The organism is Micrococcus sp. KRD012, from assembly GCF_017168555.1.
GTDB classification, from domain to species: domain Bacteria; phylum Actinomycetota; class Actinomycetes; order Actinomycetales; family Micrococcaceae; genus Micrococcus; species Micrococcus luteus.
This window is the reverse complement of the sequence record NZ_JABFBB010000024.1, coordinates 126,657-183,363: the sequence shown is the minus strand read 5'-3', so window position 1 is coordinate 183,363 and position 56,707 is coordinate 126,657. Positions and strand designations below refer to the sequence as shown.

The window sequence follows — 56,707 nt, the reverse complement described above, 5'->3', positions numbered from 1 at the left end:
CTCAACGCGCGCCGTGCCGAGGAGGGTCAGACGCCGTTCGCGAACCCGCGCAACGCCGCCGCCGGCGCCCTGCGTCAGAAGGACCCGGCCGTCACCGCGCAGCGCCCGCTGGCCATGTTCGTGCACGGCATCGGCTCGGTCGAGGCGTTCGGACTGGAGTCCCAGCACGAGGTGTACGACGCGCTCGCGGGCTGGGGCCTGCCCGTGAGCCCCTACACCCGCGTGGTGGAGGGTGCGGACGAGGAGGCGTTGGCCGCCGTCGTCGCGGTGATCGAGGAGTACGGCCGGCGCCGGCACGAGCTGATCCACGAGATCGACGGCATCGTGGTGAAGGCGGACGCGTTCGCGGACCAGCGCTACCTCGGCCACACCTCCCGCGTGCCCCGCTGGGCGGCGGCGTACAAGTACCCGCCGGAGGAGGTGCACACGCTGCTGCGGGACATCGCGGTCTCGGTGGGCCGCACCGGTCGGGTGACCCCGTTCGCGGTGTTGGAGCCGGTCACCGTGGCCGGGTCCACCGTCTCTCTGGCCACCCTGCACAACCAGGACGTGGTCAAGGCCAAGGGCGTGCTGATCGGGGACACCGTGGTGGTGCGCAAGGCCGGGGACGTGATCCCCGAGGTCGTGGGCCCCGTGCTGCCGCTGCGCGAGAAGGCGATCGAGGCGGGCCGGGAGCTGCGCGAGTTCGTCATGCCCGCGCACTGCCCCTCGTGCGGCACGCCGCTGGCCCCGGCCAAGGAGGGGGACGTGGACCTGCGCTGCCCCAACGCCCGCTCCTGCCCGGCCCAGCTGGCCGGCCGCGTCGAGCACCTGGCCAGCCGCGGCGCCTTCGACGTGGAGGCGCTCGGCGAGGAGGCCGCCCGCTGGCTCGTCCAGGGCCCCGGCGAGGACCCGGCCGAGCACGAGGGGCAGGTGCGCCCCGAGGGTCCCGGCCCCATCACGGCGGAGGCGCAGATCTTCGACCTCGCCTCCGGCACGCCGGAGGAGATCACGGGCCCCCGCGGCGAGGACGGGCTGACGGACCTGCAGCGCTCCCTCGGCGAGGTCCGCGTGTGGCGCGAGGGCCGTACGAAGGTGGACGGCCGCATGGTGCCCTCGGGCGTGTTCACGCTCAAGCCGTACTTCTTCACCGCCGGCACCGCGAAGAAGCCGTCCGCGCCCACGGCCAACACGCTCCGCCTGTTCGACGAGCTCGAGAAGGCCAAGTCCCAGCCGCTGTGGCGCACCCTCGTGGCGCTGTCCATCCGGCACGTGGGCCCGACGGCGGCCCGCTCGCTGGCCACGGCGTTCGGTTCGATGGCGGCGCTGCGCGCGGCGGCCGAGGCCGGCGACCGGGACCGGCTGGCCGAGATCGACGGCGTCGGTCCGATCATCGCGGACGCGCTCATCGAGTGGTTCGCCGAGGACTGGCACCGGGAGATCGTGGACCGCTGGGCTGCGGCGGGTGTGGCCATGGAGGACGAGCAGGACGAGTCCACCCCGCGCACGCTCGAGGGCCTGACCGTGGTGGTCACCGGCTCGCTCGAGGGCTTCTCCCGCGACTCCGCGAAGGAGGCGATCCTCGTGCGCGGCGGCAGGGCCTCCGGGTCCGTGTCCAAGAAGACCGACTTCCTGGTGGCCGGCGAGGCCGCCGGCTCCAAACTGGACAAGGCGCAGTCCCTCGGCGTGCCCGTGCTGGACGAGGCCGGGTTCACGGCGCTGCTGGCCGGAGGCCCGGACGCCGTGCGCCCGGCGGACACGGACGACGCCACCGACGGCGCCGCGGACGGGCAGGCCCCGGCATGAGCGCGCGCACCACGGTCCCGGGCCTGCTCGTGGTCGCCAAGGCCGCCGCGCGCGCCGGCGCGGACGTCCTGGCCCGGCGCTGGACCGGTCACCACCCGGCCGTCCCGCTGGGCATCGAGGAGATCGGCGCGGAGACGAAGTCCTCCGGCTCCGACTGGGTCACCGACTACGACCGCCGCGCCGAGCAGGCCGTCCGGGAGGTCATCGCCGGCTACCGCCCCTCGGACGAGATCACCGGCGAGGAGTACGGCGCCACCCGTCCAGCCGAGCCGTCCGGGTACCGCTGGTCCATCGACCCGCTGGACGGCACCACCAACTTCGTGCGCGGCCTGCCGCAGTTCTGCACCTCGGTGGCCGTCACCGGCCCGGCGGACGCCGAGACCGCCGACCTGCTGGGGGTGGCCGAGGGCACCGAACGCTGGCTGGCCGGCGTCGTGGCGGCGCCCGCGCTGGGACGCACCTGGTTCGCGAGCGCGGGCCGGGGCGCCTTCAGCACCGCGGACGCGACGACGGCGGGCGTGGACGTGCCCGACCGGGACGCCGCCCCCGTGCGGCTCACCGGTCCCGTGGCGGGGCGCTCCGGGCGGCTGCTCGCCACCGGCTTCGGCTACGACCCCGCTCGCCGGGCCCTGCAGGTGCGGGCGCTCGCGGCCCTGCTGCCCGCGTTCGGGGACGTGCGACGGATCGGCTCGGCGGCGCTGGACCTGTGCATGGTCGCCGACGGCACCCTGGACGCCTATGCCGAGTTCGGCACGCAGGAGTACGACTGGGCCGCCGGCGCGCTGGTGGCGGAGGAGGCCGGCGTCGCGGTGACGCGGCCCGCCTCGGCGGACGGCACGGCACATCCCCACTGGATGGTGGCCGGCGACGTGGACGCGGCCGCCCTGGCCGCCGTGACGGGGGCGAGGGCATGAGGCGGATCGTCGGAGACCCGTGGTTCTACCCGGTCCTGTTCGTGGCCGGCGGACTGACGTTCATGATCGCGGGGACGCGCCTGCAGCAGGTCGGGATGATCGTGGCCGGGCTCGTCCTGGCCGGCTACGCGGTCACGTACCGGTGGGCGGTGCGGGTCCGCTCGCGGCCGTTCGCCGGCGCGCAGGCGCACGTCGAGGGCGGCGGCGTCGTCGTGTTCTGGCGGCCGGGCTGCCCGTTCACGCGGCGGCTGGTCAAGGAGCTGACGGCGCAGGAGCGGGAGCGCGCCTACTGGGTGAACATCTGGCAGGAGCCGGCGGCCGCGACGTTCCTCGAAGGGCTGCACGAGGCGCGCGACGGCCACCCCCACCAGGCCGTGCCCACCGCCTGGCTGCGTCGGCGCGACTACGTCGTGGCCACGGACGCGACCCGCGCCCGCCTGAAGGACACGCTGCGCCAGCGCGCCGGAGGTGACGCATGAGCGCCCTCGTCCGCCCGCTGCGCCCCGAGGACCACGAGGCGGTCGCCGAGCTCACCCTGGCGTCCTATGTCGACGGCGGCCACATCGCCCCCGACGACGCCTACGTGAAGACCCTCATGGACGTGGCCGACCGGGCCGGCCGCGCGGAGGTGCTCGTGGCCGAGGTCGACGGCGAGGTGGCCGGGTCAGTGGTGCTCACCCCGCCCGGCTCGCCCCTGGCCGAGACCTCCGGCGACGGGGAGTACGAGTTCCGCATGCTCGCCGTGCACCCGCGGTTCCACCGCCGCGGGGTGGGCGGCGCCCTGCTGGCCGAGATCGTGGCGCGGGCCCGCGCCGAGAAGGGCGTGGACGCCGTCGTGCTGACCACCATGCCCTCCATGACCGGCGCCCACCGGATGTACGAGCGCGCCGGCTTCGTGCGCGTCCCGCAGCGCGACTGGTTCCTCGCGGACGTGGTGCCGGACCTCGACCCGGCCGACGAGACCGGCCCGTTCCTCGTCTACCGGCTCGCGCTGGACTGACCCCGGGCGGGAGATCGGCGCCGGGACCCCATTCGGGGCGGGAAATCCCTGTCATGCGGGCCCGGAGCGCCGCGGTGGGGTGGATCTCCCGCCTCGAAGCGGTGGCGGCGGCCGGGCAGGCCCCGGCACTAGACTCGACCCCGATGTGGCCGCCGCCGCGCCGGCGTCGTCCACCCCGCCCCGACCCGTCACACGAGGAGATCCATGCCTGAGATCACCCGGGATCAGGTGGAGCATCTGGCTCGCCTGGCCCACATCCGGATGACCGACGAGGAGCTGGACACGATGTCCGGCGACCTGGAGAAGATCCTGGAGCACGTCTCCGCGGTCCAGGCCGCCGCGGGCGACGACGTGACGCCGACGTCCCACCCCATCGCGTTGCAGAACGTGTTCCGCGAGGACGTGCCGGCCGGCATGCTCACGCAGGAGGAGGCCCTCGACCAGGCGCCGGACTCCGAGGACGGCCAGTTCAAGGTCCCCGCCATCCTGGACGGAGAGTGAGCACCCCCATGACCGAGACGTTCGACGTGAACGCGACCCTCGGCGCCGACGAGCTCGTCCGGCTCACCGCGCTGCAGATGGCCGAGCGCCTGCGCGCCGGCACCACCACCTCCGTGGAGCTCGTCCAGGCCCACCTGGACCGCATCGCGGCCCACGACGGCGACGTGCGCGCCGACGCCGACGGCGACCGCGGCGTGCGCGCCTACCTCCACGTGAACACGGACGAGGCCCTTGCCGTCGCCGCCGAGGTGGACGCGATCCGCGCCGCCGGCGGCCCCGAGGCCGACGCCCTGCACCCGCTGGCCGGCGTGCCCGTGGCCGTGAAGGACAACATCGTCACGCGAGGCCAGCCGACCACGGCCGCCTCCCGCATGCTCGAGGGCTGGCTCAGCCCGTACGACGCCACGGTGGTGGCCCGCCTCCGCGAGGCCCGCCTGCCGATCCTCGGCAAGACCAACCTCGACGAGTTCGCGATGGGCGGCTCCACCGAGCACTCCGCGTTCGGCATCACCCGCAACCCGTGGGACGGGGACCGCGTGCCCGGCGGCTCGGGCGGCGGGTCGGCGGCCGCCGTCGCCGCCTTCCTGGCCCCCTTCGCCCTCGGCTCGGACACGGGCGGATCCGTCCGTGAGCCCGCCGCGTTCACCGGCACGGTCGGCGTGAAGCCCACCTACGGCGCGGTCTCCCGCTACGGCCTCATCGCCATGGCCTCCTCGCTGGACCAGATCGGCCCCGCCGCCCGCACCGTGGCCGACGCCGCGGCGCTGCAGCAGGTCATCGCCGGCCACGACCCGCAGGACTCCACGTCCCTGGCCGACGAGCCGGCGGACCTGACCGGCGCGGCCCGCGGCCGCGACCTGGCGGGGCTGCGCGTCGGCGTCGTGACGGACCTGCCGGCGGACGCGTTCCACCCGGGCATCCGGGCCGGCTTCGACGAGCACGTCGCGGCCCTGCGTGAGGCCGGCGCGGAGATCGTGGAGGTCTCCTGCCCCAGCTTCGACGCCGCCCTCGGGGCGTACTACCTGATCATGCCCTCGGAGGCCTCCTCCAACCTGGCCCGCTTCGACGGCGTCCGCTACGGCCACCGCGTGGTGCCCGACGGCGGCGGCACGATCGAGCAGGTCATGGGCGCCACCCGCGCCGCCGGGTTCGGCGCCGAGGTCAAGCGGCGCATCATCCTGGGCACCTATGCGCTGTCCGCCGGCTACTACGACGCCTACTACGGCTCCGCGCAGAAGGTCCGCACGCTCGTGCAGGAGGACTTCGCCCGCGCCTTCGAGCAGGTGGACGTCCTCCTCACGCCCACCGCGCCGACCCCGGCGTTCGAGCTGGGCGCGAAGACGGACGACCCGATGACCATGTACGTCAACGACCTCGCAACCATCCCGGCCAACCTCGCCGGCATCCCGGGCATGTCCGTGCCGGGTGGCGTCGTCGACGGGCTGCCCTACGGCCTGCAGCTGATGGCACCGGCGCGCGAGGACGCGCGCCTGTACGAGGCCGGCGCCGCGCTCGAACGCCTCGTGGCCCAGCGCCGGGGCGGGCCGGTGTGGGCCGAGGCCCCCGAGCTGGAGAAGGGCGCGCAGCGCGCCACCACCGCGACCACGGCAGGAGGCCGGGCATGAGCCACGCAGAGCAGACCATGGACTTCGCGGAGGCGATGGAGCGCTTCGACCCCGTGCTGGGCTTCGAGGTGCACGTGGAGCTGAACACCGCCACGAAGATCTTCTCCTCGGCGCCCAACGCGTTCGGCGACGAGCCGAACACGAACGTGACCCCGCTCGACCTCGGCCTGCCGGGCACCCTGCCGGTGCTCAACCGCAAGGTCGTGGAGTACGCGATCCGCCTGGGCGTGGCCCTGGACGCGCAGGTCGCCGAGACCTGCCGGTTCGCGCGGAAGAACTACTTCTACCCGGACACGCCGAAGAACTTCCAGACCTCCCAGTACGACGAGCCGATCGTCTTCGACGGCCACCTGGACGTCGAGTTGGAGGACGGCGAGGTCTTCCGCGTGGAGATCGAGCGCGCGCACCTCGAGGACGACGCCGGCAAGCTCACCCACGTGGGCGGCTCCGGGCGGATCCAGGGCGCCTCCGCGTCCCTCGTCGACTACAACCGTGCGGGCGTGCCGCTCATCGAGATCGTCACCAAGCCGATCGTCGGCGCCGGTGCGCGGGCCCCCGAGCTGGCCCGCGCCTACGTCACCGCGATCCGGGACATCGTGCAGGCCATCGACATCTCCGACGCGCGGATGGAGCGCGGCAACGTCCGCTGCGACGCGAACGTCTCGCTGATGCCCAAGGGCGCCACCGAGTTCGGCACCCGCACCGAGACGAAGAACGTGAACTCCACGCGCGCCGTGCAGCACGCGGTCACCCACGAGATCCAGCGCCAGGCCGCGGTGCTGGCCGCGGGCGGCACCGTGACGCAGGAGACCCGCCACTGGCACGAGGACACCCGCAGCACCACCTCGGGCCGCCCGAAGTCGGACGCGGACGACTACCGGTACTTCCCCGAGCCGGACCTCGTGCCCGTGCACGTGGACGCCGCGTGGGTCGAGCGCGTGCGCGCGGCCATGCCCGAGCTGCCGGCCGTGCGGAACAAGCGGCTCAAGGCCGAGTGGGGCTTCTCGGACGAGGAGTTCCGCGACGTCGTCAACGCCGGCGTCCTGGACGAGATCGTCGCGACCGTGGAGGCCGGCGCCTCCGCGGCGGCCGCCCGCAAGTGGTGGATGGGCGAGATCGCCCGCCTGGCGAACGTCCGCGAGGTCGCCGTCGCCGAGCTGGGGATCACCCCGGCGCACGTGGTGGAGATCGAGGAGCTGATCGCCGCGAAGACGATCAATGACAAGATCGCCAAGCAGGTGCTCGGTCTCGTGGCCGACGGCGAGGGCGCCCCGAAGGAGGTCGTCGCGGCGAAGGGCCTGGCCGTGGTGTCCGACGACGGCGCGCTCACGGAGGCCGTCGACGCCGCGATCGCCGCCAACCCGGACGTGGCCGAGAAGATCAAGGGCGGCAAGATGGCCGCCGTCGGCGCCCTGATCGGCCCGGTCATGAAGGCCACCCGCGGGCAGGCCGACGCCGGCCGCGTCCGCGAGATCGTGCTGGAGCGCCTGGGCGTGTCCTGACGACCGCGCGGGCCCTCAGCCGTCCAGGGCGGTGAGGGCCCGCGCCACGCGGGGCAGGGTCTTGCGCAGCAGGCGCCGCCAGGACCCCGCGGCCAGCCCGCCGACGATCGCGTCCCGGGCCGCCGCGTCGTCGAGCGTCTCCAGGGCCATCGCCCCGAGCCACACGCGGGCCCGGCGCGCCTCGGCCGCGTCCCGGGCCAGGTCGGGCACCTTCTCCTCGCCGTGCCACAGCGCCAGGTAGGCGACGTTGAGGGCGGGGTCCCACGCGCACGCGAAGTCCCAGTCCAGCACCCCGGCCAGCGCCCAGCGCAGCGGGGCCCGCGGGTCCTCGTCCTCGGGCACGGCGCGCCAGCGCATGTTGTGCCCGGCCAGGTCGCCGTGCACGAGCGACGGCGGCACGGGCGGCGCGGCGGTCCACGCCGTCACGGCGTCCGTGACGGCGGCGACCGCGTCCGGCCACGCCTCGGCGCCCAGCCGCGCGTCGACGTCGTGCCCCTCCCATGCGCCCAGGCGCGCGGCGACCGTCCCCGGCAGCGCCGCGACGTGCCGGGCGCGCTCCGGCGTCCACGGGCCGCGGAAGGCGAACGGGCGGCCGAGGTGCGGGGCGATCCGCGGGTCGGTGACGTCCACGGCGGCGAGGTCGTCGAGGACGCCGCGCAGCACGGCCGGATCGCCTTCGTGCGGCGGGTGCGGTCCGCCCGGGAGGAAGCGCTGCAGCACCGCGGCGCCCGGGCCCGCGGAGACGGGATCCGAGAGGGCGACCGGGACGGCCCACGACACGTCGCGTTCGGCCAGGGCCGCGGCGAGTCCGTCGAGGAGGGCCAGGCGCCGGGGCAGGTGCGCTGCGGGGTCCCGCTCGGGCGCCCACCGCGCGGCCGGGGCGGCCCCCACCTCGTGGGCCCGCGTCATCCGGAGGACGCCGACGTCCTCGAGCACGAGCACGCGGTGGAACTGCCCGCCCTCCTCCACGGACGCCGCGGCCCAGTCGGCTGTGCGGAGCCGCCGGGCGAGGGCGGGGTCGAGGCCGGGGCGGAGGTGCCTCAGGGCGCGGTGGACCAGCTCGAGCTCGCTGGGGGCAGGCGGGGAGACCACACGACCACGCTAACCCTCCCTCCGCCCTCCCGCACTGTCGAACGTGACATCGGGGGAATGGACGCTTTCGGTCGTGAGATAGGCCCTATCTCACGACCGAAAGTCGTCTCTGGGTCAGATGCGCACGTGCAGGCGGCGGGCCGCCTCCGCGAGCGACCCGGACATGGACGGGTACACGGTGAAGGTGTCCGCGAGGTCGTCCACGTGCAGCTTGTGCGTGACCGCGAGCGCGAGCGCGTAGATCAGCTCGGAGGCGCGCGGCGAGACCACCACGCCGCCGATCACGGTGCCGGAGCCCTGACGGGCGAAGATCTTCACGAACCCCTCCTCCGCGCCGGACATCTTGGCGCGGGGGTTGGTGTGGAAGTCCAGTCGCAGCACGTCCGCCTGGTACTGGCCGGAGTCCACCTGCGCCTGCGTGACGCCCACGGTGGCGATCTCCGGCGAGGTGAAGATGTTCGAGGCCAGCAGGTGCGGGCGCAGCGGCTTGAGGGCGTCGCCGAGCAGGTGGGCGACGGCGATGCGCCCCTGCATGGCCGCCACCGACGCGAGCGCGAGCTTGCCCGTGCAGTCGCCCGCCGCGTAGATGCTCGGCACGGACGTGCGGGAGACGCCGTCCACGAGCACGTGGCCGGAGTCGGCCAGCTTCACGCCCACGTCGTCGAGACCGAGGCCCGCCGTGTTCGGCACGCCGCCGACGGCGACGAGGGCGTGGGAGCCCTCGATCGACGGGGTGTCCTCGGCACCCTCGCCGGAGAGGTGCACGCGCACGCCGGTCTCGGTCCGCTCGACGGCCTCGGCGCGGGAGCGGGCGATCACCCTGAGGCCGTTGTCCTCGAAGACCTTCTCGAGCAGCTCGGCGGCGTCGGCGTCCTCCCCGGGGAGCACGCGGTCGCGCGAGGAGACGAGGGTGACCTTGGCGCCGAGGCGGTTGTAGGCCGAGGCGAACTCGGCGCCGGTGACGCCGGAGCCCACGACGATCAGGTGCTCGGGCAGCTCCTTGAGGTTGTAGACCTGCTTCCAGTTGAAGATCCGCTCGCCGTCCGGGACGGCGGTGGGCAGCTCGCGGGGGCTCGCGCCGACGGCCACGAGGATCGCGTCCGAGGTGATGATCTCGGGCTCGGCGCCGGTGTCGGCGTCGTCGAGGGCGCGGACGGACACCTCGTGGGGGCCGACGACGCGGCCCACGCCGTCGATCACCCGGACGCCGACCCGCTCGAGGCCCGCGCGGATGTCCGAGGACTGCTCGTGGGCCAGGTTCAGGATGCGGCGGCCGACCTGGCCCATGTCCGCGTGGACCTCGGCCCCGCCGAGGTCGACGCCCAGGTCCACGGAGGCGCCCACGCGGCGCATCGAGTCGGCGGCGGCGATCAGCGTCTTGGAGGGGACCACGTCCGTGAGGACGGCCGCGCCGCCCAACCCCTGGCGCTCGACCAGGGTCACGCGGGCGCCCAGCTTCGCGGCCACCATGGCGGCCTCATAGCCGCCGGGGCCGCCGCCGATGATGGTCAGGGACGGGATGAAGGTGCTGTTTTCCTCGGTCACGGGCTCCATTGTGTCCGCCGCGGACGGGAAAGTCCTAGCCCGCGCCCACGCGACACCGCCTAGACTCCACGACGTGACCGACCAGACCAGCATCCCCTCCCCCGACTCCCCCTTGACAGGCGACCATCCGGGCTTCGCCGAGGCCCGCGCGGCCGCCGACACCATCGCCCGGGCGACGGGCGTGGCGGAGCACCGCGTCGCCGTCGTCCTCGGCTCCGGCTGGGGCGAGGCCGCCGGCCTGATCGGCGACGAGGTCGCCGCCGTGCCGCTGGCCGAGGTGCCCGGCTTCCACGCCCCGAAGGTGCCCGGCCACAACGCGGTGATCCGCTCGGTCCGACTGCCGGACGGCACGCACGCCCTCGTCTTCGGCTCGCGCACGCACTTCTACGAGTCCCGCGACGCCCAGGCCGTGGCGCACACCGTCCGCACCGCCGCCGCCGCCGGGGCGCGCACCGTGGTGTTGACCAACGGCTGCGGCGGCCTGGACCCGGAGATCGCCCCGGGCACCCCCGTCCTGATCGCGGACCACATCAACCTCACCGGCGCCACCCCGCTCGTCGGCGCCACGTTCGTGGACCTGACCGACCTCTACTCCCCGCGGCTGCGCGCGATCGCCCGTGAGGTGGACCCGTCCCTGCGCGAGGGCGTGTACGTCCAGTTCGCCGGCCCGCAGTACGAGACCCCCGCCGAGGTGCGGATGGCGCGCACCCTCGGCGGCGACCTCGTCGGCATGTCCACGGCACTGGACGCGATCGCGGCCCGCCACGCCGGGCTGGAGGTGTTCGGCATCTCGCTGGTGACCAACCTCGGCGCCGGCATCTCGGAGACGCCGCTGTCCCACGCCGAGGTCGTCGAGGCCGGCCAGGCCGCCGGCCCGCGCATCGCGCGCCTGCTCGCGGACATCGTGGGGCGGCTCTGATGCCCGCGCATCCCCCGCACGACGACGTCGCCGCGCTCCCGGAGGACGTCCTCGCCCGGGCTGAGCGGTGGGCGGCGGAGGACCCCGATCCCGCGCACCGGGACACCCTGCGCGCCGAGCTCGACGCGGCCGCCGGCGTCGGCCCGGAGGCCGCGGCCGCCCGGGCGGTGCTCGCCGCGCGCTTCGCCGGGCCGCTCGTGTTCGGCACCGCCGGCCTGCGCGCCGAGGAGGGCCCGGGCGAGTCCCGCATGAACCGGCTCGTGGTGCGCCGCACCGCGGCGGGTCTGGCCGCCCACCTGTGGGACGGCGTCGGACGGGACGCGGCCCCGCCGCTGGCCGTCGTCGGGTACGACGCGCGGCGCGGTTCGGCCGCCTTCGCCGCGGACACGGCCGCCGTCCTGACGGCCGCGGGCGTGCAGACCGTCCTGCTGCCGGACCCGCTGCCGACACCGGTGCTCGCCTTCGCGGTGCGCCATCTCAGCGCGGACGCGGGCGTGATGGTCACGGCCAGCCACAACCCGCCCGCGGACAACGGCTACAAGGTCTACCTCGGCGGGCGGCTCACGGACGAGGCGGGCCGGGGGGCGCAGATCGTCTCCCCCGCGGACGCGGAGATCGCCGCCCGCATCGACCACGCGGCGTGGGCCGCGGACATCCCGCTCGCCGACGACGGCTGGACCGTGGCCGGGCCGGACCTGCTGGAGGCCTACCGTGCGGCGGCCCTCGGCGTGCTCGACGACGACCGGCACGGCCACCGCGACCTGCGCGTGGTCTACACGCCCCTGCACGGGGTGGGCGGCGCCGTGGTCCCCGGCCTGCTCGAGGACGCCGGCTTCGGCCCCGTCCACGTGGTGGCCGAGCAGGCCGCCCCGGACCCGGCCTTCCCCACGGTCGCGTTCCCCAACCCGGAGGAGCCGGGGGCGATGGACCTCGCCCTCGCCCTGGCCGCCGAGGTGGACGCGGACCTGGTGATCGCCAACGACCCCGACGCAGACCGCCTGGCCCTGGCCGCGCCCGTCACCGACGTGGACGGCGTCCGCACGTGGCGGATGCTCTCGGGCGACGCCGTCGGGACGCTGCTGGGCGCGCACGCGATGCCGGCCCTGCACGCGGCCGGCCGCAGCGCCGCGAACTCCGTGGTCTCCTCCCCGCAGCTGGCCGCCCTGGCGGAGGCGAACGGGGTGACGCACCACGTCACGCTGACCGGCTTCAAGTGGATCTCCCGCGCCCCGGGCCTCGGCTTCGGCTATGAGGAGGCCCTCGGCTATTGCGTGGACCCGGACATGGTGCGGGACAAGGACGGCATCACGGCCGCCCTCATGGCCGCGGAGCTGGCCGCCGCCCTCAAGGCGCAGGGACGCGGCCTGACGGACGCCCTGGCCGACGTCGACGCGGTCACCGGCGCCATGCCCAGCGCCCAGGTCTCGGTCCGCGTGGCGGACCTGTCCCTGATCGCCCGCACCATGACGGCCCTGCGTCAGCAGGCGCCGGCCATGCTCGCGGGCGAGCCGGTCACCATGCGCCGGGACCTGGCCGCCGGCGAGGACGGGCTGCCGCCGACGGACGCGCTGCTGTTCGCCACCGACTCCGGCACCCGCGTGCTCGTGCGCCCCTCCGGCACCGAGCCGAAGCTCAAGTGCTACCTCGGCACCCGGGACGCCGACCCGGCCGCGGCCGCCGAGCGGCTCGAGGCGCTGCGCGCCGAGGTGACGGCCCTCGTGGGCGGCTGAGCCTCGGTAGGCTGGCGGACATGACCGTCTCCCTCACCACCGCCGAGCTGGCGAAGTACATCGACGCGACCGCCCTGAAGGCCGACACCTCGGAGGCGGACGTGCGCCGCCTCGTGGCCGAGTCCCGCGAGGCCGGGGTCAAGAGCGTGTGCATCAACCCCGTGTGGGTGCCGCTGGTGGCCGCCGAGCTCGCGGGCTCGGACGTGCTGACCTGCACCGTGATCGGCTTCCCCCTCGGCGCCAACGCCTCGGAGGTCAAGGCCTTCGAGGCCCGGCAGGCGATCGACGCCGGCGCGGACGAGGTGGACATGGTCCTCGACGTCGCCGCGGCCCGTGCCGGGGACCGCGCCCGGCTCGTCTCGGACGTCCGCGCCGTGGCCGAGGCCGCGCATGCGGACGGCCCCGCGGGCGACGGCGGGGCGCTGCTCAAGGTGATCGTGGAGACCGCCCTGCTGGACGACGACGCGATCGTCCTGGCCTGCGAGGCCGCGGTCGAGGCCGGCGCGGACTTCGTGAAGACCTCCACGGGCTTCTCCACCGCGGGCGCCACCGTCGAGCACGTCGCGCTGATGCGCCGCACCGTGGGCGAGGGCATCGGCGTGAAGGCCTCCGGCGGGGTGCGCACCCGCGCGGACGCCCTGGCGATGATCGAGGCCGGCGCCACCCGGATCGGTGCCAGCTCCGCGCTTGCTATCCTGGGATCCGACTGACTCGCATCATTTCGGCCGGGCGTCCGCCCCGGCCGGGACCGCACCGAAGGAGCATCACGTGATCCGCAACGGCAAGGCCATCGACCACTCCAACGTGGGCGGCGTCTGGGGTTCCCTGATCGCCTTCATCGTCGCCTTCGGCGCGTTCCTCGGCTGCCTCTACGCCATGGGCTTCTGGTCGCTCGAGACGGTCTGGGTCCCCGGCCTGATCGCGCTGGCCCTGGCCACCGTGGCCTTCCTGATCCCCAAGGCGTTCCTGGGCCGCAGCGACACCGTGGACACCACCGCCATCCACACCCGTCCCGTCGTCGAGCACGCCGCCACCGGCGCCCACGCCGTCGAGACCGGCGCCGCGCACCGCTGAGCCGTCCCGGAGCCGAGGATCGCTGACACCGGTCGTCCGGCCGCCGCGCGCCGAAGGGCGTCCACCCGCAACACGGGGGTGGACGCCCTTCGGCTTGTCTCCATCGCGGCGGTGGTGCTGGGTCACGCGTACCTGACGGACCTCACCTTCAGCCGGTACCTGGAGATCTGGCGGATGCCGCTGTTCTTCTTCCTCACCGGCTACTTCTGGACGCGCGGCCGCCCCTGGGCCACGGACGTGCGGGGCCGCTTCCGGAGCCTGATGGTGCCGTACCTGATGTGGGCGGCGCTCATGTCCGTGGCCGCGTTCGCGTGGTTCGCCGACGACCCCGACCTCCTGCGGCGCCTGATGATCACCGGCTGGTACGGGGGCGCGGACCAAGAGCCCCCGTGGTGGGCGTTCTGGTTCATCTCCGTCCTGTTCTTCACCACGGTGCTGCGCCGATTCCTCGAGCGCTTCCCGTCCGCCGTCGCCTGGGCCGTGGGCCTGGCCGGGCTGGCGTGGGCCCACCTCGTGCCGGACTCCGCGATCGCCCGCACGCCTCTGGGCGTCGGGCTGGCCCTGCCGTGCCTGCTGTTCGTCCTCAGCGGCGAGACGTTCCGGCGCCGCGTCCAGCCGCACGTGCGACGCCATCGGACGCTCATCGGCCTCGGCCTGGTGCTGCTCGGGCTGGTCTCGGTCCGGCTGGGCCTGGAGCCGCCCAACATCAAGTTCGGCGGCTTCGGCACGCCGGTGCTCACCCCTGCCGTGGGCGTCCTGATGTCCGCGGGGATGGTGCTCGTGTTCGGTTCCACGGTGGAGGGACTGCTGCGCTCCTTCGCCCGACGCACCGGGACGGGTCAGGCCCTGCGCCGCGTCATCACCGCCCTGGTCCGGACGGGCACGGTGGTGGTGCTGCTGCACGGCTGGGTGCTGATGTGGGTCACGCGCCACGGCGTGGAGGACAACGCCGTCAAGTTCGCCCTCGCGCTCGCCCTCAGCTGGCTGGCAGGCCTCGCCCTGCTCGCCACCCCCCTGTCCAAGCCGTTCACGGGGGCGCGCCGCCGCTGGCACCCGGTGCACCGCCTGCGACACGTGGAGCCCCCGCACCCCGTCACGTCCGCGCTGCCGCGCGTCACGACCGCCTCGGAGAGGACACAACCATGAGCCGGGATCATCGCCCCCCGATCCGCAATCCGTTCCTGCCGTCGACGCCGGAGGAGCCCGAGGCGCCGACCCGCGACGGCGGCCACCCGGCGGGTGACGGCGGCGACGCCGGCGCCCCGGCGGCCTCCACGGCGCGGGAGGATCGCCTCGCCGAGTTCCGGCTCGGCCCGGCGTTCCTCCCCCACCCGGCCGACCCCGCCGCGCCGCGGCAGCGCGCGACGCCGGCCGAGCGCGCGGTGGCTCCCGCGACCGCCGCGGCCGCTGAGCCGGCCTCGCCTGCCGCACCGGCCGGCCGTGCCCCCGGCCCCCCCGCCGAGCGCCCGCGTCCTCGTCGTGTGCACGGGCAACATCTGCCGCTCCGCCTATGTGGAGTACGCGCTGCAGGCGCAGCTCAACGCCCTGCTCGGTGACCGGGGCCGCGCGGAGGTCACGAGCGCGGGCACGGAACCGAACCAGGCGCTGACCGTCCCGGGTCCGCTGCTCGACCTCGCACCGAGCCGCCGAGTCCGCGCCGCGTTGACGCAGCATCGACCGCAGCAGCTGACCGGGCGTTCGCTGGCCGACCAGGACCTCGTCCTGACCGCGACGGACGACCACCTGGACGAGGTGCTGCGCGAGGACCCCGCGGCGGTGCGCCGGACCTTCACGATCCTCGGCATGGGCACCCTCCTGCGCGACCACGGCGAGGAGCTCGCCGCGGCGGTCCCTCCGGGCGCCGGCGTCACCGCGCTCGTGACGGCCCTGGCGGAGCTGCGCTCCCGCCTGATCGCCCACGGGGAGCGACCGGACGCGGATCTGCCGGACCCGTTCCGCGGCCCCGCCGAGGGCTACGCCGCGATGGCGCAGACCGCGCAGCCGATCGTCGAGCTGCTGGCGTGGGAGATCGCCCGGGCCCTCGACGGGGACCTCGTGGAGGAGGAGCCGACGGGCGCCTGACCGGCCGGCGTCAGAGATCGGGGACGGGGCCGCCTCCACTGCCACGCGCAGGGGTGCGCAGCCGGGGGGCGGACAGGCGCAGCCTAAGAATGCGTAGGCGCCGAGGATGGCGAGGACGAGCACGACGCCACCCCCATCTGCGGCGTCGACCAGAGCCACAGGACGGCGCACGCCAAGCCCGCCATGGAGGTGCAGGGCCCGTGAGGCGGACGCACACCGCGGCGGTGACGAGCAGGGCCACCTTCCACCGCCGCGTCCGCACCAGAGCGAGCGGCGACTGAGCCGACCGCGGGCGATGCAGTCAACAAGACCGATGAAGCCCGCGATCCGCGCCCATTAGCGCAACCAGTCCAGGTCTGGGATGCCCTGCGGCAGGGGGACGATCGCGGGAACGGCATGCTCGGTGAACATGAGAATGGAACTCTGCAGGTGGATCTAGACAGGTCGCGCAGCTCATCGCGAGTCCTGCCACGCGTTCATGGATGGCACGTCAACACGGAGCACCCGGGAGCGTGCGGGTCTCGCGCCGTCAGTCCACGAATCCACCTGAACCCCCTTTAACTTTGCACCGGGCATCCGGCACAGTCACCGCCGGGCCCTCCTTTGGGTCGGCTAAGCTCGCGGCCATGGGAGAACGAGCGACGGGACAGCGACCGGCCGCCCCGCCGTCCCTGGACTTCGAGGTCCGCGTCCGCCTCGCCCACGCCCGCATCACGCATCTGCTGGACCGGGTCGGCATTCGCGGCCTGCACGTCAAGGGCTACGCCACGGAGCCCGGCGTCTACCCGGAGCACCGCCGCAGTTCGGACGTAGACCTGCTGGTCCATCCGGCCGATGCCACCGCCGTCATCGAGCTCCTGCACGCCCACGCCTGGGAACCGGTCGCTGACTTCTCGGAAGGGTCGATCTTCCAGCACGCGGCCACGCTCTGGCACGACCAGCTGGGGTATGTGGACGTGCATCGGCTCTTCCCCGGCCTCGGCGCGTCCCCCGAGGCGGCCTTCGACGCCCTGTGGAGCGAGCACGCCCACCTCGTGATCGCGGGCCGGCCCGTTCCGGTGCCGAGCCCGCGCCACCAGCGGCTCGTCGTGATCGTCCACGCGGCCCGCGACCCGTTCCGCGGTGGCCTCGACGTCCGGCACATCCGGGAGTCCCTCCCCGCCGAGAGCTGGGCCGCCCTGCGCGAGGAAGCCCACCGGCTGCACGCGGGCGCGGCCTGGCACGTCGCCACGGGCGAGGCCGCCGACGGCGTCGACACCCGGCAGCTGACCCTCTTCGCGGCGCTGCACGAGAGCCAGAGCGGTCTTGAGCTGTTCCGCACCCGGTGGCGGTCGGCCGCCACGGTGCGGGAGCGGGCCGTCCTCGTGGCCCGCACGATCCCGGTGAACCGCCCCCATCTGCAGATGCGCCTGGGCCGGCCTGTCACCCGCGCGGACCTGTGGCGCGAGCAGCGCGCCCGGCTCGGCGCACTCGCCGGCTGGGCCTGGACGAAGGCGGTGCGCCGTGACCGTTGAGACCACCGAGGGCTGGGCGATCTCCCCCGACATCGCGTGGGCCCGCACCGCCGGCGGCCAGGCCGCCGTCATGACGCTCGAGGCCGGTCAGCCGCTGCTGTTGGGCGCCTCGGGCGACGTGATCTGGGACGTCCTCGTGGGCGGCCGCACCCCGGAGGACGACCTGGTCGCGGATCCGCCGGTGCCGCTGTCGACGACGGACGTCACGGTCCAGGTGGCGGAGGCGTTCGGCCTCGCTCCCGCCGACGTCGCGGCCGACGTCCACGCCTTCCTCGAGATGCTCGAGGCGCACGGCATCCTCGTCCGCGTGAGGACGGCCTGACCCGCCTCAGCCCTCCGGCGCGAAGATCGCGTCGACCACCTGCTGCGCCCACTCGAGCAGCGGGACGTCCACGAGGTCCTGACCCATGACCGGCTTGGTCTTGGGACGCGGGATGAGGACGCCGTTCAGGGCCGGCTTGACCTGGGCGCCCTTGTACATGCGGGTCAGGCGCATCTGACGGGACTCCGGCAGGTCCGCGGCGGGGCCGAACTTCACGTTCTGCCCCAGCAGCATGACCTCGGTGACGCCCGCGGCTCGCGCCCGGTTGCGGAACCGGGCGACGGCGACGAGCGCCTCCACCGGCTCCGGCAGCGGGCCGTACCGGTCCTTGAGCTCCTCCACCACGGCGTCCACGGCGGCGTCGTCCGCGGCCTGGGCGAGGTTGCGGTACATCTCGAGGCGCAGCCGCTCCCCCGGCACGTAGTCGTGCGGCAGGTGGGCGTTGACCGGCAGCTCCACCTTCACCTCGGCGGGCGCGGTGTCCTCCTCGCCCTTGAAGTCGGCCACGGCCTCGCCCACCATCCGCAGGTAGAGGTCGAAGCCCACGCCGGCGATGTGGCCGGACTGCTCCCCGCCCAGCAGGTTGCCGGCGCCGCGGATCTCGAGGTCCTTCATGGCCAGCTGCATGCCCGCGCCGAGCTCGTTGTGGGTGGCCACGGCCTTGAGGCGTTCGAGGGCCACCTCGCCCAGGGGCTTCTGCGGGTCGTACAGGAAGTACGCGTACGCCCGCTCGCGGCCACGGCCCACGCGGCCGCGCAGCTGGTGCAGCTGCGAGAGGCCGTAGCGGTGGGCGTCCTCCACGATCAGGGTGTTGGCGTTGGCGATGTCCAGGCCGGTCTCGATGATCGTGGTGGAGACGAGCACGTCGAACTTCCGCTCCCAGAAGTCCACCATGATCTGCTCGAGCCGGGCCTCGCTCATCTTGCCGTGGGCGACGGCGATCCGCGCCTCCGGCACCAGCTCGGCGATGCGCTTGGCCACCTTGTCGATGGTGGTGACGCGGTTGTGCACGTAGAACACCTGGCCCTCGCGCATCAGCTCGCGGCGGATGGCCGCGATGACCTGCTGGTCCGAGTACGGGCCCACCGAGGTGAGCACGGGGTGGCGCTCCTCCGGGGCGGTGGCCAGCGTGGAGGTCTCACGGATGCCGGTGAGGGACATCTCGAGGGTGCGCGGGATGGGCGTGGCGGACATGGCGAGCACGTCCACGTTGGTGCGCATCTTCTTCAGCGCCTCCTTGTGCTCGACGCCGAAGCGCTGCTCCTCGTCCACGATCACCAGGCCCAGGTCCTTGAACTGCACCTGGTCGGAGAGCAGCCGGTGGGTGCCGATCACCACGTCCACCTCACCGTGCGCGAGCCCCTCGACGACCTCCTTGGACTCCTTGGCGCTCTGGAACCGGGAGAGCGCCGCCACCTTGACGGGGAAGCCGGCGAACCGGTCGGAGAACGTCTGGTGGTGCTGGCGGGCGAGCAGCGTCGTCGGGACGAGCACGGCCACCTGCTTGCCGTCCTGCACCGCCTTGAACGCGGCGCGCACGGCCACCTCGGTCTTGCCGAAGCCGACGTCTCCGGAGACGAGCCGGTCCATGGGGACGGCCGCCTCCATGTCCTTCTTGACGTCCTCGATGGTGGTCAGCTGGTCCGGCGTCTCGATGAACGGGAACGCCTCCTCCAGCTCGGCCTGCCACGGGGTGTCCGGGGCGAACGCGTGGCCGCGCGAGGCCATGCGGGCCGAGTACAGGCGGATGAGCTCGCCGGCGATCTCGCGGGTGGCGCGCTTGGCCTTGGACTTGGTCTGCGCCCAGTCCGAGCCGCCCATCTTGGACAGCGACGGCGTCTCCCCGCCCACGTAGGTGGAGATCAGGTCGAGCTGGTCGGTGGGCACGAACAGCCGGTCGCCGGGGGCGCCGCGCTTCGAGGGCGCGTACTCGAGCACGAGGTACTCGCGGTAGGACTCCTCGGCGCCGGGGGCGGTGCGCGGGCCGCCGGTGACCTTGCGGCGCTGCAGCTCCACGAAGCGGGCGATGCCGTGCTGGGAGTGCACCACGTGGTCGCCGGGCTGCAGGGTCAGCGGGTCGACGGCGTTGCGCCGCTTCCGGGCCAGCCGTGCCCCGGGGGCGCGCGTGCCCGCGGTGCGGTGCCGGCCGAAGAGGTCGTGCTCCGTGATCAGGGCGATCTGCGCATCCGGGATCGTGAAGCCGGAGCCGACGGGCGCCGTCGCGATGGAGACCCGCCCCGGGGCGAGGTCCGCGGGCAGGGGCCCGTCCGCCACGGAGGCCGTGAGGCCGGCCTCCGTGGTGAGCTCGGCGAGACGGCGGGCGGAGCCGGGGCCGTCGGTGAGGACCACGGCATGCCACCCCTCCGCGAGCCGGACGCGGGTGTGCGCGACCATGGCCTCGATGTCGCCCGAGAAGGTCTGCGGGATGCCGAGGGTGGCGCGCAGGGTGGCGGCGTCGGGCAGCAGCTCGGCGTCCGAGACCAGCGCGGTGACGGACCAGAACCCCTGGTCCTGCTCGAGCGCAACCGCACGGAGTTCGGCCACCGTGAGGAAGCCGCCCGCGGCGGACTGGTCCGCCCCGGCCACGTCCACCGGGGCGACCGCGCCCTGCGCGGCGCCGGCCCACGCGGCCTGGAGGAACTCCTCGTTGGTGGCCAGCAGGTCGTCGGCGCGGCCGCGCAGGCGCTCGGGCTCCACGAGGACGGTCAGCGAGCCTGCGGGCAGCATGCGGGGCAGCGAGGTCATGGCCTCGGCCAGCAGCGGGGAGAGGGACTCCATGCCCTCCACGGCCACGCCCTCGGCGATCCGGTCCAGCATGTCCGCGGCGGCGGGCATGGCCGGGATCAGCTCCTTCGCGCGCCGGCGCACGTGGTCCGTGATGAGCAGTTCGCGGCACGGGGGCGCGTACAGCTCGGAGGGGTGGCCCGAGCCGTCCTCCGTGGTGTCCTCGAGGGAGCGCTGGTCCGCCACGGAGAACCAGCGCATCTGCTCCACCTCGTCGCCGAAGAACTCGATGCGCACGGGGTAGTCCTCGGTGGGCGGGAACACGTCGATCAGCCCGCCGCGCACGGCGAACTCGCCGCGTCGGCTGACCATGTCCACGCGTGAGTAGGCGGCGTCCGCGAGCGCGGCCACCACGCCGTCGAAGTCCCGCTCCTCCCCCGTCCGCAGGGTCACCGGGCTCAGCTCGCCGAGCCCGGCCACGAGGGGCTGCAGCACGGCGCGCACGGGGGCGACGACGATGCGCAGCGGGCCCTCCGCGTGCTCCTCGGGGTGGGCGAGGCGGCGCAGCACGGCCAGGCGCGCGCCCACGGTGTCCGAGCGCGGGGACAGGCGCTCGTGGGGCAGCGTCTCCCAGGACGGGAACAGCGCGGCGGCACCGGCGGGGGCCCAGGCGGCCAGGTCGGTCACGAGGTCTTCGGCCTCGCGGGTGGTCGCGGTGACCACGAGGACGGCGGCGCGCTCGCCGTGGCCCTCGGCCAGCGCCTCGGCGAGGACGGTCAGCAGGGGCGCGCGGGCGCCGTCGGGCAGGCCGATCTCCAGTTCGACGCCCCGGGCCTCGAGCGGCCGGGAGGCGGAGGCGGCGGCTGCCTCGAGCGCGCGTTCGGCGCGCAGGCGCGGCAGCAGCGGGGCGAGGACGGGGGTGGTCTCAGGGGCGCTCATGCGCGGACCTCCGGGGTGGCGGTGGAGCCGTCCGTGGCGGCGGGCAGTTCGGTGGTCATGATCTCCCGGATCTCTTCGAGGAAGGCGAGGACGTCGTCGGCGCCGCCCACCGGGCCGCCGGCGGTGAGCCGGTCCGTGCCGAGCAGCACCGCGGTGGGGAACGAGTGCAGGCCGAGGGCCTGCGAGGCGGCGCCGGCCGGGTCGGCGAGCACGAGCGACGCGTCGACGGCGCCGCTGTGGATCGCCCCGTCGGCGCCGGGGGCGTGCTGGGGCATCAGGACCCGCAGCCGGACCGGCCCGAGCGCATCCTTGAACTCGTCCAGCCGCTCGATCACCCGCGCGCAGGAGCCGCACCCCGTGGACAGGCGCAGGGCCACCACGGCCCCGTCCGCGACCAGCCGGTGCAGACCGGTGTACTCGCCGTCCGCGACCACGACGGCGTCCGGGAACGGGTGGCGTTCGGGCTCGGCGGCGTCGGCCGGGTCGACGGCGGCCGGGGCCTCGGGCGTGGGCGTCGCCGGGGCGGCGTCGGGTGCGGCCGGGACGGACTCGCGCCCGGCCAGGAACGCGGCGGTCGCGAGCAGCACGGACACGAGCAGGGCCCACGCCCACGCCCCGGCGCCGAAGGCGGTGAGCGGCTGCCAGGCCAGGCCCGCGCCGTGCACCGCCAGCGAGACGATCCCCTCGGCCAGGGCCAGGACGGCGAGGGCCAGGAAGACGACGTTGCGGACCACGGTGGTGCGGGAGATCGGGGCGGCCGAGGCCTCCCCGAAGCAGCCGCACGAGACGCCGTCGTCCTGGGCCCGGACCACGAGCGCGAGGAAGGCGGCGAAGAGGGCCACGGCCACCAGGCCGACGACCGGACGCAGCAGGGTGAGGGGCTGCAGGAGGGCGGCGGCGAGCAGCAGCTCGAGCCAGGGGAACGCGCGCGCCAGGCCGGGGGCCGCGAACGGACGGGGCACCCTGAGTCGGGTGAACGTGGCCTGCACGTCCTCGCCGGAACGGAGCTTCGCCGTCCCGCTCAGGAGCATGATGAGGGCCACGGCCCAGAGTGCCGACATGGCGGACACACCTTCCAGGGGGTTCACGAGGGGTCGCGCGGCCGGTCCCGGCACCGTGCACCGGACCCGGGTCGCGGAGGCCAGCATATAAGGTGAGGAATGGACGCCCATCGCCGTCGGCGAACCGGTGCCGGCCCTCTCACGGCCCGCCGGGCGCGGCCCCACTTGACCCCGAGGAGACACCGTGGCCTTTTCCGCTCAGCAGTCCATCCCGCACCCGCCGGCGGCCGTGGCAGCCGCCCTGGCATCCGAGGACTTCCACCGTTCCGTGGTCGAGTCCTTCGGCGGCTCCCTGGTCTCGTTCTCCGTCGAGGGCTCCCCGGAGGGCCCGATGACCGTCACCGCCGTGCGCTCCCTGCCCGCGGACCGTATCCCGGATCGTGTCCCGGACATGGCCCGCAAGCTCATCGGCTCCGCCCTCCAGGTGGAGCAGGTGGAGCGGTGGGACGCGCCCGCCGCGGACGGTTCGCGCGCCGGCACCACCACCATCACCGTGCCCTCCGCCAAGGCGACGGCGGACGGCGCCCTCCGCCTGACCGCCGCCGGTGAGGGCTCCCAGTTCTCCGTGGACGGCACCCTCGTCTGCCGGATCCCGCTGGTGGGCTCGAAGCTCGCGGCGAAGGCCGAGCCGATGGTCGGCAAGGTCGTCAATCGTCAGGCCCGGGCGCTGTCCTCGTGGCTCGAGCGTGACAGCGGAGCCACGCGCAGTTGATCTCGTTCTCCCGTCGCCCGGCGCTGTCGAGCTCGGCTCCGCCTGCCCGGCGGGGGCGCCGGGCCCTCCCCTCGCCGGACGCCGTGCTCATCGTGTGCACCGGCAACGTGTGCCGCTCGGCCTATGCGAGCCGGGCCCTGCAGGGCCGGCTGGCGGTCCTGGCCCCCGGCCGGGTGGAGGTCGGCAGCGCCGGCTCCCAGCCGAACCAGGCACTGACGGTGCCGCCGCCGCTCGTGCGGCTCGGCGCCGAGGCCGGCGTCACCGGGCTGGAAGGCCACCGTCCCGCCGCGTTGCAACCGTTCATGGTGGCGGAGGCAGATCTCGTGTTGGCCGCGGCTCAGGAGCACATGCGCTTCGCACTTCAAGAAGTGCCGCAGGCCGTCGCGCGGGTGTTCACCGTGCTGGAGCTCGCGGCGCTGGTCCGCGCCGTGGACGCACGAGAGGGACGGGACTGGATCCCCGCCGGTCGCGGGGTGCGTGCGTTCGCGGCGGAGGCGGCCCGCCACCGGGCCCTCGTGCGGTCGACCGCCCAGCCCCTCGACGTCGTGGACCCGTTCCGCGGGCCGGTGGAGGGGTACGCGGAGATGATCCAGATCATGGATCCTGCCCTGGAGACCATCGCGGATGCCCTGGCCCGTGCCGTGACCCCGACCCCCTGAGCGTGGGGCTGAGCCCCCGTCGAGGACGTCCGCCCGAGGCGGGAGGCTCAGTGGAACGCCTGCTGGGCGGCCTCGAGCCCGTCCGTGACGAGCTTCTCCACGGCGTCCGCCGCGCGGTCCACGTGCAGCGGCAGGACGTCCTGCTCGGGCTTGGTGAAGGGGCGCAGCACGAAGTCGGCCACGTCCATGCGGCCCGGGGGCCGGCCGATGCCGACGCGCACGCGGGCATAGTCCTTCGTGCTGAGCGAGGCGGTGATGGACTTCAGGCCGTTGTGGCCGCCCTCTCCCCCGCCGCGCTTGAGGCGCAGGGTGTCGAACGGGATGTCCAGCTCGTCATGGACCACCACGAGGTCCTCGGGGCCGATCCCGTAGAAGGACGCCAGCGCGGAGACGGGGCGTCCGGAGACGTTCATGTAGCCGGTGGACTTCGCGAGCACGACCCGCGGTCCCCCGATGCCGAGGCGACCCGTGGCCACCACGGCGCCGGCCCGGTGGCGGGTGAACCCGACCCCCATGCGGGAGGCGAGCTCATCCGCCACCATCTGGCCGACGTTGTGACGGGTGCGCTCGTACTCGGGCCCGGGATTGCCGAGCCCGACGATGAGCGTGGTCCCCGTCGTCACGGCGTGATCAGTCCTCGGAGCCCTCGGACTCGCCCTCGGCAGACTCGGCGGCCTGCTCCTCCTGCACGGACTCGTCGCCGAGGTCCTGCTCGACGACCTCCGAGACGGTGGCGATGACGATGTCGTCCTCGAGCTGCAGGGTGGCGCCGGCGGGGACCTGCACGTCCGGGGCGTACACGTGGTCGCCGGCCTCGCGGCCCTCGACGGAGATGGTGACGGCCTCGGGCAGGTCGGTGGCGTCGGCCTCGACCGGCACGGTGACGTAGTCCAGCACGTACTCGGTGCCGGGGGCGACTTCGCCCTCGACCTGCACGGTGACCTCGACGATGACCTTCTCGCCGCGGCGGACCTCGATGAGGTCCAGGTGGTCCACGGTGTCCTTGATGGCGTGGCGCTGGATGTCCTTGGGCAGGACCAGGTGCTCCTCGCCGGCCTCGTTCACGACGGTCAGCAGGGCGTTGGGGTTGCGGACGGCCAAGGTGGTCTCCTGGGCCGGCAGCAGCAGGTGCACGGGCTCCTGGCCGTGGCCGTAGACGACGGCGGGGATCAGGCCGGCGCGACGGGCCTGGCGGGCGGCGCCCTTGCCGAAGTCGGTGCGGCGGGTGACCTTGATCTTGAGCTGGTCAGACATGATGCGTCCTCCTGTGGGGGTCTCGGCCGCGCAGCCGGGGGCGGCGCGGGATGCGGCCAGGAGGGGGCTTCAGTGCCGCAGCGGGTCAGCATGCTGACGCGCGGCGGCGGCCTCGTCGATCACGGAGCGCACGCTCCCTCGCCTGGGCAACCCGGACAGGATAGCACCGGTGGTGCTCGACGCGTTCAGCGGCCCGCGCGTCGGGACCGCTCGATGATGCGGTCCAGCTTGCGGCGGTGGGCCCGGTCCTTCGCGGGGGCGCCATGGTCCTCCTCGTCCTCCTGGGCGCTCAGCAGGAGTCCGCAACCGAGCACGATGGCGCCGAAGATCGTGATGAACACCTCCCCCAGCTGGAGCGAGGCCACGAGGATGATGAGGGCGGCCGCTTCGACGGCGACGCGGGAAGGCGAGCGGTGCGTCCGGGCGAAGGGCCGCAGGCACAGCCAGAGGTAGGCGCCGACCACCACGATCAGGAACGGCCAGCCGCCCTCGACCAGGAGACCCAGGTAGGAGTTGTGGAAGAACATGGACACGTGGTCCAGGTCCACGAATGCCGTGGAGAGGCCCTGGCCGAAGAAGGACGTCTCCGCCACCTTCTCCACGGACGCCGCCTGGATCTGCGCCCGGAACCAGTCCGTGCCCGTGCGGTCGCCGAAGATCCCGAGGTCGGCCAGGTTCTCCTCGGCCCAGCTGACGAACCAGCCCATGACCACCACCAGTGCGATACGGAGGGCCCGCCCCAGGTAGGGGCTCACGAAGATCCACGCGACCGCGCAGAACAGCGCGGCCATCGAGGTCCGCGAGCCGGTGAGGAAGGTCAGGGCGGAGCCGGCGCCCAGCACGAGGAGCTTGGGGCCCATGCGCTGCAGGGTGGCCACGAGCAGCACGGGCAGGAGCGCGTAGAAGAGGCCGGAGACGTTCTTGTCCCCCAGGAACCCGGTGAGGTACCCGCCGTAGGTGTCCGGGGCCAGGCCCGCGTAGAAGAGGGGCACGTTGATCAGTGCTCCGGCCGTCATCCCGTAGAGGACGCCCTTGATGTCGATCCGCTCGCTGGCGATGGCGTAGATCAGCAGGATCAGGAGCGTGATCCTGGTGGCGCGACGCGTGGGGTCAAGGTCGTTGTGCACGGTCACCGCGACGAGATACGCCACCAGGGCCAGTGCGCCGAGGGCCAGCACACCGTAATGCGAGAGGTCCCGGCGGGGCTGCCGGAACGAGGCCAGGAGCAGCAGAAGGATCGCGGAGAACTCCGCGAACGGGATCGGCAGGCCCGGAGCGGTGAACGCCTCCACCACCAGGCCGGTGGCCAGCACGGCCTCGAACAGCCGCGGTGAGGCCGACGTGACCAGCGGGTTCCACGGGGAGCTGGTCCACGCGGCCTGACCGTCCGGGACGAGGCCGAGCGCGGCGTGGCCCCGGGCAGGCCGAGCCTCGGGTGGCACCACGGCCCCCACAGCGCGGGCAGCCGTCCGGTCACGGGGCGTGCTCGAGCGCATGGTGCGGAACCTTTCATGGATGCCGGGCGATACTCGGCTCAGCGTAGCGCGGTGGCGGGCGTCGCCCTCGGGCCCGGCAGACCGCACGAGGGGTCTTGGTACCGTGGTCCGCGCGTGCCTCGCCCACGACGGCCCGCGCATCCCCGTCCATGACCCCCGAGGTGCTCCGTGACGATCGTCGACTTCTTCCGCCTGCTGCGCGCCAACCTCCTCCTGCTCCTGGCGGCCGCCCTCGTGGGGGGTCTGCTGGGCTGGGGCTACTCCGCACTGCAGCCCCGGATCTACGCCTCCGAATCTCAGGGGCTCCTCGCCGCGCGGAGCACGGATCAGAGCCTCATCGCCGGCGACGGGCCTGCCGAGAGCCGGGCTCAGGCCTACGTCGCCCTGATCAACAGCCAGGCAGTGCGTGAACGCGTGGCACAGGACACGGGGCAGGACGACGACGACTCGCTCTCCGCGGCGCTCGTCCCCGGGTCCAGCATGATCAAGGTGACCGCCACCTCGACGGATCCCGAGACCGCCGCGCAGCTCGCGAACAGCGCCCTGCAGGCGACGGCGGACGTGGCGGCGGAGGTGGACAGGAACAGCCCCCTGGAGGTCGTGCCCCTGTCGGACGCCCGCGTGCCCTCTGCTCCCGTGAGCCCTGACACCCGGCGCAACGTCCTCTTGGGCGTCGTGGCCGGACTGGGTGCGGGACTCGCCATCGCGGTGCTCCGTCGTCTCCTCGATGTGAAGGTGCGCAGCCGCGCCGACGTGAAGGAGGTCACCGGCGCCGGCGTGATCGGCGCCGTCCCGGAGAACGCCTCCCTGACCCGCACAGGCGAGGAGGCCGTGGACCTCGACCCCCGGGCCGGCGAGGCCATCCGGGCGCTGCGCACCAACCTCAAGTTCGTCTCCGTCGACGAGCCGCCGCGCGTCGTCTCGTTCACGAGCGCGGACCCCTCCGAGGGCAAGTCGACCATCGCCTCGAACCTGGCCCGCGCCCTGGCCCTGGCCGGCGAACGGGTGCTCGTGGTGGACGCCGACCTGCGGCGCCCCCGGCAGCACGACCTCTTCCAGGTGGCGGGCGACGTGGGCCTGTCCGAGGTGCTGGCCGGTGAGGTGCAGCCGGACGACGCCCTCGCGGCGACCGGAATCCCGAACCTCACGCTGCTCCCCGCCGGCCGGACGCCCCCGAACCCGTCGGAGCTTCTGGGTTCGAAGCGCATGCGGGCCCTGTTGGAGCTGGCATCGGAGGACTTCTTCGTCATCGTCGACTCCCCTCCCCTGCTGCCCGTCACGGACGGCTCGCTCCTGGCCACGGCCGTGGACGGGACTGTGCTCGTGGTGCGTCAGGGGCGGACCCGCAGGGACCACCTGGAGGCGGCTGTGGAGAATCTCGCCGCAGTGGACGCGCATCTGCTGGGCGTCGTGATGAACGGCGTCGCGCGCTCCCAGCGCGGCGGTTACGCCTATGGCTACGGGTACGAGAGCACGTACCACAAGTCCCACGAGAAGTACCTCTCGAGCGTCGGTTCGTCCGCGAAGAAGGGGCGGCGTTCACGCCGCAAGGCCAGCACGCGCAGCTGATCGCCCCCACGCACGAAGCCCCCGCCGGAACCGGCGGGGGCTTCGTCGTGCGAGACAGGGTCAGCGCCTCAGATACGTGCGCAGGCGTTCGCGCTGGTCCGGGGCGGTGTAGCCGACGGCCGCCAGGGGCCCGAGGTCGAGGGCGCTGTTGGCCGGCCGCGGGGCCACGCCCTCCTTGCCGGCCATGTACACGGCGGTGGTCGTGGCGGAGACGCGCGCGGCGTCGTGGCCGGTGTCCTCGAAGACCCACCGGGCGACGTCGTGCCAGGTGACCACGTCGCCGCTGTTGGTCATGTGGAACGTGCCCGTGGGCGCGTCCGTGGTGACCAGGTGCAGCAGGGCGTCAGCGAGGTCGTCGGCGAAGGTGAGGCGGCCGTGCTGGTCGGCGACGACGGCCGGGTCGATCCCGCGCTCGGCGAGGGAGGCCATGGTGGCCACGAAGTTCTTCCCCTCCCCGATCACCCAGGAGGTGCGGACGATCCAGTGCCGCGCCACGGTGCGCACCGCGGCCTCGCCGGCGGCCTTCGACTGGCCGTAGACGCCCAGCGGCGCGAGCGGGTGGTCCACCGGGTGCTCCTGGCCTACGGGGAGGGCGCCGTCGAACACGTAGTCCGTGGACACGTGGGCCAGGGGGACGCCGGCCTCGGTGCAGCGGCGGGCGAGCTCGGCGACGGCGGCCGCGTTGACGGCCCAGGCCTGGGCCCGGCCCTCGGGCGTCTCCGCGGCGTCCACCGCGGTCATGGCGGACGCGTTGACCACGGCGCGCAGGCCGCGGAAGTGCTCCCGCGGCCACGAGGCCGGATCGGTCATGTCCCACGTGTCCCGGCCGTGGGCCTCGACCGGGATCCCCGCGGCCTCGGCGCGGGCCACGAGGGCGCGGCCGAGCTGGCCGCCGGCGCCGAGCACGAGGATCGGGGCGGGCGGCATGGGGGTGACGTCCGCGAGCATCGGGTGGGCGCGGTCCTTGTCCGAGAGCTCGGCGTCCTCGAGCGGGATGGGCCAGGCGATGGCCGCCGTCGGGTCCGCGAGGTTGAGGAACGTGTACTGGCCCTGCGCGTCGGCGGACCAGTGGTCGTTCACCAGGTACGTGTAGGCGGTGTCCGGCTCGAGCGTCTGGTAGGAGTTGCCCACCCCGCGCGGCACGAAGACGGCCTTCTCCGGGCCGAGCTCCACGGTGGCGACGGCGCCGAAGGACGGCCCCTCGCGCAGGTCCACCCAGGCGCCGAAGATCCGGCCGTGGGCGACGGCCACGTACTTGTCCCACGGTTCGGCATGGATGCCGCGGGTGGTGCCGACGGCGTCGTTGAAGGAGATGTTGTTCTGCACCGGGGCGAGCGAGGCGAGGCGGGGGTGCTCGGCGGCGAGGGCGCGGATCTTCTCCCGCTGCCAGTTCTCCTTGAACCAGCCGCGGTTGTCCCCGTGGACGTCGAGGTCGAGGACGAGCAGGCCGGGGATGGCGGTCTCGGTGATGCGCATCAGCGGTTCTCCCTCACTGGCCCTGGGAGCGGTAGGTGGCCTCGACGGCGTCCTTGGCCGGGCGCCACCAGGCCTCGTTCTCGCGGTACCAGCGGACCGTGTCCGCCAGACCGGCCCGGATGTCCGTGAACTGCGGCTCCCAGCCGAGCTCGGTGCGCAGCGCGGTGTTGTCGATCGCGTAGCGCAGGTCGTGGCCCGGGCGGTCGGCGACGAGGTCGTAGTCGTCCGCGGGGCGGTCGAAGAGCTCGAGGAGGATCTCCACGATCTCCCTGTTGTTCCTCTCGCCGTCCGAGCCGATCAGGTACGTGCGGCCGATCTCGCCGCGCTCGAGGATGCGCAGCACGGCCGAGGAGTGGTCCTCGGTGTGGATCCAGTCCCGGACGTTGACGCCCTGGCCGTAGAGGCGGGGGCGGACGCCGTCGATCAGGTTGGTGATCTGGCGCGGGATGAACTTCTCGACGTGCTGGTACGGGCCGTAGTTGTTGGAGCAGTTGCTCAGCGTGGCCTGCACGCCGAAGGAGCGCACCCACGCGCGCACCAGGTGGTCCGAGCCGGCCTTCGAGGCCGAGTAGGGGCTGGAGGGGTTGTACGGGGTGGACTCGGTGAACTTCGCCGGATCGTCCAGTTCGAGGTCGCCGTAGACCTCGTCCGTGGACACGTGGTGGAACCGCTTGTCGTGCTTGCGCACCGCCTCCAGGAGGACGAAGGTTCCGACGATGTTCGTCTGGATGAACGGCGAGGGATCGTTCAGCGAATTGTCGTTGTGGGACTCCGCCGCGTAGTGCACGACGGCGTCCGACTCGGCGACCAGGCGGTCCACCAGGGCCGCGTCGCAGATGTCCCCGACCTCGAGAGTGACGCGGTTTTCGGGCAGGCCGGCGAGGTTCTCCCGGTTGCCGGCGTAGGTCAGCTTGTCCAGGACGACGACGTCGTGCTCCGTCTCGCGGACCACGTGATGGACGAAGTTCGAACCGATGAACCCGGCGCCGCCGGTGACGAGGAGGTGCATGGGCGTGAGCCTATCCGCGTGCAGGCTCGGTATCAGACGCGGCCCCCAGATGAAGTGCAGCGGCAACAGTGAAATAGTCGGCATATCTATTATCACCTCATGTCGCGGCAGAGTGTGAGATGTCTACCATGGGGTAGTGAGCATCCTGCGGAGAGTGAAGTCTGACACCTTGAGCGCCCTGCGCCGTGGAGCCCCCGTCGCATGGACACCTCCGTGGATGGGACTGGGGAACCTGCTCTACGTGGGCCTGTGGGCCTACCAGGGAGAAGCGGCGGGCGAGCGCCGCCGGGTGCTGCTCCATCCGCAGCGCGAGGCGGGCATCGCCCTGTTCCCCCGCCTGCGGGATGAGTACTTCGTCACCGAGGACGAGGCCCCCTTCTTAGCGCGCCGTGTCCTACCCTGGCGCGAGGAGCAGACCGCCCCCACGCCATACCGTCCGCCCGCGCTGGACAGGTACATCCGCCACGTCCTCTTGCCGGGCTCCCCGGTGGCCGAGCCGATGGCCGACCTGGAGGGCGCCCTCGTGGTCAATGTGCGCCGCGGTGACTATTACACCGTCCCGCAGCACCGGGCCGAGTTCGGCATGGACCAGCGCACCTACATCGAGGCGGCGGTGGCATGCGCCGTGCAGGACGCCCCAGCGCCCCGCCACGTCGTCGTGATCTCCGACGGCCTCGACTGGTGCCGCGAACACCTTGACCCCGTCCTGTCCCGCCTCGCCCCCACCACCTATGCCGAGGGCGACCTCACGCATGACTTTCGTACCCTGGTCCATGCGGAACGGCTCATCATGACCAACTCCACCTTCTCCTACTGGGGCGGCTACCTCGGCGACGTCATCCACCCGGGGCGCCAGGTCATCGCCCCTCGGCTCTTCAGCCGGAACCTCAACGACGGCCGGGCCCACCAGCTACGCCCCGACTGGCAGATCATCGACGGCCTCTTCCCTCTTCCCCACCCCCAGGAGAACTGACCGTGGATGCGTCCTCCCCCACCTTGTCGATCATCGTCCCTTGCTTTCGGAGCGACTATGGGTTGAGGGATCAAGTCAACGCCCTAATCCATCAGCGGGATGCCCCCGCGCGCGAGATCCTGCTGTGCAACAACGGCGGCAACGACTGGCTCACCCCGTGGGTCGCCTCGCTGGACGCTCTTCCGGCCGACGTGGACATCCGGGTCGTCGATGCCACGGCTCACCCAGGACAGTCCTTCGCCGTCAACCGCGGCATCGCGGAGGCGTCATCCGACCTCCTCGCCTTCTGTGACGACGACGACCTCGTCCACCCTCGATGGGCTCGCATCGCTGTCGACATGCTGGCGGAGCACCCCGTCGTGACCGGCGGTGTAGTCACCCGCACCGACGCCGAGATGGCCTCTCTGGACTTTGACGCCCGCTGGCGCCTGCTGGAGGCAGAGACCGTGGCCACGGGTGCACGCCCCGTGGGGCTCGGCTCCATCGGCCCCGCGCTCATGGGGGGTAATTTCGCCGCCCGCCGGGAAGCCCTGCTGGCCGTGGACGGATTCGACACCGGTCTGGTCACCGGCGGTTCGGACAACGACCTGGGCTATCGCCTGCGTGCCGCTGGCATCCCGATCGTTGACTGCGGCGAGATGAGCATCCTGTACATCCGTCCCGCCGGAATGCGACAGGGCTGGCGGGTACGGCGCCGAGCGGGCCTCGCTCTGGCCGAGGTCGTCTCCGCCCGCTCCGCGTGGGACTCCGCGGCCGAATTCCGCCGGCCACCCGTCATCGAGGTGGTGCGAGCCGGTGCGGCACTAGGAGCCATGACGGCCGGGCTCAAGAGCCGGGATCTGAGCGGTGCGGCGGACCGCTTGGCCACAGCGGTGGGCCTCACCCAGGGTTGGTGGCGTCATCGGGTCCTGCGCCGCCGGCACCCGTCAAACATCGGCCTCGGGCTGAACTGAACCTCGAGTGAGCAACCTCCTGCGGCCCCCACCCGGGTGAGGGCTCACGCACGCGGGAGTCGTCAGCGCCCGGCGGCGTATTCGTCCTCCGGCACGCCGAGCCACTCAGGCAGCAGCAGCGGTGACTCGTTGTACTCGTAGATCCCTCGGGCCAGGAACAGCGGGGCGAGGACCTGCCGCGGCCGTACCTCCGGCCCCCGGGCGGAGGCGATGTACCCGCCCCAGTAGGAGAACGTGGAGTTGGCGAGGACCAGGTGGCGTGCGGCCGAGAGCTGCGCCAGATCCTGGAATATCTCGTGGGGTTCTGGCATCACCTGCGGCACCGTCCACGGGACCAGATGACGCAGGTGCTTTCGGCACCATGCCGGATCGTCGGAGACGAATACCACGGGGCCGGCATCGACGCGAGCCTTGCGGAGTGCGGCCCGGACGAATCCCTCCACGTCCATTCCATAGCGCTCTCGGTAGTGGGGGTTGCTGTAGTAGTCGCCCCTGCGCACGTTAATCACCAGAGCATCAGGTGTGACGCTGCCCCATCGGTCCGGGAATCTGGAGCCGGGGATGAGCACCTCCCGGACGAATGCCCGGAGATCCGGAAGGAGGAAGTCGCGCCCTGCGTGCTGCCCCCATTCCACGGTTCTACGCTGACGCCAGTGGACGTCGGCCTCTTGGACGGTGAGATCCCTCAGCCCCGGGAACTCGTCCAGCCAGGGCTGCATCTTCGGCTTGAACCGGACCCGCCATTCCTCGCCGGCCCACCGACGACGCGACCATGCGGTGGCCCAAAGGAAGAGGAAGTTGCCCCCGTTCATGGGCTCGTTGCCCCACAACACGTATGGCTGCTCCGAACGCGCCAAGGACAAGGCGCGGGCACGAGCGGATCTGATGAAGTCGTCAACGGCCATGCGGCTCACTCTACGGAACGCACCCCGGAACTTGGCCACAAACAGGCCTCGCCTCGCCGCGGCCGGGAGCTTCTATACCGCCTCATGTGAAGGCGTCCACCCACTAGAGTCGTCTCCATGAAAGGCATCATCCTCGCCGGCGGCACCGGGTCGCGTCTGCACCCGATCACGCACGGCATCTCGAAGCAACTGGTCCCGGTCTACGACAAGCCGATGATCTACTACCCGCTCTCCACGCTGATCTTGGCGGGGATCAGCGACATCTTGGTGATCACTACCCCACACGACGCGGAGCAGTTCCAGCGTCTCCTGGGGGACGGCTCGCAGTTCGGTGTGAGTCTCTCCTACGTACAGCAACCCTCCCCGGACGGCCTCGCCCAGGCTTTCATCCTCGGCGAGGACCATATCGGCGACGAGCACGTCGCGCTCGTCCTCGGGGACAACATCTTCTACGGCCCCGGCATGGGCCAGCAGTTGCGCCGTCACACCGCAGTGAACGGCGCCACCGTGTTCGGCTATTGGGTGGTGGACCCCTCGGCCTATGGCGTGGTGGAGTTCAACGAGCACGGCAAGGCAGTCTCCCTCGAGGAGAAGCCTGCCCAGCCGAAGTCCAACTTCGCGGTGCCCGGGTTGTACTTCTACGACAACGACGTCGTCGAGATCGCGAAGGGCCTCAAGCCGTCGGCGCGCGGCGAACTCGAGATCACCGACGTGAACCGCACCTATCTGGAACGCGGCTCCCTCAACGTGGAGGTCCTGCCCCGCGGCACTGCGTGGCTAGACACCGGTACCTTCCATGATCTGAACGACGCGTCCAACTTCATCCGCACCATCGAGTCCCGACAGGGCCTCAAGGTCGGCTCGCCCGAGGAGGTCGCCTGGCGTCAGGGCCTTCTCACCGACGACGAGCTGCGCAAGCGGGCCGAGCCGCTCGTGAAGTCGGGGTACGGGCGGTACCTCCTGGAGCTGCTCGAGTCCGGGCGGTGATGGCGCAGGACCAGCCCACGCAGGACGTCCGGCACGTCGTCTTCGCGAGCCGCTCCACGGCCCTCGCCGGCGGCATCACGACGGTCGTCGACGAGCTGGCGGCCGAGTTCGTACGGCGGGGCCTGACGGTCTCCTACCTGTCGATCCACCCGCCCTCCGGAGCGCCGCGCGTCCCTGGGCCGGTGTTCGAGGTCGACCGGCTCCGGCACTGGACCGCGGACCATCCCCTGGCGGCGGACCACCCGGGACCACTCGGGGCGAAGCTGGCGGTGAAGACGGCCCTCACCCCGCTGTGGCGGCGGTGGCGGGCCCTGCGGTTGCGCCGGCACCTCGCGCGATTCGGCGGGGACACGGCGATCATCTTCGCGAACCCCGACACGCTGACCTGCATCAGCGAGGCCGGCCACGTCCGGCCCGAGGCGGACGCCCCGTTCCTCGTGGCCCACGTCCACACCAGTCCGGAGGGCCTCGAACGGATGGGTTGGGACGTCCCCTTCCCGGCCCTCGACGTGGTCGATGCCGTGGTGGCCCTCCACCCGTCCTACATGCAGCCGATCGCCGACACGCAGGGCGTGCCCGTGGGCGCCATCGCGAACCCGAGCGGCACCGTGCCCGCGGCCGTGCCGCGGACGGACGCGGACGGGAGGAGGCGGATCGTCTCGTTCAGCCGCCTCTCCGCCGAGAAGCGCGTCGACCTGGCGATCCGGGCGTTCGACGCCCTTGCGGCCGACGTACCCGACGTCGTGCTCGAGATTTGGGGCACCGGGGACCAGGAGGAGTCCTTGATCCGCGTGGCCGACGAATCGGTCCACCGGGACCGCATCCGCTTCTGCGGCTGGTCCGACGACCCGGCGGCCGTCTTCACGGGCGCGACGCTGCACCTCGTCGTCTCCGACTTCGAGGGCCTCTCGATGTCGGCGGTCGAGGCGCTGCGCTGCGGAGTCCCGACAGCGGGGCGTCCCGTCTCGGCCGGGCTCGCCGACCTCCTGGAGCGGTGCGGGCTCGCCCTGCCGGGCGCCGAGCCCGCCGAGATGGCGGAGGCCCTCCGGGCCCTCCTGGACAGCCCAGACCGGCTCGCCGGGCTGGTCGAGGCCTGCGGGCGCGTCGGCGCGGACTTCGAGCCCTCGATCATCGCGGACCGGTGGCTCGACCTCCTCGCCGCGCGGGACATCGCCGCCATCCCCCACGCCCGCCCCGCGCGGCGGCCGCGGCATCTTGAGCGATAGCTGTATCAACTACCACGTGCGCATCCGCGCACGGGCGGCACTCACTCCAATGCGCCCGGCATGCGCCGCGTCGAGTACGACCGTCTGCGTCAGTGCCCGAACGCCAGCGAACGGGGCGCGTCTGTGAGAGTGGCGATTCGCTCCCGCGTCGCTTCATAGCCGCGTCCGGTGAGGTGGACTCCGTCACGACGGAGCTTGCCCGGTGAGGAAAGGGCCTCGGTCGGATCCCACCATTCGTCCCCAGCAGCGTCTGGGAGCCCATCGAACTGCTCTGCCGCATACGTGTCATACGCCGGACGGCGAGGCTCGACGATGCCTGCTTCCTCGGCCAGGGTGCGAATGCCCACTTGCCCCACGACCCACAGCAGGGCCACGACCAGCAATCCGTTGAGGACCACAGAGGCCAACATCAGGTAGACCCTGCGCCCGTACTTCGCATTTGTCCGGCCCGCCCCGGGTCCGGGCCGTCCCCGGCTCACGGGTGCGCCACCTCGCTCACCAGAACGCGGATCCGCCGCCCGAATTCGTCCTCGGAGAACCGCTCGGCGTGCGCCTGCATCACCCCGCGGTCCCAGTCATGCGCCAGCAGACGTTCCACCCCTCCGGCCACCGCCTCCACCGTCGGCTCCTGCACGAACACCCCGTTGACGCCTTCCACGATGGTGTCCAGGTAACCGCCGGCCCGCAGCGCCACGGTGGGCACGCCCCACGCGCTCGCCTCGAGCGGCGTGATGCCGAAGTCCTCATGGCTCGCGGCGATCAGTGCCGTCGCGTGCGCGTACGCCCAGCGCAGCTGCTCGTCGGTGAGGTCCTGGCCGAACACCACGTCCTCCCCCGCCATCGCACGCAGCCGGGCCTCCTCCGGACCCTTGCCGATCACCACGAGCGGCCGCCCCGCGCGGGCCGCGGCCTCGATCGCCACGTCCACGTGCTTGTACGGCATGAGCCGCGCGACCGACAGCAGGAAACCGTCCTCCGCCATCCGCTCGGCACCGGGGATCGGCTCCTGCGGGCCGTCCGTGCTCACGGAGTGCGGCGGGAACACGAGGCCCACACCGTCGAGCCCGTAGACGTCGTCGATCCGCTCCTTCACCACCGTGGAGTTGGCCACATAGCGCGATCGACGCCGGACGGACGCGCGGTCCCACCTGCGCAGACCCGGGCGAAGGACGCGGGCGATCCGGCCCTTGATGCTGTCCCGACCGTCCTCGCCCAGGTAGTCGTCCAGCAGGTACACCCAGCGCGCCGGGGTGTGGCAGTAGACGAGCGTGGCGCCGTCGTAGCGGAATCCGTGCGCCCAGCCGGAGGTTGAGACGACGGCGACCGGCTCCTTCACATGCAGCAGTGAGGAGGCCAGGGGCAGCAGCGGCAGTGCCCGCCGCGGGTCCTTCCGCAGCAGCCCCACCCGGTTCAGGGGTGAGGTGATGATGTGCGCGTCCTTGAATTCGGGGAACGTGCCCTCGGGGTCGTAGAACGTCGTGTAGATCGGCGCGTCCGGCCACATCCGGTGCAGGGCGAGCACCACCCGTTCCGCCCCGCCCTTCTGGGTGAGGTAGTCGTGGGCGATGGCGATCCGGCCGCGTGTCATGTCGGTCATGGTGATCCCCTCAGAACTGTCGGCGGGCACGCCCCGGCCGAGTGCGTCCGGTCTCCGCCGCGGCTTCGACCTGCAAGGCGATCAGCTTTCGTGCGATCGGGGCTGGCAACACGGCAGCGGCACGCTCGACGACGGCAGAGCTGTACTGGATCGTGCGCTCCGTGCTCAGAGCAGCCACCGCCCGCACGGCGGCGCCCCACGGCCCGCCCGGGGCGCGGTCCCCGCCGAGTGCGTCCGCCCCGTGCTTGGCGATGAAGATCTGCCGGGCGGACCCGGAATGCAGAGCCCGGCGCGCCTTGGTGTAGGTGGTGACCGCCGCCGCGTGGTGACGGGTCTCCAGCTCCGGCCGGATCTCCACCGGATACCCGGCGACGTGGAGGCGGTAGCCGAAGTCCACGTCCTCCCAGCCATAGCGGCGGTAGTCCGGGTCGTAGCCGCCGAGCTCCGCATGGAGGGTGCGGGGCACGGACACGTTGCCCGCCCAGTGCCGCCACTGCTGCTCTGCCGGAAGGGCATAGGCATGGCGACGGTGCGCTTCGTCCTGGGCGTCACCGTAGACGCGCTGATAGGCGGAGTCCGGGAGGACATTGGCCGTCAATCCGATCACGCCGCCATGCCCGCCCGCGTGCGCGGCCACGTGGTCCCGTATGTAGTGCGGTCCGGGCTCGAGATCGTCGTCCGCGCGGATGAGGATGCGGCCGGACGTCGCGTCGGCACCGGCGTTGAGCGCAGCGACCCGTCCGCGGTTCTCCCGGAAGACGGTCCAGCTCAGGCCCAGGCCCGGATGCTCTGCGGCCAACTGGGCGAGCACCGCTTCCGACCCGTCCACATCCCCGTCCACGACCACGTGGACCTCGAACGGCGGGGCGTCCTCCTGCGCGGCGAGGGCGCCGATCAGGCGCGGCAGCCGCTGGGCGCCGCCTCGGCTGGGGACGATCACGCTGGCCTCGGGGGTCAGGGGCGTCTCTGTCATGAGTCCTCCGCGGGGTTCATAGGGACAGGTCATCCAGGAGCTCGGCGACGGCGGCGCGTCCGGCCTCGGGTGAGAACAGCGACGCCCAGCGGTGCCGCTGGGAGTGGGCCACCGTGCCCAGATCGACCGCGCGCACGGCCCGCAGGCAGTCCGCGAGCGCGGCCGCGTCTCGCTGCGGAACAACGAAGGGGTGAGCGCTGCCGACCACCTCGGGAACGGCCCCGGCATCGGAGGCCACCACCGGAACGCCCGCGGCCATCGCCTCGGCCGTCACCAGGCCGAAGACCTCGGCCCACTGCGACGGCACGGCCAGCACGTCCACGGTGGCCAGGAACTCGCCGGTGTCCTGCCAGCCGAGCACCTGGACGTCCTCACCGGCTGCCTTCAGGGCGGTGGCGAGCCGGTCGGCCTCGTCCTCCGCCACGAATCGGCTCTCCCCCGCGATACGGAACACGAAAGCACCCGGGTCGGTCTTCCGCAGCAGCGCGGCGGCCTCCAGCAGGGTGACGATGCCCTTGTCCTCGGACAGGCGGCCAAGGAAGCCCACGGTCACCGGCTCATCGGCACCGCGGGCCCGCCGTGTCTGCGGCGCCGTCGGGGCCGGAACCCAGTTGTGGAGCACGCGGGCCCCGCGGATGCGGTCCGCCGCGAACCGGGAGGGCACGAGAACCGCGAGCGCACCGGGACGCGCCAGGGCGGAGAACACGCGCAGAACCGGCTTCTCGGGCACCTGGTGCAGGTGAACGATCCGGCGCGGCCGACCGGCCAGCGCCGCGGCCGGCAGCAGCCCGTTGCACCACGCGATGTCGTCCTTGCCTCGGCCACGGTCCCAGGCCCGGAGAGCGCGCAGGTACCCCAGGCGTCCGGGCCCGCCCACGCGGACCACGTCGAAACCGTCCGCGGCCAGACGATCGGCGGTCTCGGCCGGGTGCACCGGGGCCACGACGCCCACGTCCCGCCCCAGCTCGCGCAGGGCCGTGGCGAGGTGGTGCAGCATCACCTCGCCGCCACCCACTTCGCCCTGGTTCGCCAGGATCCAGATGCGTCCGGTCATCCCAGGGTCTTCCCCACCCGGCGCCCGAGCACCTCGAGGGTCGCCTCGGCGGTCGCCCGGGCCATGGTCTCCACGTCGCCCACGCGCACCTCGCCCGGGCCGTCGGCGGCGGTACGCACGACGGCGTCGGCGATGGCCGCAGGCGTGGTCTCGTGCACCAGGCGCTCGGGCGGCAGGATCTCCCCGTTGCCGCCCACGTCCGTGGCGACGGCGGGCAGGCCGGCGGCCGCGGCGTCGAGCAGGGTGTAGCTGAGGTTCTCCCACGAGGAGAGCTGCACCAGCACGTCGTGCTCGGCCATGGTGCCCCACGGCTCCACGAAGCCGGGCAGGTCGACCGCATCCGCGACACCGAGGTCCTCGGCCTGAGCGCGCAGCTGCCCCTCCAGGGGACCCGAGCCGGCCAGCGTCAACCGCGCCCCGGGGTCGCGCTCCAGCAGGGCGGGCAGTGCGGCGATCAGCCGGTCGAGGTTCTTCTCGGGCGCCAGCCGGGACAGGGAGAGGATCCGCAGCCCCTCCCCCGGTGCGCGCCGCTGCCCCGCGGCCGCGGCGCGCACCGCGGGCACGTCCACGCCGTTGCGCACCACGGTGAGGGGCGCCCCCGCACCCCACTTGCGCCGGAGCACGTCCGCGGTGGACTGTGCCACCGCGATCACGAGGTCCGTGCCGCGCAGCCGGGCGCGGTGCGCGGCGTTCTTCACCCGGGCCGCGGCGGCGCGGTTGTACAGCCCGTCGTCCGGGGCGATCCCGTGCTCGGTGCTGAGCAGCGCCGGCGCACCGGCCCGCCGCCGGGCCCGTCCCGGGCCGAGCGCGGCGAAGGCCGCGAGGTCGGCGAAGGCCAGGTGCGTGTGGACCGCAGCCGGGCGCAGGGTGCGCACCGCCGTCCGGAGCGTCCGCACCGAGGCGGCCAGGCCGGCATCGGGCCCGACGTCCCCGGTGAACACCGCCGCGCCCTGCTCACGCAGGCGCTCGGCGAGCGGCCCCTCGGGGCAGAGCACCGCCAGACGCAGGCCGGGCAGGCCGGCGCGCGCGACGTCGAGGACGTGCCGGGCCACGCCGCCGAGGTCGGCGACGGGCACCACCCAAAGCGTCAGCGGGGCCGGAGTGGTCGTCGCGGCCTCGGGGATCACAGCCACTGCTCCAGGCGGTCCAGGGCCGTCCAGAAGCCCTCGCCGTTGTTGATGTGGCCCTGCCAGATCTCCGGGATGAAGCTCACCCCGGGGGCCAGGCGGTCCAGCTGCTCGCACAGCACGGGCCAGTCCACGTCACCCTCCCCGATCTGCGGTCCCTCCCCGTCCACACCGGTGGCGTCCACCAGGTGCAGGTGGATGGTGTGCGGGGCCAGCTTCTCCACCATCTCCGAGAAGGGGATCCCCAGGAACGTGGCCGAGAGCTTGGAGTGGGAGATGTCCAGGCACAGGGGCACCCCCGTGGCCTCCACGAACGCCACGGTGTCGTCCGGGTCCATGAAGAGGTTGTGGTACTGCTGACCGCCCATCAGCCACGGGAACGGCGGCAGCGTCTGCGCGGCGATCCGGATGCCGGAGGTGTCCAGGCGCTTCACGGCCTCGGCGATGCGCTCGTACTTCGGCAGCCGCTCCTCCGGGCGGATGTGCCGGTCCAGGGTGAACCCGCCCATGGTGATGACCATGATGGGCTCCTCCTCGTTCGGGAACCAGCGCTTCAGGTCCCGGGTGATGTCGATCGTGCGCTGCACCTCGGCGATCGAGCGCTCCCATACGGCGTCGTCGTCGCTGGCCAGATCCACGAGGAAGTCACCGGAGAAGATGTCCGGCAGGTGCGTGGTGAAGCCCATCGGCAGGGGCTCGCTGAACACCGAGTCGATGTCGATCTCGAGGTCCTTGTAGGAGAAGTGGAACTCCAGGAAGTCCGGGGTGCAGTCCTTCGTCAGCGCCTCGACGTCGTGGTAGCGCACCGGCAGGCCCCAGGGGCGCCGGAACTCGAACTGACGCCCGGTGGGCACCGTGTCCGTGAGGTCGCCGGCGAAGAAGAAGTCGCCCTCGGCCATCTCGCGGTGCAGAGTGCGGCCGACCAGGCGCGGCAGCTGGTTGGGCTGCAGACCGCGGCCCGGGGACTTCACGGTCACGTCCGCCTCGGTGATCGTGGCGCCCACCGCGATCGGCCGGGCGGCCACGAGGGACTTGGCCAGGTTGATGCGGTTCATCGCCTCGCCCGTGGAGACCACACGCTCGTTCCCGACGCCGATCGACTCCTCGATGTCCCGCGTCTGCCGGACCATCTGCGCGAACTCCTCCGGCAGGAGGGAGACCTTGTGGTCGTTGCCCTCGAGCCCCCGGTCCACGGTGAAGTGCTTCTCGATGATCGAGGCGCCCCGGGCCACCGCCGCCAGGGCCACGTGGAAGCCGCGCTCGTGCCCCGAGTAGCCCACCGGCGTCTGCGCGATCTCCGCGAGCCGGTCCAGGTAGGCCAGATTCACGTCCTTGTAGGGGGCGGGGTACGTGGACTGGGCGTGCAGCATCGCGAAGGGGACGCCGAAGGAGCGCACGAGGGCCACCGCCTCGCGGATCTCCTCCTCCCGGGACATGCCGGTGGAGAGCACCATCGGCAGGCCGGAGGCGGCCGCGTCCCGCAGCAGCCCGTGGTTCGTCAGGTCCGCCGAGGCGATCTTCACGCCGTCCACCGGATACTCGCGCAGCACCCGCATGGACGGGGCGTCCCACGGGGTGCACATCAGGGCGACGCCGGCGTCCCGGACGTGGTCGAACACCCGCACCATGTCGGCGGCGGAGAGCGAGAACTTGGCCAGCTCGTCCAGGGTGCGCTGGGCCCCCAGGTCCTCGCCGGCGGTGGCCGCGCCGGACTGCCGGTACAGGGCGTCCATGTCCCGCAGCTGGAACTTCACGGCGTCCGCGCCCGCCTCGACGGCCAGGTCCACGAGACGGCGGGCCAGGTCCACATCGCCCTGGTGGTTGTTGCCGATCTCCGCGATCAGGAACGCCGGGTGGCCCTCCCCGATCCGGTGCCCGCCGATCCGCAGCTCCGCCTCCCGGTTGATCGCCAGGGCCGTCAGGCGGCCGCGCTCGTCCAGCAGCGGCAGGTGCATCGCCCCGGCGGGCAGGGCCTCGCGCATCTCGGCCGGGGAGGCACCCAGGGACGCCGTCACCGGGTCGCGATGGGCGACGTCGGCCGCGGCCACGTCCAGCGACGCCTCCGGATGCTCCACGAGCCAGCGGCGCACGTCCCCGTCCGTCAGGGAGCCGACGAGGAAGCCGTGGGAGTCCACCACGAACACGGTGCGCTCGCGGTTGTCGGTCATCTTGTGCAGGGCGACCAGGAGCGAGTCCTCGGGGAAGACGAGGTAGGGGGTGAGCCTGCGTTCGATGATCACTGCGCGCCTCCGGGGGTGCGGTTCGGGCCGGTGGTGGGGGTCTCGGCGGTGTACGGGGCACCGAGGTCGGGGCGGTGCTGGAGCACCTTCTGGACCGCCAGGTACTGGTCCATCTGCTGCTCGGCCAGGGCGAAGTCCAGCTCGGTGTCGATGTCCACGCCCTCGAGGTCGTCGAGCTCCAGCATGCCGATCCGGCCGCCGAGCCGGTTGTGCAGCCGGTCATAGACCCAGGGGCGCGTCACGTAGAGGGACCCGTTCTCGCGGAACCGCAGGTCGGTGCGCGTCATGTCCTGCCGGCGCTTGCGCGCCGTGACGTCGAAGTCCGGGATCGGGTCCCCATCGGGATCCTCGGGATGGCGCCACAGGAACGGGGACACCGGGACGACGCCGACCAGCGAGTCCACCCCCGTCTGCCGGAACTGCCGCACGGCGCGGTCCAGGGTGCCGGGCAGGCGGAGCGGGCTGGTGGCCTGGAGCAGCATCACGCCCTCGGGTTCGACGCCGGCCGCGCGCTCGGCCGCGAGCACGTGCTCGATCACGGGCTCAGTGGGGGTCGAGTCCTGGGCCAGGTGGGCCGGGCGCAGGCCCGGCACGTCCGCGCCGTAGCGGAGGGCGACCTCGGCGATCTCGGCCGAGTCCGTGGAGACCACCACGTGCAGGTCCTCCTCCGCCTCGAGGGCGGCCTGGATGGTCCAGGCCACGAGCGGGTGGCCGCCCAGGAGGCGGATGTTCTTGCCGGGCAGCCCCCGGGACCCGCCGCGCACGGGGATGACGCACAGGATGCTCACGCGGTCTCCTTCCAGACGTGTTCGGCGATCGCGGCCGCGGGGTCCGCGGTCGCGATCGCCGAACACGTCTGGAAGGAGACCGCGTGAGCGTGCGGATCGACGACGCCGGGCCGCCACCGGGTCATGCCGTAGCGCCGCCAGAACCCCTCGAGCCAGGCGGGCGGGTCCGGGTGGACGGCCCACGCGGGTCTGCCGGCCTGCGCGGCCTCGAGGATCCCGGTGGAGAAGACGGCGGCCACGGGCCCGCGCGTGGCGACGAGGGGCGCCCCGGCGTCGTCGATCCGCACACCGGCCCTGCGCCAGGCCGCGTGCTGGCCGCGGGAGAGGCGGTCCCGCTCGGCCGGGTGGGGGCGGTAGGCGGCGCCGGTGGCCCGCACGTACTGTTCGGCGGCCGCGGCGAAGTCCCGGCGGGGCAGCTCGGCGCCGTGCAGCTGACCGAGGAACACCCCGGGGCCGTCGTCCCCGGCGCCCGAGAGCGCGGGCGCGGTCCGGCGGGCCTGCTCCAGCAGCGCCGAGCCCACCGGGACGGCCTCCACATCGGCGCGGCCCTGGGTCCACCAGTCCGCGTCCGTGCTCGTGAAGGCGTACAGGGTGGCGTCCTGCGGGACGGGCGGCGTGGACACGGCCAGCAGCCCGTGCTGGACGACGCCGATGCGCGCCCCCCGCTGCCGGGCCCAGCGCACGGCGGCGCGACCCGAGGGCAGGTACTCCCCCGCCACCAGGACGCGGCGGAGCCCGGACAGGCGATCCCTCACGACGTCGGCGGTGGCGGCGTGCTCCCGGTGGCCCGCGGCCCCGGGCAGGGCGGGTGCGTCACCGGCGGGCAGCACCCAGCCGACCCCGGCGGCTGCCTCCGGCCGCACCGTGGCCAGGGCGGCCACGGGCGAGGCCAGCGCGGCCAGCTGCGTGGGGCCGAAGGACTCCAGGGCGACGAGGGTGTGCACGTCCCCCGCCGGCAGGAGCAGGCGCGGGACGTCGTCGCCGGTGAACCGGCGGCGTGTCAGGGCGCCGGCCACGCCGCGCACGGTCGAGCGCGCGGTGTCCGCGGCCCGCCGGGTCAGTGGCCACTGGGCGCGCTGCCACGCGTGCCAGCGCGGCAGGTCCTCGGAGCGCCAGAAGAGGGGCGCGTCGGTCATGCCCACCACCCCTGGGCCATGGCCGCCCGGTGCGCGAACGTGTGCTCCGCGTGCGACCGGCGGCGGCCGGCCTCCCGGATGCGCGCTCCCCAGGCGGGATCCGCGACGACCCGGCGGCCCAGCTCGATGAGGTGGTCCGCGTCCTCGAAGACGAGCACCTCCTCGTCCGGGACGTAGAACTCGGCCACGTCGGCCCGATCGACCAGCTGGAGACCGCCCATGCCGGGCACCTCGAAGGTCCGCATCGCGTGGCCGGCCTGCAGGCCGTGGATGTTGATGGCGCCCGCGGCGGCCGCCTGCACGGCGTACGCCTCCTCGAGGGGGATGTCCCGTTCGGCCGGCAGGTCCGGCCGGGTCAGCTCCCACGTGCGCAGGCGGTCCACCGGGTGGTGGCTCCATTGACGCCCGTAGGCGCGCACCGGCACCCCGGCCGCGGCCAGGCGCGAGAGCAGCTCCACGCGGTTCGGGTAGCGCGAGCCCACGAAGACCAGCTCGTCGCGCCGCGGCACCTCCGGCAGCGCCATCGCCGGGTCGAAACCGTTGGGCATGTAGTGCGCGTCCACGCCCTCGCCGGCCAGCAGCTCGGCCTCGGAGCGGGCGTAGCTGAGCACCGGCCCGACGGAGCGCAGGAACTCCATCGAGTAGTCGTGCCGCGCGAGGTCGTCGTACAGCCAGAGCATGCGGGGCAGGCCCGCATCGAGGATCGCGGACCAGAAGTCCTCGCCCAGCGAGTCCCCCTTGATCACGAGCACGCGGTCCGGCCGGGCCTTGCGCAGCGCGGCCACGGCCCGCCCCGTGTCCCAGGCGACCCGCGCGGCCGTGCGGTCCACGCCCGCCTTCTGCGGCAGCTCGAGCAGCCCCTTGTTCCGCAGCTTCATGCCGAGCGTGGCGTAGGCGTCGTAGCAGTGCACCGTGACGTCGAAGCCCTGGGCCGCCCACGCCGCCGCGATGGAGCGGTGGTAGCCGTGGAACGCCGGCGAGACCAGGAACAGCCGTTCCGGTGAGCGGCCGCCCCGCGCGTCGGGCGGCGCCGGCACGGTGTAGCCGGTGGCGCTCATCGGCGCCGCCCCTTCCAGACCAGCGCGTGCTCGTCCCGGAGCACGGCGCGGGCGTCCACGTCCACACCCCGGGCCTGCCGGAGCGCGTTCACGGCGAAGTTCGCCCCGGTGGCCGCGGTGAGCGCGGCCTTGAGGACCCGGGGGTGACCGAATTTCCGGGCGTAGCGGTACCGGGAGTCCACCAGCCAGCCGCGCCGGCGCAGCGGATCGGAGGATCCGCCGGATGCGTGCGGCACACGGACGGCCGGCACCACGATCGACGGCACACCGTGCTCGCGCAGGCGGCGCTGCAGATCGACCTCCTCGGAGTTCATGAAGTACTCCTCGTCGAACCCGCCGACGGCGCGGACCTGCGCCATCGGCAGGAGCAGCACGGCGCCCATCACCCAGTCGACCGCCACGGGCGAGACGGACCGGGCCGCCGCGACGTCGTGCCCCACGGCCTCGTGGAGCACGTCCAGGTGGCGGAAGCGGGCCAGCGGGGTCAGCCACTCGACGGTCTGGTGCAGCACCGTGGGGAAGTGCCGCCCGGACCACTGCGGCGTGCCGTCCTCGTTGACGACCTGCGGACTGACCACGGCTGGCTGGTACGGAGCGGCCGCAACCACCAGCGCGTCGATCTGCGCCCCCGTGATCTCGGCGTCCGAGTTGAGGACCAGGGCCAGCTCGGTGGTGGCCGCGGCCAGGCCGGTGTTCACGTTCGCCCCGAACCCGCCGTTGCGCTCGCGGCGCACCACGGTCAGACGCGGATCGTGCGCCTCGGGGTACGGGGTGGGCGAGGCGTCGTCCGAGACCACGACGGCGGCCAGCGCGTCTCCGGGATCGCTCAGCAGGCGGTCGACGAGGGCGAGGGTGGGGGCCGGATCGCCGTAGTGCGGGATCACCACGGTCACCGCCGCCGTGGGCGACTGGGCTGCCATGCGGGCTCCTCCCTCAGCTCGGATGGAGGGCGCACCCAACGCCCGAGAACCTGCGACGAGTATAGAGAGCGTCTGGCGAGGGCCCGTGCCGCCCGACGGGGCGGCCTCGTGGCCGTCGACACAGTGATCGGTACACTGACCCGAGAATCACGGGATGGAGAGGGTGAGCCACGACCGGCTCCCAGGGGGAGGACGAAGCCATGTGCGAGACCACCGCGCTGCGCATCAACACCGGACTCGGTGCTGTGACGGTCAGCGGCCTCACGGGAGACGAGCGGGCGGAGGTCATCGAGTCCTGGGCCCGATGCGGTGTGGAGGCCGTGGAGCCGCCCGCCCACGCCGATGCGCACCGCGACGCCGACACCGCGCGTCCGTGGCTCCAGTGGCACGAGGACCTGGTGTCCCTGGCGACCTCGCGGGCGATCGAGTCCGCCCGCGGCACCCACCTGATGTTCCACGCCGCGTGCCTTGCCGCACCGGACACCGGGGAGGCGATCGTCCTGGTGGCGGCGTCCGGCACGGGCAAGACGACGGCCACGCGCCGGCTGGGACCCCATTTCGCCTACCTCACCGACGAGACGGCGATCATCGCACCGGACGGCCTGGCCGTCACGCCCTACCCCAAGCCGCTGTCCGTGCTGGGGTCACGGGGAGCGCGGCCGAAGGCCCAGCGAGGCCCGGACGACCTGGGTCTCGGCCCGACCCTTCCCGACGCCCGGCTGGCCCGGATCGCCGTGCTGGACCGCGTGCGGGACCCCGAGGGCTCGGTGCCGCCGCGGGCGGAGCCCATGGAGCTCGTGGCCGCGCTTGGGGCCCTCGTCCCCCAGACCTCCTCCCTCTCCCTGCTCCCCCGCGGTCTCGTGACGCTCTGCCGCGTCCTCGACGCGGTCGGCGGCGCCCAACGCCTGGTCTACGCCGAAGCGGAGGACCTGCGGGATGTCGTCGATGGCCTCCTGGCGGCCCCGCCCACGCCCGTCACCCCCGCCTGGGAGGCGCTCACCGATGAGGAGCTGCGGGCCTCGGTCGGTGCGGCGGTCCCGGGCGCGGTGGCCCGCTGCGCCGTCGACGACGGCATCCTGACCGACCACGGCCGCCTGGTCCTGCTCGCCTCGGACCGCCTGGTCGTGCTCGAAGGTCTGGGCCCGTCCGTCTGGCTCCTGCTGGACGAGCCGCGGACGGCCGCCGACGTGGTGGCCTGCCTCCGCGCCGAAGGACCCGTGCCCGAGGACGCCGAGGCCCGGGTGCGGGAGGCGATGGACGCCCTGATCGCCGTCCAGCTGGCCACGGCCGGCTGAGCCGGCCCGGCCCGGAGGCGGCCGGCGCCCAGGGCCCGCCCCCTCAGGAGATCAGTGCCCGCCCCAGTGCGTGGGCGGCCAGACGGTCACGAAGACCTCGCCGACGACGTCCTCGCGGGTGACGAAGCGGGCGCAGTCCCCGGCCTGGTCGGCGGGGACGCCGCGGCATGCGATCACGGAGTCGGCCGAGTTCGAGCGGTGGTCGCCGAGCACGAGCATCGAGTCCTCCGGCACGGTGACCGGCCCGAAGCAGCGCGCGGACATCACCTCGGACTCGCAGTCCAGCTCGTCCCGGAGGAACGGCAGGTCATTGTGGATGTACGGCTCGTCCAGGGGCTCCCCGTCCACGGTCACGGCGCCCTCGGCGGTGCAGCACTCCACGGTCTGCCCCGCGGTGCCGACCACGCGCTTGACCAGCGCCTGCTCGTGCGAGCGGCCGATGCCGGTGAGGTCGCCGAACGTGCGGACGGCGTTCTCCACGGCCCCCTCCGACGACGCGGGGGTCGCCCAGTCCTCGTTCGCCGTGAAGACCACCACGTCCTGGGAGTCGGCCATCCCGTCCGGATAGGCGGTGCGGTTGACCAGCATGCGGTCCCCCACCTCAAGGGTGTTCTCCATCGAGCCGGACGGCACCGAGTACACCTTCACCCACAGGGCCTGCACCACGGCGACGACCGCGATGGCCACCACCACGTTCACCAGCAGGGAGGCCCAGAACGGCAGGCGCGGACGGCGAGGCTGCGGCGCGGCGCCCGCCGCGCCGTCGACGTCGTCCCCCCGGTCCGGCTCGACGCGCTCGGCCATGGTCAGGCGACGCCGTCGAACAGGCTGGTGACCGAGCCGTCCTCGAAGACCTCGCGGATCGCGCGGGCGATCAGCGGGGCGATCGAGAGCACGGTGAGGGTCTCGAAGCGCTTCTCCTCCGGGATGGGCAGGGTGTTGGTCACCACGACCTCGCGGGCACCGCACTCGCCGAGACGCTGGGCGGCCGGGTCCGAGAACACCGCGTGCGTGGCGGCGATGATGACGTCCTTCGCGCCGGCGTCCTTGAGGATCTGCACGGCGCCGGCGATCGTGCCGCCGGTGTCGATCATGTCGTCGATCAGCACGCACACGCGGCCCTCGACGTCCCCGACCACGGTCTTGGACTCGGCCTTGTTCGGAACGGTGAGGTCCCGGCTCTTGTGCACGAAGCCCAGCGGCACGCCGCCCAGGCGGTCCGCCCACTGCTCCGCCACGCGCACGCGACCGGTGTCCGGGGAGACCACCGTGACCTCCTCGCCCTCCACGCTGGAGCGGATGTGGTCCGCCAGCAGCGGGATGGCGAACAGGTGGTCCACCGGGCCGTCGAAGAAGCCCTGGATCTGGGCGGTGTGCAGGTCCACGCTCATCACACGGGAGGCGCCGGCGGTCTTGTACAGGTCCGCCACGAGACGGGCCGAGATCGGCTCGCGGCCGCGGCCCTTCTTGTCCTGGCGGGCGTACGGGTAGAACGGCGAGACCACCGTGATGCGGCGGGCGGAGGCGCGCTTCATGGAGTCCACCATGATCAGCTGCTCCATGAGGTGGTTGTTCAGCGGCGCCGGGTGCGACTGGATGATGAACACGTCCTTGCCGCGCACCGACTCGCCCGAGCGCACGTAGATCTCGCCGTTGGCGAAGTCGTAGGCGCTCATGGGGAGCAGCTCGGTGCCCAGCTCCTCGGCGATCTCCTGCGCGAGCTCGGGGTGGGCGCGGCCCGTGGCCAGCACCAGTCGCTTGTCCTCGCTGCGGCTCAGCTCCGTCATGACGTCCTCAACATCCTTCGTGGTCTCGCGTTCCAGGACCGACGGCGTCCGGCGTCGGTGTCGGCCGCCCGGGGCGGCCCGGTCCTCACACCCATCCTAGGGCGCGAGGGATCAGCCCTCGGCGTCCGCGACCGTCACCCCGGCCGCCTCAGCGGCCTGCGCGGACGTGCTGCCGGGGCGCTTGGCGGGCACCCAGCCCTCGATGGTGCGCTGCGCCACGGCGTTCAGCGCCAGGGCGCCGGCCGGAACGTCGTCGCGGACCACCGCGCCGGCACCCGTGTAGGCGCCGTCGCCCACCGAGACCGGGGCCGTGAACACCGTGTTCGAGCCGGTGCGCACGTGCGCGCCGATCACGGTGCGGTGCTTGGCGACGCCGTCGTAGTTGGCGGTGATGTTGCCGCAGCCGATGTTGGTGTACTCGCCGATCTCGGCGTCCCCGGCGTAGCCCAGGTGGGAGAGCTTGGCGCCGCGGCCCACGGTCACGTTCTTGGTCTCGTAGAACGCGCCGATCCTGCCGTCCTCCCCCAGCACCGTGCCCGGGCGCAGGTAGGTGAACGGGCCGACGGTCGCGCCCGCGCCGATCGCGGCCTCCGTGGCGTCGGTGCGCTTCACCACGGCGCCCTCCCCCACCTGCGTGTCCGTGAGGGTGGAGTCCGGGCCGACGACGGCGCCCGTGGCCACCGACGTCGTGCCATGCAGCTGGGTGCCGGGCTTGAGCGTGACGTCCGAGGCGAGGGAGACGGTGACGTCCACCCACGTGGAGGACGGGTCGACGACCGTGACGCCCTCCTTCATCCAGCCGCGCAGCACGCGGTCGTTGAGCTGGCGGCCCAGGTCGGAGAGCTGGCGGCGGTCGTTGGCGCCCTCGACCTCCCACACGTCGTCCGTGCCCACCGAGGCGACGCGGCCGCCCTCAGCGCGGACCATGCCGAGCACGTCCGTGAGGTACTTCTCACCCTGCACGTTGTCCGTGGAGATCTCCGGCAGGGTGCGGCGCAGCAGGGCGGCGTCGAAGGCGTAGATGCCGGAGTTGACCTCGCGGATCGCCACGAAGGAGTCGTCCCCCGTGGACTCGGCGTGGGCGAGGGCGTCCTTGTGCTCCATGATCCGCTCCACGAGGCCCTCGGCGTCGCGGACGATGCGGCCGTAGCCCGTGGCGTCCTCGAGGGTGGCGGTGAGCACGGTGACGGCGTTGCCGTCCGCCTCGTGGTCCGCGACGAGCCGGGCGAGGGTCTCCGGGGTCAGCAGCGGGACGTCTCCGTAGGTCACCACGACGGTGCCCTCGAGGTCCGCGGGCAGGGCGGCCAGGCCCAGCTCGACGGCGCGGCCGGTGCCCGGCACGTCGTCCTGGTCGGCGATCGCCAGCGCGTCGATGCCCAGCTGGGCCGCCACCGTCTCGATGTGCTCGGCCACGCGGGCCCGCTCGTGCCGGACCACGGCCACGAGGTGCTCCGGCGCGAGCGACCAGGCCGCCGCGAGCGCGTGGCCCACGAGGGAGCGCCCCCCGATCGCGTGCATGATCTTCGGCGTCGTCGACTTCATGCGGGTGCCCTGGCCCGCGGCCAGGACGATCACGGCGGAGGGACGGGCGGACGGCTGGGACATGGGGGCTCCTGCACCGGTGGGGGTCAGAGGACGGGTGTTCCGCCCCTAGGATTCGAACCTAGACCGCACGGCTCCAAAGGCCGGCGTGCTGCCATTACACCAGGGCGGAGCGCCGGACCCCAGGGGGCGGCGACGACGGCCCATTCTTCCACACAGGTCGCGCGTATCCGGGGTCAATAGGCGCCGTCGGCGGCGACCACGGCCTTGACGGTCCGCCCCAGGATCACGAGGTCGCCCAGGATGGACCAGTTCTCCACGTAGTAGAGGTCCAGGCGGACCGCCTCCTCCCAGGGGAGGTCGGACCGGCCGGAAACCTGCCACAGGCCCGTGATGCCGGGCTGCACCAGGAAGCGGCGGTGCACGTACTGCTCGTAGGCCTCGACCTCGTGCGGCAGGTGGGGCCTCGGGCCCACGAGGGACATGTCCCCCCGCAGCACGTTCACGAGCTGGGGCAGCTCGTCGATGCTGGTGCGGCGGATGAACTTGCCGACCTTCGTGATGCGCGGGTCGTCCTTCATCTTGAACAGCACGTCCGCATCCCCGCCGTCCGAGACGAGCCGCTGCCGGATCTCCTCGGCGTCCACCACCATGGAGCGGAACTTGAGCATGGTGAACGGCCTGCCGCCGAGACCGATGCGCTCCTGCCGGAACAGCACCGGCCCGCCGTCCGTGGCCTTGACCGCGATCGCGACGGCGATCAGCAGCGGCGAGATGGCGATCAGGCCCAGACCCGACGCGACGACGTCGAACGCCCGCTTGACGAACGCCTTGCCCTCGGAGAGGCGCGGGGTGGAGAGGTGGATGAGCGGCAGACCCGCGAGGGGCTGCGTGTGGAGGCGGGGTCCGGCGACGTCCACGAGGGCGGGCGCCATGATCAGGGAGACGCCGCGCTCCTGCAGCTCCCAGCCCAGTCGGCGGACGTCTCCGGGGACGAACGGGTGGCCCGAGGTGATCACCACGGCTTCGACGTCGCGCTCCTCCACGAGGGCGACCACGTCCTCCACGGTGTCCAGGTCCGTGGAGACCGGTATCGGGAGGTAGTCCTCCCGCCGGGCCTTGTATCCGACGAGAGCCGCCGCCACGGGGGCGTAGCCGGCGCCGGCCTCGGAGTCGAGGGTCTGGAAGATGTGCCGGACCGCCTTCGGGCCGCCGACGAGCAGGAGCCGCCGCCGGAACCTGCCGCGGTGTCGCTGCCGCGCCACCCACCCGCGCACGAGGAACCGGCCCAGCAGGAGCAGGAGGACACCCAGCGGCAGAGCCAGGCCCACGTAGCCGCGCGCCACGTCGAGACCTGCCGCATAGGCGAGGATCGCGAAGGTGCCGAAGAGATAGAGAGTGCCCTGCAGGACCCGCTTGTACTCCTCGCTGCCCGCCCCCAGGATCCGGATGTCCCGCGACCCCTGGATGCTCAGCGCGAGCACCCACGCCGCGCTCAGCGTGAGGCTGATGGTGCCGTAGTCGATGAGTTCGGCGCCGGGGAGGGTGATGCTTCGCGAGGCGCCGAAGCGGAGCTGGGCCGAGACGAAGGTGGCGAGCAGCACCGCGACGAGGTCCACGATGAGGACGAGCAGCGGGAGGCCGCGTTCCCAGGGCCGACCCAGGACACGACCGCGGACGCTCGACCCCCTCCGGGGCATGGTCGAGTCGTCGCCGGGATGCGCGATCACGCTCTGCTCCTCCGTCCTGACGCGGGGGATGGTCCACGTCACATGGGGTCGGGCATGGTGCTGTGCCCCAGCCCTCGATTATAGGGCGGAGACAGCAGCCGGCTGTGACACCTGCCGCACTCTCCTGTGCGCGCCCGCCGGTCAGTCCCCTTCGGCGAGTTCAGCGGCCTGCAGCCACTCCTCCTCCAGGACGTCCAGCTGCGCGTCGAGGTCCTTCAGGTCGGCGGAGGCCGCGGTGAGGGCGTCGAAGTCCTGCGCCTGCCCCAGCTCGGCCATCCGCGCCTCGAGGCCGGACCTGCGGTCCCGGAGCCGGGTGATCTGCTTCTCGAGCCGGGCCATCTCCTTGCGGGCCAGCCGACGCTCCGCCTCGGTGGGTCCGGTGTCCTCCTCCGGTCCGCCCATGCCCGCGCACGTCCCGACGACGTCGTTGCGGCCTCGGGCCGCGCCGGCTCCCCGGGCCGGGCCGCCGGCGTCGTCCATCGCGGCGCGCAGCTCGAGGTACTGGTCCACCCCGCCCGGCAGGCCGCGGACCTTGCCGTCCCCGAGCAGGGCGACCTGGTGGTCGGTGACGCGCTCGAGCAGGTAACGGTCATGGGAGACCACCACCAGTGTCCCGGGCCACCCGTCCAGCACGTCCTCGACGGCGGCCAGGGTGTCCGTGTCCAGGTCGTTGGTCGGCTCGTCGAGCATGAGGACGTTGGGCTCGCCCACGAGCAGGCGCAGCAGCTGCAGGCGCCGGCGCTCGCCGCCCGAGAGCTCCGAGACCTGAGTCCACTGCCGGGAGGTGCCGAAGCCGAGCATCTCGAGCAGCTGGCCGGAGGACATCTCGCGGTCACCGACCTGGAAGGACGAGCCCTCGCGGGCCATGACTTCGGCGACGCGCAGGTGGGCGACGTCGTCGAGCTCCTTCACGTCCTGGGTGAGGGTGGCCGAGACCACCGTCTTGCCGCGCTTCACCCGCCCCGAGTCCGGAGCGATGCGGCCGTCGAGCAGGCGCAGCAGGGTCGACTTGCCCGCACCGTTGACGCCGACCACGCCGAGCCGCTCGCCGGGTGCCAGGCGCAGGGTGACGTCGTCGAGGATCGGCTTCTCCCCCAGCGTCAGACTCACGTGCTCGAGGTCGAGGACGTCCTTGCCGAGCCGGGCCGTGGCCATCTTCGCCAGGGACACCGAGTCACGCGGGGCCGGGACGTCCTCGATGATGGCGTTGGCCGCCTCGATGCGGAACTTCGGCTTGGACGTGCGCGCCGGGGCGCCACGGCGCAGCCAGGCGAGCTCCTTCTTCACGAGCTGCTGACGCTTCTGCTCCGTCACCGCCGCCTGCCGGGAGCGCTCCGCGCGCGCGAGCACCCACGCCGCGTAGCCGCCGTCGAACGGGTCCACCGTGGCGTCGTGCACCTCCCACGTGCGCGTGCAGACCTCGTCGAGGAACCACCGGTCGTGGGTGACCACCACGAGGCCGCCGTCGGTGGGGCGCCAGCGCTGCGTCAGGTGGCGGGCGAGCCACGCGACGCCCTCGACGTCCAGGTGGTTGGTGGGCTCGTCGAGGAAGAGGACGTCGTCGTCCCCGGCGAGCAGACGGGCCAGGGCGACGCGCCGGCGCTGGCCGCCGGAGAGGCCCCGCACGGACTGCTCCAAGTCGAAGCCGTCGAGGAGTCCGCCCAGGACGTCCCGGACCTTGGGGTCCGAGGCCCACACGTGGTCGTCCACGTCCCCGACCACGGCCTGACGCACGGTGTGCTCCGGGTCGAGCCGGTCCTGCTGGTCCAGCACGCCCACGCGGACGCCGCCGCGGCGGGTGACGCGGCCCGTGTCGGGTGCCTGGAGGCCGGCGAGGATGCGCATGAGGGTGGACTTGCCGTCACCGTTGCGGCCCACGAGTCCGATCCGGTCCCCCTCATCCACGCCGAGGGAGAGGCCCTCGAGGACGGTGCGGGTTCCGAAGGCGATGCCGATGTTCTCGGCGCCGAGCAGGTGGGCCATGGAGGAGGTGGTCCTTTCCGGACGGAGGAGGGGTGGTCGGGTGCGGCGGAGTGCGCCGCCGGGTGTCAGAGCACGTGGGCGCCGGGCACGGGGCCGTGGACGGGGAGGGCGCGCACGCCCGTGCGCTCCTCGATGGCCGAGGCCAGCCGCAGCGCGGAGGCCTCGTCCTGCGCCACGAAGAGCAGGGTGGGGCCGGAGCCGGAGACCATGCCGCGCAGCGCGCCTTCGTCCATACCGAGATCGAGGACGTCCGAGAGCTCGGGGAACAGGACGACGGCCGGGGTCTGCAGGTCGTTGTCCATGGCGGTGGCGAGTTCGAGCGGGTCCGCCGCGGTGAGGGCCCGCAGGACGGCCTCGTTCACCTCCGGGCGCGTCGGCCCGTCGGGCAGGTGGCCCTCCCGGCGCAGCTCGTCCAGGGTCTGGAAGACCACGGGGGTGGACAGCCCGGCGTCCGCCGGGACGAGGACGAGGTGCACCGGGGTGCGGGCCGCGACGGGGGTCAGCTCCGCCCCGGTCCCGAGCCCGACGGCGGCCCCGCCCAGCACGCTGAAGGGCACGTCCGCGCCCAGCGGGGCGGCCAGCTCGGCGAGCTCGGCGCGGGTGTGCCCGGTCTCCCACAGGACGCTGCACGCGAGCAGCGCGGCGGCCGCGTCGGCGGAGCCGCCGCCCATGCCGCCCGCGACCGGGACCTGCTTGGCGACCTCGAGGTGGACGCCGTGGGTGTCAGGATCGAGCCCGAGGGTGCGCCGCAGGTGTGCGGCGGCGCGGTGCGCGAGGTTGCGCTCGTCCCAGGGCACGTCCTGGGTGTCCACCAGACTGATGTGGCGGCCCGACGGGCCGACGGTGATCCTCCCGTCCGTGCGCGCGATCGCCGTGACGGTCTCCCGCAGGCTGACGGCCAGGTACACGGTGGCCACGGGGTGGTAGCCGTCCGCGCCGGGGGGTCCCACCCGCAGGGACAGGTTCACCTTGCCGGGGGCGCTGACCGTGACGTGCCGGGCCGTGGGGTCGAGGCCGAGGTCCTCCGTCGTCATGCAACCACCTCCTCCGCCGCACGCCGCGGGCCGTGCTCGGCGATCCGCGCGAAGGCCGCGATGTCCAGGGCCTCGCCGCGGGCGCGCGGGTCCACGCCGGCGGCCACCAGGGCGTCCTCCGCCGCCTGCGGCGACCCCGCCCAGGAGGCGAGCGCGGCGCGCAGGGTCTTGCGGCGCTGGGCGAAGGCGGCGTCCACCACGGCGAAGACCTCCCGGCGGGACGCGCCGCCCGTCGGCGGCTCGCGCCGGGTGAAGGCGACCAGCCCGGAGTGGATGCGCGGAGCCGGCCAGAACACCTGGGTGCCGATGGTGCCCGCCTTGCGCACGTCCGCGTACCAGGCCGCCTTGGCGGACGGCACGCCGTACACCTTGGAGCCGGGCCCGGCCGCGAGACGGTCCGCGACCTCCTCCTGCACCATCACCAGGCCGTGCCGCAGTCCCGGCAGGACCGCGAGCGCGTGCAGCAGCACGGGCACGGCCACGTTGTAGGGCAGGTTCGCCACGAGCGCGGTGGGGCCGCCGGCGGCGGTGGCGGGCCGGACCTCAGCCAGGGCCTGCTCGCTCAGCGTCATGGCGTCCGCGTGCAGCACGGCGAGGGCGTCCTCGGCCCCGGGGCGGAACTCGGCGGCGGTGCGCGGCAGGCGGGCGGCGGTGACCGGGTCGATCTCGACAGCGGTGACGGCGGCGGCCGCGTCCAGCAGGCCGAGGGTGAGCGAGCCCAGCCCGGGGCCGATCTCGAGCACGTGCTCGTCCGCGGTCACGTCCGCTGCCTGCACGATGCGCCGGATCGTGTTCGGGTCGATCACGAAGTTCTGGCCCCACTGCTTGGTGGGACGCAGGTCCAGCTCGGCGGCGATGCGCCGCACGTCCGCGGCGCTCAGCAGCGGGGCGGGGG

Annotated in this window: 50 protein-coding genes and 1 tRNA gene (1 of these 51 running past the window's edge); 23 read left to right on the top strand and 28 right to left on the bottom strand. The window is 73.2% G+C overall.

Features of this window, described 5'->3' with window-relative positions; translation table 11 throughout:
• The 7 genes from ligA to gatB all read left to right on the top strand — a co-directional run.
• A protein-coding gene (gene ligA, locus J1M37_RS10765) for an NAD-dependent DNA ligase LigA (RefSeq protein WP_206452626.1) crosses the window boundary here: on the top strand, positions 1-1,785 show its 3' portion. 609 nt of this gene lie to the left of the window's left edge; the window shows 1,785 of its 2,394 coding nt (coding positions 610-2,394); its start codon lies beyond the left edge, outside the window; it ends in the stop codon at positions 1,783-1,785.
• Positions 1,782-2,699: an inositol monophosphatase family protein gene (locus J1M37_RS10760; RefSeq protein WP_206452625.1), complete on the top strand. Its 918-nt coding sequence runs from the start codon at positions 1,782-1,784 to the stop codon at positions 2,697-2,699. The genes ligA and J1M37_RS10760 overlap by 4 nt, the downstream gene beginning before the upstream one ends.
• Positions 2,696-3,178 (top strand): hypothetical protein, encoded by a 483-nt coding sequence (locus J1M37_RS10755; protein WP_069941779.1) that lies wholly within the window; start codon positions 2,696-2,698, stop codon positions 3,176-3,178. The genes J1M37_RS10760 and J1M37_RS10755 overlap by 4 nt, the downstream gene beginning before the upstream one ends.
• On the top strand, positions 3,175-3,699 hold the full coding sequence (locus J1M37_RS10750; protein ID WP_206452624.1) for a GNAT family N-acetyltransferase: 525 nt from the start codon (positions 3,175-3,177) through the stop codon (positions 3,697-3,699). Before J1M37_RS10755 ends, J1M37_RS10750 begins: the two co-directional genes overlap by 4 nt.
• Before the next feature lie 204 nt (positions 3,700-3,903).
• On the top strand, positions 3,904-4,200 hold the full coding sequence (gatC, locus tag J1M37_RS10745) for an Asp-tRNA(Asn)/Glu-tRNA(Gln) amidotransferase subunit GatC (RefSeq protein ID WP_049146890.1): 297 nt from the start codon (positions 3,904-3,906) through the stop codon (positions 4,198-4,200).
• Between the two features lie 8 nt (positions 4,201-4,208).
• Positions 4,209-5,825: an Asp-tRNA(Asn)/Glu-tRNA(Gln) amidotransferase subunit GatA gene (gatA, locus tag J1M37_RS10740; RefSeq protein WP_206452623.1), complete on the top strand. Its 1,617-nt coding sequence runs from the start codon at positions 4,209-4,211 to the stop codon at positions 5,823-5,825.
• Positions 5,822-7,327: an Asp-tRNA(Asn)/Glu-tRNA(Gln) amidotransferase subunit GatB gene (gene gatB / locus J1M37_RS10735; protein ID WP_206452622.1), complete on the top strand. Its 1,506-nt coding sequence runs from the start codon at positions 5,822-5,824 to the stop codon at positions 7,325-7,327. Before gatA ends, gatB begins: the two co-directional genes overlap by 4 nt.
• A 15-nt stretch (positions 7,328-7,342) precedes the next feature.
• Here gatB and J1M37_RS10730 read toward each other — a convergent pair whose 3' ends face one another.
• Positions 7,343-8,419 (bottom strand): phosphotransferase, encoded by a 1,077-nt coding sequence (locus J1M37_RS10730; protein WP_206452621.1) that lies wholly within the window; start codon positions 8,417-8,419, stop codon positions 7,343-7,345.
• A gap of 114 nt (positions 8,420-8,533) precedes the next feature.
• The gene (locus tag J1M37_RS10725; protein ID WP_446724889.1) at positions 8,534-9,964 is read right to left on the bottom strand and encodes an NAD(P)H-quinone dehydrogenase; all 1,431 of its coding nucleotides are present in this window, start codon (positions 9,962-9,964) and stop codon (positions 8,534-8,536) included.
• 73 nt (positions 9,965-10,037) lie between these two features.
• Here J1M37_RS10725 and J1M37_RS10720 point away from each other — a divergent pair, with 73 nt between their 5' ends.
• The 8 genes from J1M37_RS10720 to J1M37_RS10685 all read left to right on the top strand — a co-directional run bounded on the left by J1M37_RS10720 (position 10,038) and on the right by J1M37_RS10685 (position 17,605).
• On the top strand, positions 10,038-10,883 hold the full coding sequence (locus J1M37_RS10720) for a purine-nucleoside phosphorylase (protein WP_044659714.1): 846 nt from the start codon (positions 10,038-10,040) through the stop codon (positions 10,881-10,883).
• A complete protein-coding gene (locus J1M37_RS10715) occupies positions 10,883-12,613 on the top strand; it encodes a phospho-sugar mutase (RefSeq protein WP_206452619.1) in 1,731 nt (576 codons plus the stop codon). Before J1M37_RS10720 ends, J1M37_RS10715 begins: the two co-directional genes overlap by 1 nt.
• A 20-nt stretch (positions 12,614-12,633) precedes the next feature.
• Positions 12,634-13,323 carry a deoxyribose-phosphate aldolase gene (gene deoC, locus J1M37_RS10710; RefSeq protein WP_049144972.1) on the top strand — a complete coding sequence of 230 codons (690 nt, stop codon included), beginning with the start codon at positions 12,634-12,636 and terminating at the stop codon, positions 13,321-13,323.
• A gap of 58 nt (positions 13,324-13,381) precedes the next feature.
• A complete protein-coding gene (locus J1M37_RS10705) occupies positions 13,382-13,687 on the top strand; it encodes a hypothetical protein (RefSeq protein WP_206452618.1) in 306 nt (101 codons plus the stop codon).
• Positions 13,688-13,765: 78 nt separating this feature from the next.
• Positions 13,766-14,833, top strand: a complete 1,068-nt coding sequence (locus J1M37_RS10700) for an acyltransferase family protein (RefSeq protein WP_206452617.1) — start codon at positions 13,766-13,768, stop codon at positions 14,831-14,833.
• 294 nt (positions 14,834-15,127) lie between these two features.
• A complete protein-coding gene (locus J1M37_RS10695) occupies positions 15,128-15,769 on the top strand; it encodes an arsenate reductase/protein-tyrosine-phosphatase family protein (protein ID WP_206452616.1) in 642 nt (213 codons plus the stop codon).
• Positions 15,770-16,395: 626 nt separating this feature from the next.
• On the top strand, positions 16,396-17,283 hold the full coding sequence (locus tag J1M37_RS10690; RefSeq protein WP_060973876.1) for a nucleotidyltransferase family protein: 888 nt from the start codon (positions 16,396-16,398) through the stop codon (positions 17,281-17,283).
• Entirely contained in the window at positions 17,273-17,605 is a 333-nt protein-coding gene (locus J1M37_RS10685; protein WP_060973877.1) for a PqqD family protein, read from the top strand. Before J1M37_RS10690 ends, J1M37_RS10685 begins: the two co-directional genes overlap by 11 nt.
• A gap of 6 nt (positions 17,606-17,611) precedes the next feature.
• Here J1M37_RS10685 and mfd read toward each other — a convergent pair whose 3' ends face one another.
• Positions 17,612-21,268, bottom strand: a complete 3,657-nt coding sequence (mfd, locus tag J1M37_RS10680; protein ID WP_206452615.1) for a transcription-repair coupling factor — start codon at positions 21,266-21,268, stop codon at positions 17,612-17,614.
• Entirely contained in the window at positions 21,265-22,329 is a 1,065-nt protein-coding gene (locus J1M37_RS10675; RefSeq protein ID WP_206452614.1) for a MauE/DoxX family redox-associated membrane protein, read from the bottom strand. The genes mfd and J1M37_RS10675 overlap by 4 nt, the downstream gene beginning before the upstream one ends.
• A gap of 184 nt (positions 22,330-22,513) precedes the next feature.
• On the opposite strand from J1M37_RS10675, the gene J1M37_RS10670 reads away from it, so the two are divergent.
• Both J1M37_RS10670 and J1M37_RS10665 read left to right on the top strand, forming a co-directional pair.
• Positions 22,514-23,041 carry a DUF2505 family protein gene (locus tag J1M37_RS10670; RefSeq protein WP_206452613.1) on the top strand — a complete coding sequence of 176 codons (528 nt, stop codon included), beginning with the start codon at positions 22,514-22,516 and terminating at the stop codon, positions 23,039-23,041.
• Positions 23,042-23,124: 83 nt separating this feature from the next.
• Positions 23,125-23,700 carry an arsenate reductase/protein-tyrosine-phosphatase family protein gene (locus J1M37_RS10665; RefSeq protein WP_206452612.1) on the top strand — a complete coding sequence of 192 codons (576 nt, stop codon included), beginning with the start codon at positions 23,125-23,127 and terminating at the stop codon, positions 23,698-23,700.
• 47 nt (positions 23,701-23,747) lie between these two features.
• Here J1M37_RS10665 and pth read toward each other — a convergent pair whose 3' ends face one another.
• The 3 genes from pth to J1M37_RS10650 form a co-directional block, all read right to left on the bottom strand.
• Positions 23,748-24,323, bottom strand: a complete 576-nt coding sequence (pth, locus tag J1M37_RS10660) for an aminoacyl-tRNA hydrolase (RefSeq protein WP_206452611.1) — start codon at positions 24,321-24,323, stop codon at positions 23,748-23,750.
• Between the two features lie 7 nt (positions 24,324-24,330).
• Positions 24,331-24,954 (bottom strand): 50S ribosomal protein L25/general stress protein Ctc, encoded by a 624-nt coding sequence (locus J1M37_RS10655; RefSeq protein ID WP_206452610.1) that lies wholly within the window; start codon positions 24,952-24,954, stop codon positions 24,331-24,333.
• 185 nt (positions 24,955-25,139) lie between these two features.
• Positions 25,140-26,450: an O-antigen ligase family protein gene (locus J1M37_RS10650; protein ID WP_241251028.1), complete on the bottom strand. Its 1,311-nt coding sequence runs from the start codon at positions 26,448-26,450 to the stop codon at positions 25,140-25,142.
• Between the two features lie 168 nt (positions 26,451-26,618).
• Here J1M37_RS10650 and J1M37_RS10645 point away from each other — a divergent pair, with 168 nt between their 5' ends.
• Positions 26,619-28,019, top strand: coding sequence for a polysaccharide biosynthesis tyrosine autokinase (locus J1M37_RS10645; RefSeq protein WP_206452609.1), 1,401 nt, complete (start codon positions 26,619-26,621; stop codon positions 28,017-28,019).
• 60 nt (positions 28,020-28,079) lie between these two features.
• Here the strand turns inward: J1M37_RS10645 and J1M37_RS10640 are convergent, their stop codons facing one another.
• A complete protein-coding gene (locus J1M37_RS10640; protein ID WP_206452608.1) occupies positions 28,080-29,495 on the bottom strand; it encodes a sugar nucleotide-binding protein in 1,416 nt (471 codons plus the stop codon).
• Between the two features lie 13 nt (positions 29,496-29,508).
• On the bottom strand, positions 29,509-30,504 hold the full coding sequence (gene rfbB, locus J1M37_RS10635; RefSeq protein WP_206452607.1) for a dTDP-glucose 4,6-dehydratase: 996 nt from the start codon (positions 30,502-30,504) through the stop codon (positions 29,509-29,511).
• A 217-nt stretch (positions 30,505-30,721) separates the two neighbouring features.
• Between rfbB and J1M37_RS10630 the strand changes: the two genes are divergently transcribed.
• Positions 30,722-31,477, top strand: coding sequence for an alpha-1,2-fucosyltransferase (locus J1M37_RS10630; RefSeq protein WP_206452606.1), 756 nt, complete (start codon positions 30,722-30,724; stop codon positions 31,475-31,477).
• Between the two features lie 2 nt (positions 31,478-31,479).
• On the top strand, positions 31,480-32,430 hold the full coding sequence (locus J1M37_RS10625; protein ID WP_206452605.1) for a glycosyltransferase: 951 nt from the start codon (positions 31,480-31,482) through the stop codon (positions 32,428-32,430).
• Positions 32,431-32,492: 62 nt separating this feature from the next.
• Here J1M37_RS10625 and J1M37_RS10620 read toward each other — a convergent pair whose 3' ends face one another.
• Positions 32,493-33,335 (bottom strand): alpha-1,2-fucosyltransferase, encoded by an 843-nt coding sequence (locus J1M37_RS10620; protein WP_206452604.1) that lies wholly within the window; start codon positions 33,333-33,335, stop codon positions 32,493-32,495.
• 117 nt (positions 33,336-33,452) lie between these two features.
• Between J1M37_RS10620 and rfbA the strand changes: the two genes are divergently transcribed.
• Positions 33,453-34,322, top strand: a complete 870-nt coding sequence (gene rfbA / locus J1M37_RS10615; protein ID WP_206452603.1) for a glucose-1-phosphate thymidylyltransferase RfbA — start codon at positions 33,453-33,455, stop codon at positions 34,320-34,322.
• On the top strand, positions 34,322-35,548 hold the full coding sequence (locus J1M37_RS10610) for a glycosyltransferase family 4 protein (protein WP_241251047.1): 1,227 nt from the start codon (positions 34,322-34,324) through the stop codon (positions 35,546-35,548). Before rfbA ends, J1M37_RS10610 begins: the two co-directional genes overlap by 1 nt.
• 89 nt (positions 35,549-35,637) lie before the next feature.
• On the opposite strand, the gene J1M37_RS10605 is transcribed toward J1M37_RS10610, so the two are convergent.
• From J1M37_RS10605 to J1M37_RS10560, 10 genes are all read right to left on the bottom strand, one after another.
• Positions 35,638-35,946, bottom strand: coding sequence for a hypothetical protein (locus J1M37_RS10605; protein WP_206452601.1), 309 nt, complete (start codon positions 35,944-35,946; stop codon positions 35,638-35,640).
• Positions 35,947-36,023: 77 nt separating this feature from the next.
• Positions 36,024-37,145: a glycosyltransferase gene (locus J1M37_RS10600; protein ID WP_206452600.1), complete on the bottom strand. Its 1,122-nt coding sequence runs from the start codon at positions 37,143-37,145 to the stop codon at positions 36,024-36,026.
• Positions 37,146-37,155: 10 nt separating this feature from the next.
• Entirely contained in the window at positions 37,156-38,118 is a 963-nt protein-coding gene (locus tag J1M37_RS10595; RefSeq protein WP_206452599.1) for a glycosyltransferase family 2 protein, read from the bottom strand.
• Between the two features lie 16 nt (positions 38,119-38,134).
• On the bottom strand, positions 38,135-39,172 hold the full coding sequence (locus J1M37_RS10590) for a glycosyltransferase family 4 protein (RefSeq protein WP_206452598.1): 1,038 nt from the start codon (positions 39,170-39,172) through the stop codon (positions 38,135-38,137).
• Positions 39,169-40,305, bottom strand: a complete 1,137-nt coding sequence (locus J1M37_RS10585) for a glycosyltransferase family 4 protein (protein ID WP_342345146.1) — start codon at positions 40,303-40,305, stop codon at positions 39,169-39,171. The genes J1M37_RS10590 and J1M37_RS10585 overlap by 4 nt, the downstream gene beginning before the upstream one ends.
• Positions 40,296-42,539: an N-acetylneuraminate synthase family protein gene (locus tag J1M37_RS10580; protein ID WP_206452597.1), complete on the bottom strand. Its 2,244-nt coding sequence runs from the start codon at positions 42,537-42,539 to the stop codon at positions 40,296-40,298. Before J1M37_RS10580 ends, J1M37_RS10585 begins: the two co-directional genes overlap by 10 nt.
• A complete protein-coding gene (locus tag J1M37_RS10575) occupies positions 42,536-43,327 on the bottom strand; it encodes a cytidylyltransferase domain-containing protein (protein ID WP_206452596.1) in 792 nt (263 codons plus the stop codon). The genes J1M37_RS10580 and J1M37_RS10575 overlap by 4 nt, the downstream gene beginning before the upstream one ends.
• Positions 43,324-44,463: an RNA-binding protein gene (locus J1M37_RS10570; RefSeq protein WP_206452595.1), complete on the bottom strand. Its 1,140-nt coding sequence runs from the start codon at positions 44,461-44,463 to the stop codon at positions 43,324-43,326. Before J1M37_RS10570 ends, J1M37_RS10575 begins: the two co-directional genes overlap by 4 nt.
• Entirely contained in the window at positions 44,460-45,521 is a 1,062-nt protein-coding gene (locus J1M37_RS10565; RefSeq protein ID WP_206452594.1) for a CgeB family protein, read from the bottom strand. The genes J1M37_RS10570 and J1M37_RS10565 overlap by 4 nt, the downstream gene beginning before the upstream one ends.
• Positions 45,518-46,441: a glycosyltransferase family 2 protein gene (locus tag J1M37_RS10560; RefSeq protein WP_206452593.1), complete on the bottom strand. Its 924-nt coding sequence runs from the start codon at positions 46,439-46,441 to the stop codon at positions 45,518-45,520. Before J1M37_RS10560 ends, J1M37_RS10565 begins: the two co-directional genes overlap by 4 nt.
• Positions 46,442-46,641: 200 nt before the next feature.
• Here J1M37_RS10560 and J1M37_RS10555 point away from each other — a divergent pair, with 200 nt between their 5' ends.
• Positions 46,642-47,736 (top strand): PqqD family peptide modification chaperone, encoded by a 1,095-nt coding sequence (locus tag J1M37_RS10555; RefSeq protein ID WP_206452592.1) that lies wholly within the window; start codon positions 46,642-46,644, stop codon positions 47,734-47,736.
• A 51-nt stretch (positions 47,737-47,787) separates the two neighbouring features.
• On the opposite strand, the gene lepB is transcribed toward J1M37_RS10555, so the two are convergent.
• From lepB to rsmA, 8 genes are all read right to left on the bottom strand, one after another.
• Positions 47,788-48,540 (bottom strand): signal peptidase I, encoded by a 753-nt coding sequence (gene lepB / locus J1M37_RS10550; protein WP_206452591.1) that lies wholly within the window; start codon positions 48,538-48,540, stop codon positions 47,788-47,790.
• A 2-nt stretch (positions 48,541-48,542) separates the two neighbouring features.
• Entirely contained in the window at positions 48,543-49,523 is a 981-nt protein-coding gene (locus tag J1M37_RS10545; RefSeq protein WP_020627447.1) for a ribose-phosphate diphosphokinase, read from the bottom strand.
• Between the two features lie 111 nt (positions 49,524-49,634).
• A complete protein-coding gene (glmU, locus tag J1M37_RS10540) occupies positions 49,635-51,128 on the bottom strand; it encodes a bifunctional UDP-N-acetylglucosamine diphosphorylase/glucosamine-1-phosphate N-acetyltransferase GlmU (RefSeq protein WP_206452590.1) in 1,494 nt (497 codons plus the stop codon).
• 37 nt (positions 51,129-51,165) lie between these two features.
• A tRNA-Gln gene (locus J1M37_RS10535) sits at positions 51,166-51,237 on the bottom strand.
• 64 nt (positions 51,238-51,301) lie between these two features.
• A complete protein-coding gene (locus J1M37_RS10530; protein WP_342345145.1) occupies positions 51,302-52,795 on the bottom strand; it encodes a sugar transferase in 1,494 nt (497 codons plus the stop codon).
• Positions 52,796-52,936: 141 nt separating this feature from the next.
• Entirely contained in the window at positions 52,937-54,778 is a 1,842-nt protein-coding gene (locus J1M37_RS10525) for an ABC-F family ATP-binding cassette domain-containing protein (RefSeq protein ID WP_206452589.1), read from the bottom strand.
• Positions 54,779-54,843: 65 nt separating this feature from the next.
• The gene (locus J1M37_RS10520; RefSeq protein ID WP_206452588.1) at positions 54,844-55,812 is read right to left on the bottom strand and encodes a 4-(cytidine 5'-diphospho)-2-C-methyl-D-erythritol kinase; all 969 of its coding nucleotides are present in this window, start codon (positions 55,810-55,812) and stop codon (positions 54,844-54,846) included.
• The coding region (rsmA, locus tag J1M37_RS10515; protein WP_206452587.1) for a 16S rRNA (adenine(1518)-N(6)/adenine(1519)-N(6))-dimethyltransferase RsmA at positions 55,809-56,707 on the bottom strand (899 nt) is incomplete at its 5' end. The genes J1M37_RS10520 and rsmA, both read right to left, overlap by 4 nt.

What these genes read in the sequence shown, in the direction of transcription:
- J1M37_RS10520 (WP_206452588.1), bottom strand. Translation starts at nt 55,812, where the DNA reads ATGACGACGGAGGACCTCGGCCTCGACCCCACGGCCCGGCACGTCACG.
- J1M37_RS10750 (WP_206452624.1), top strand. Translation starts at nt 3,175, where the DNA reads ATGAGCGCCCTCGTCCGCCCGCTGCGCCCCGAGGACCACGAGGCGGTC.
- rfbB (WP_206452607.1), bottom strand. Translation starts at nt 30,504, where the DNA reads ATGCACCTCCTCGTCACCGGCGGCGCCGGGTTCATCGGTTCGAACTTC.
- J1M37_RS10760 (WP_206452625.1), top strand. Translation starts at nt 1,782, where the DNA reads ATGAGCGCGCGCACCACGGTCCCGGGCCTGCTCGTGGTCGCCAAGGCC.
- gatC (WP_049146890.1), top strand. Translation starts at nt 3,904, where the DNA reads ATGCCTGAGATCACCCGGGATCAGGTGGAGCATCTGGCTCGCCTGGCC.
- J1M37_RS10610 (WP_241251047.1), top strand. Translation starts at nt 34,322, where the DNA reads ATGGCGCAGGACCAGCCCACGCAGGACGTCCGGCACGTCGTCTTCGCG.
- gatA (WP_206452623.1), top strand. Translation starts at nt 4,209, where the DNA reads ATGACCGAGACGTTCGACGTGAACGCGACCCTCGGCGCCGACGAGCTC.
- lepB (WP_206452591.1), bottom strand. Translation starts at nt 48,540, where the DNA reads ATGGCCGAGCGCGTCGAGCCGGACCGGGGGGACGACGTCGACGGCGCG.
- glmU (WP_206452590.1), bottom strand. Translation starts at nt 51,128, where the DNA reads ATGTCCCAGCCGTCCGCCCGTCCCTCCGCCGTGATCGTCCTGGCCGCG.
- J1M37_RS10590 (WP_206452598.1), bottom strand. Translation starts at nt 39,172, where the DNA reads ATGACCGGACGCATCTGGATCCTGGCGAACCAGGGCGAAGTGGGTGGC.
- J1M37_RS10555 (WP_206452592.1), top strand. Translation starts at nt 46,642, where the DNA reads ATGTGCGAGACCACCGCGCTGCGCATCAACACCGGACTCGGTGCTGTG.
- J1M37_RS10595 (WP_206452599.1), bottom strand. Translation starts at nt 38,118, where the DNA reads ATGACAGAGACGCCCCTGACCCCCGAGGCCAGCGTGATCGTCCCCAGC.
- rfbA (WP_206452603.1), top strand. Translation starts at nt 33,453, where the DNA reads ATGAAAGGCATCATCCTCGCCGGCGGCACCGGGTCGCGTCTGCACCCG.
- J1M37_RS10620 (WP_206452604.1), bottom strand. Translation starts at nt 33,335, where the DNA reads ATGGCCGTTGACGACTTCATCAGATCCGCTCGTGCCCGCGCCTTGTCC.
- J1M37_RS10675 (WP_206452614.1), bottom strand. Translation starts at nt 22,329, where the DNA reads ATGTCGGCACTCTGGGCCGTGGCCCTCATCATGCTCCTGAGCGGGACG.
- J1M37_RS10570 (WP_206452595.1), bottom strand. Translation starts at nt 44,463, where the DNA reads ATGACCGACGCGCCCCTCTTCTGGCGCTCCGAGGACCTGCCGCGCTGG.
- J1M37_RS10600 (WP_206452600.1), bottom strand. Translation starts at nt 37,145, where the DNA reads ATGACCGACATGACACGCGGCCGGATCGCCATCGCCCACGACTACCTC.
- J1M37_RS10630 (WP_206452606.1), top strand. Translation starts at nt 30,722, where the DNA reads ATGGGACTGGGGAACCTGCTCTACGTGGGCCTGTGGGCCTACCAGGGA.
- J1M37_RS10545 (WP_020627447.1), bottom strand. Translation starts at nt 49,523, where the DNA reads ATGACGGAGCTGAGCCGCAGCGAGGACAAGCGACTGGTGCTGGCCACG.
- J1M37_RS10655 (WP_206452610.1), bottom strand. Translation starts at nt 24,954, where the DNA reads ATGTCTGACCAGCTCAAGATCAAGGTCACCCGCCGCACCGACTTCGGC.
- J1M37_RS10690 (WP_060973876.1), top strand. Translation starts at nt 16,396, where the DNA reads ATGGGAGAACGAGCGACGGGACAGCGACCGGCCGCCCCGCCGTCCCTG.
- J1M37_RS10525 (WP_206452589.1), bottom strand. Translation starts at nt 54,778, where the DNA reads ATGGCCCACCTGCTCGGCGCCGAGAACATCGGCATCGCCTTCGGAACC.
- J1M37_RS10560 (WP_206452593.1), bottom strand. Translation starts at nt 46,441, where the DNA reads ATGGCAGCCCAGTCGCCCACGGCGGCGGTGACCGTGGTGATCCCGCAC.
- J1M37_RS10565 (WP_206452594.1), bottom strand. Translation starts at nt 45,521, where the DNA reads ATGAGCGCCACCGGCTACACCGTGCCGGCGCCGCCCGACGCGCGGGGC.
- J1M37_RS10650 (WP_241251028.1), bottom strand. Translation starts at nt 26,450, where the DNA reads ATGCGCTCGAGCACGCCCCGTGACCGGACGGCTGCCCGCGCTGTGGGG.
- J1M37_RS10640 (WP_206452608.1), bottom strand. Translation starts at nt 29,495, where the DNA reads ATGCGCATCACCGAGACCGCCATCCCCGGCCTGCTCGTCCTCGACCTC.
- J1M37_RS10755 (WP_069941779.1), top strand. Translation starts at nt 2,696, where the DNA reads ATGAGGCGGATCGTCGGAGACCCGTGGTTCTACCCGGTCCTGTTCGTG.
- mfd (WP_206452615.1), bottom strand. Translation starts at nt 21,268, where the DNA reads ATGAGCGCCCCTGAGACCACCCCCGTCCTCGCCCCGCTGCTGCCGCGC.
- gatB (WP_206452622.1), top strand. Translation starts at nt 5,822, where the DNA reads ATGAGCCACGCAGAGCAGACCATGGACTTCGCGGAGGCGATGGAGCGC.
- deoC (WP_049144972.1), top strand. Translation starts at nt 12,634, where the DNA reads ATGACCGTCTCCCTCACCACCGCCGAGCTGGCGAAGTACATCGACGCG.
- J1M37_RS10715 (WP_206452619.1), top strand. Translation starts at nt 10,883, where the DNA reads ATGCCCGCGCATCCCCCGCACGACGACGTCGCCGCGCTCCCGGAGGAC.